General features: G+C 64.0%; 49 protein-coding genes and 3 tRNA genes (2 of these 52 cut by a window edge). 32 read left to right on the forward strand and 20 right to left on the reverse strand.

Translation table 11 applies throughout. From position 1 onward, the window contains the following. From ACE04A_RS03145 to radC, 6 genes are all read right to left on the reverse strand, one after another. Positions 1–287: the 5' portion of an MATE family efflux transporter gene (locus ACE04A_RS03145; RefSeq protein ID WP_438858843.1), read on the reverse strand. It extends 1,114 nt beyond the left edge of the window; the window shows 287 of its 1,401 coding nt (coding positions 1–287); it begins with the start codon at positions 285–287; the stop codon falls past the left edge of the window. Beyond that, positions 284–2,014: an ArnT family glycosyltransferase gene (locus tag ACE04A_RS03150; RefSeq protein WP_448718490.1), complete on the reverse strand. Its 1,731-nt coding sequence runs from the start codon at positions 2,012–2,014 to the stop codon at positions 284–286. Before ACE04A_RS03150 ends, ACE04A_RS03145 begins: the two co-directional genes overlap by 4 nt. A gap of 124 nt (positions 2,015–2,138) precedes the next feature. Continuing rightward, on the reverse strand, positions 2,139–2,405 hold the full coding sequence (locus ACE04A_RS03155; protein WP_006218255.1) for a type B 50S ribosomal protein L31: 267 nt from the start codon (positions 2,403–2,405) through the stop codon (positions 2,139–2,141). A 246-nt stretch (positions 2,406–2,651) separates the two neighbouring features. Next, entirely contained in the window at positions 2,652–3,500 is an 849-nt protein-coding gene (gene kynA, locus ACE04A_RS03160; RefSeq protein ID WP_259251726.1) for a tryptophan 2,3-dioxygenase, read from the reverse strand. A 185-nt stretch (positions 3,501–3,685) separates the two neighbouring features. Beyond that, positions 3,686–4,312 carry an arylformamidase gene (gene kynB / locus ACE04A_RS03165; protein ID WP_485819853.1) on the reverse strand — a complete coding sequence of 209 codons (627 nt, stop codon included), beginning with the start codon at positions 4,310–4,312 and terminating at the stop codon, positions 3,686–3,688. Between the two features lie 180 nt (positions 4,313–4,492). Next, on the reverse strand, positions 4,493–5,170 hold the full coding sequence (gene radC / locus ACE04A_RS03170) for a RadC family protein (protein ID WP_259251724.1): 678 nt from the start codon (positions 5,168–5,170) through the stop codon (positions 4,493–4,495). 49 nt (positions 5,171–5,219) lie between these two features. Here radC and ACE04A_RS03175 point away from each other — a divergent pair, with 49 nt between their 5' ends. The 3 genes from ACE04A_RS03175 to maiA are packed head-to-tail and all read left to right on the forward strand — an operon-like array spanning position 5,220 to position 7,366. Then, a complete protein-coding gene (locus tag ACE04A_RS03175) occupies positions 5,220–5,696 on the forward strand; it encodes an FKBP-type peptidyl-prolyl cis-trans isomerase (RefSeq protein WP_083447433.1) in 477 nt (158 codons plus the stop codon). Then, positions 5,696–6,673 (forward strand): 4-hydroxy-3-methylbut-2-enyl diphosphate reductase, encoded by a 978-nt coding sequence (gene ispH, locus ACE04A_RS03180; RefSeq protein ID WP_448718489.1) that lies wholly within the window; start codon positions 5,696–5,698, stop codon positions 6,671–6,673. Before ACE04A_RS03175 ends, ispH begins: the two co-directional genes overlap by 1 nt. A 48-nt stretch (positions 6,674–6,721) precedes the next feature. Beyond that, complete coding sequence (gene maiA, locus ACE04A_RS03185) at positions 6,722–7,366, forward strand: maleylacetoacetate isomerase (RefSeq protein ID WP_448718488.1); 645 nt, start codon at positions 6,722–6,724, stop codon at positions 7,364–7,366. Between the two features lie 23 nt (positions 7,367–7,389). Here the strand turns inward: maiA and ACE04A_RS03190 are convergent, their stop codons facing one another. From ACE04A_RS03190 to ACE04A_RS03205, 4 genes are all read right to left on the reverse strand, one after another. Then, positions 7,390–8,832: a DegQ family serine endoprotease gene (locus tag ACE04A_RS03190; RefSeq protein WP_100857155.1), complete on the reverse strand. Its 1,443-nt coding sequence runs from the start codon at positions 8,830–8,832 to the stop codon at positions 7,390–7,392. A gap of 99 nt (positions 8,833–8,931) precedes the next feature. Then, positions 8,932–10,266 (reverse strand): ATP-binding protein, encoded by a 1,335-nt coding sequence (locus ACE04A_RS03195; RefSeq protein WP_485819854.1) that lies wholly within the window; start codon positions 10,264–10,266, stop codon positions 8,932–8,934. Beyond that, on the reverse strand, positions 10,263–10,922 hold the full coding sequence (locus ACE04A_RS03200) for a response regulator (RefSeq protein ID WP_259251719.1): 660 nt from the start codon (positions 10,920–10,922) through the stop codon (positions 10,263–10,265). The genes ACE04A_RS03195 and ACE04A_RS03200 overlap by 4 nt, the downstream gene beginning before the upstream one ends. 139 nt (positions 10,923–11,061) lie before the next feature. Then, positions 11,062–11,137: transfer RNA gene (locus ACE04A_RS03205), tRNA-Thr, on the reverse strand. 234 nt (positions 11,138–11,371) lie between these two features. On the opposite strand from ACE04A_RS03205, the gene ACE04A_RS03210 reads away from it, so the two are divergent. From ACE04A_RS03210 to ACE04A_RS03220, 3 genes are all read left to right on the forward strand, one after another. After that, positions 11,372–11,447: transfer RNA gene (locus ACE04A_RS03210), tRNA-Asn, on the forward strand. Positions 11,448–11,584: 137 nt separating this feature from the next. After that, positions 11,585–12,631: a CobW family GTP-binding protein gene (locus tag ACE04A_RS03215; protein WP_448718687.1), complete on the forward strand. Its 1,047-nt coding sequence runs from the start codon at positions 11,585–11,587 to the stop codon at positions 12,629–12,631. Between the two features lie 114 nt (positions 12,632–12,745). Then, positions 12,746–13,651 (forward strand): LysR family transcriptional regulator, encoded by a 906-nt coding sequence (locus tag ACE04A_RS03220; RefSeq protein ID WP_485819855.1) that lies wholly within the window; start codon positions 12,746–12,748, stop codon positions 13,649–13,651. 612 nt (positions 13,652–14,263) lie between these two features. On the opposite strand, the gene ACE04A_RS03225 is transcribed toward ACE04A_RS03220, so the two are convergent. After that, positions 14,264–14,340: transfer RNA gene (locus tag ACE04A_RS03225), tRNA-Met, on the reverse strand. A gap of 61 nt (positions 14,341–14,401) precedes the next feature. On the opposite strand from ACE04A_RS03225, the gene scpB reads away from it, so the two are divergent. The 8 genes from scpB (at position 14,402) to typA (ending at position 26,179) form a co-directional block, all read left to right on the forward strand. After that, a complete protein-coding gene (gene scpB, locus ACE04A_RS03230) occupies positions 14,402–15,607 on the forward strand; it encodes an SMC-Scp complex subunit ScpB (protein ID WP_279996696.1) in 1,206 nt (401 codons plus the stop codon). Between the two features lie 35 nt (positions 15,608–15,642). Further along, positions 15,643–17,478 carry a 23S rRNA pseudouridine(2605) synthase RluB gene (gene rluB, locus ACE04A_RS03235; protein WP_448718487.1) on the forward strand — a complete coding sequence of 612 codons (1,836 nt, stop codon included), beginning with the start codon at positions 15,643–15,645 and terminating at the stop codon, positions 17,476–17,478. Between the two features lie 539 nt (positions 17,479–18,017). Next, the gene (gene rimP, locus ACE04A_RS03240) at positions 18,018–18,521 is read left to right on the forward strand and encodes a ribosome maturation factor RimP (protein WP_259252639.1); all 504 of its coding nucleotides are present in this window, start codon (positions 18,018–18,020) and stop codon (positions 18,519–18,521) included. Next, positions 18,518–19,996: a transcription termination factor NusA gene (gene nusA, locus ACE04A_RS03245; RefSeq protein WP_050447915.1), complete on the forward strand. Its 1,479-nt coding sequence runs from the start codon at positions 18,518–18,520 to the stop codon at positions 19,994–19,996. The genes rimP and nusA overlap by 4 nt, the downstream gene beginning before the upstream one ends. A 95-nt stretch (positions 19,997–20,091) precedes the next feature. Then, a complete protein-coding gene (gene infB / locus ACE04A_RS03250) occupies positions 20,092–23,142 on the forward strand; it encodes a translation initiation factor IF-2 (RefSeq protein ID WP_259251714.1) in 3,051 nt (1,016 codons plus the stop codon). A 23-nt stretch (positions 23,143–23,165) separates the two neighbouring features. Continuing rightward, positions 23,166–23,567, forward strand: coding sequence for a 30S ribosome-binding factor RbfA (rbfA, locus tag ACE04A_RS03255; RefSeq protein WP_006218273.1), 402 nt, complete (start codon positions 23,166–23,168; stop codon positions 23,565–23,567). A gap of 39 nt (positions 23,568–23,606) precedes the next feature. Then, positions 23,607–24,359, forward strand: coding sequence for a tRNA pseudouridine(55) synthase TruB (gene truB, locus ACE04A_RS03260; protein WP_050446074.1), 753 nt, complete (start codon positions 23,607–23,609; stop codon positions 24,357–24,359). Then, positions 24,356–26,179, forward strand: a complete 1,824-nt coding sequence (gene typA / locus ACE04A_RS03265; protein WP_259251712.1) for a translational GTPase TypA — start codon at positions 24,356–24,358, stop codon at positions 26,177–26,179. Before truB ends, typA begins: the two co-directional genes overlap by 4 nt. 111 nt (positions 26,180–26,290) lie before the next feature. Here the strand turns inward: typA and ACE04A_RS03270 are convergent, their stop codons facing one another. Next, positions 26,291–26,689 (reverse strand): tautomerase family protein, encoded by a 399-nt coding sequence (locus ACE04A_RS03270; RefSeq protein ID WP_448718485.1) that lies wholly within the window; start codon positions 26,687–26,689, stop codon positions 26,291–26,293. A gap of 109 nt (positions 26,690–26,798) precedes the next feature. Here ACE04A_RS03270 and ACE04A_RS03275 point away from each other — a divergent pair, with 109 nt between their 5' ends. Both ACE04A_RS03275 and ACE04A_RS03280 read left to right on the forward strand, forming a co-directional pair. Then, entirely contained in the window at positions 26,799–27,665 is an 867-nt protein-coding gene (locus ACE04A_RS03275) for a LysR family transcriptional regulator (protein WP_485819856.1), read from the forward strand. Between the two features lie 89 nt (positions 27,666–27,754). Beyond that, positions 27,755–29,176 (forward strand): M20 family metallopeptidase, encoded by a 1,422-nt coding sequence (locus ACE04A_RS03280; RefSeq protein ID WP_438860056.1) that lies wholly within the window; start codon positions 27,755–27,757, stop codon positions 29,174–29,176. A 37-nt stretch (positions 29,177–29,213) separates the two neighbouring features. Here ACE04A_RS03280 and ACE04A_RS03285 read toward each other — a convergent pair whose 3' ends face one another. Then, the gene (locus ACE04A_RS03285; protein ID WP_447988213.1) at positions 29,214–29,894 is read right to left on the reverse strand and encodes an LOG family protein; all 681 of its coding nucleotides are present in this window, start codon (positions 29,892–29,894) and stop codon (positions 29,214–29,216) included. Here ACE04A_RS03285 and polA point away from each other — a divergent pair. From polA to ACE04A_RS03300, 3 genes are all read left to right on the forward strand, one after another. After that, entirely contained in the window at positions 29,893–32,610 is a 2,718-nt protein-coding gene (gene polA / locus ACE04A_RS03290) for a DNA polymerase I (RefSeq protein WP_448718483.1), read from the forward strand. The two genes, ACE04A_RS03285 and polA, sit on opposite strands and share 2 nt — an antisense overlap. 117 nt (positions 32,611–32,727) lie before the next feature. Next, the gene (locus ACE04A_RS03295) at positions 32,728–33,567 is read left to right on the forward strand and encodes a ZIP family metal transporter (RefSeq protein ID WP_100857142.1); all 840 of its coding nucleotides are present in this window, start codon (positions 32,728–32,730) and stop codon (positions 33,565–33,567) included. Positions 33,568–33,643: 76 nt separating this feature from the next. Next, complete coding sequence (locus tag ACE04A_RS03300) at positions 33,644–34,432, forward strand: dienelactone hydrolase family protein (protein WP_485819857.1); 789 nt, start codon at positions 33,644–33,646, stop codon at positions 34,430–34,432. An 81-nt stretch (positions 34,433–34,513) separates the two neighbouring features. On the opposite strand, the gene ACE04A_RS03305 is transcribed toward ACE04A_RS03300, so the two are convergent. After that, the gene (locus ACE04A_RS03305) at positions 34,514–36,175 is read right to left on the reverse strand and encodes a Na/Pi cotransporter family protein (RefSeq protein WP_100857140.1); all 1,662 of its coding nucleotides are present in this window, start codon (positions 36,173–36,175) and stop codon (positions 34,514–34,516) included. Positions 36,176–36,350: 175 nt separating this feature from the next. On the opposite strand from ACE04A_RS03305, the gene ACE04A_RS03310 reads away from it, so the two are divergent. After that, positions 36,351–37,742 carry an L-serine ammonia-lyase gene (locus ACE04A_RS03310; protein WP_259251706.1) on the forward strand — a complete coding sequence of 464 codons (1,392 nt, stop codon included), beginning with the start codon at positions 36,351–36,353 and terminating at the stop codon, positions 37,740–37,742. An 84-nt stretch (positions 37,743–37,826) separates the two neighbouring features. Here ACE04A_RS03310 and htpX read toward each other — a convergent pair whose 3' ends face one another. After that, the gene (gene htpX, locus ACE04A_RS03315) at positions 37,827–38,708 is read right to left on the reverse strand and encodes a protease HtpX (RefSeq protein WP_100857138.1); all 882 of its coding nucleotides are present in this window, start codon (positions 38,706–38,708) and stop codon (positions 37,827–37,829) included. A 153-nt stretch (positions 38,709–38,861) separates the two neighbouring features. Between htpX and ACE04A_RS03320 the strand changes: the two genes are divergently transcribed. Further along, positions 38,862–39,716 (forward strand): DMT family transporter, encoded by an 855-nt coding sequence (locus tag ACE04A_RS03320; RefSeq protein ID WP_448718481.1) that lies wholly within the window; start codon positions 38,862–38,864, stop codon positions 39,714–39,716. Between the two features lie 30 nt (positions 39,717–39,746). After that, on the forward strand, positions 39,747–40,673 hold the full coding sequence (locus tag ACE04A_RS03325; RefSeq protein ID WP_448718480.1) for a sulfurtransferase: 927 nt from the start codon (positions 39,747–39,749) through the stop codon (positions 40,671–40,673). 123 nt (positions 40,674–40,796) lie between these two features. Here the strand turns inward: ACE04A_RS03325 and ACE04A_RS03330 are convergent, their stop codons facing one another. Further along, a complete protein-coding gene (locus tag ACE04A_RS03330) occupies positions 40,797–41,366 on the reverse strand; it encodes a phosphonate degradation HD-domain oxygenase (protein WP_100857135.1) in 570 nt (189 codons plus the stop codon). 53 nt (positions 41,367–41,419) lie between these two features. After that, positions 41,420–42,283: a LysR family transcriptional regulator gene (locus tag ACE04A_RS03335; RefSeq protein WP_259252637.1), complete on the reverse strand. Its 864-nt coding sequence runs from the start codon at positions 42,281–42,283 to the stop codon at positions 41,420–41,422. A gap of 145 nt (positions 42,284–42,428) precedes the next feature. Here ACE04A_RS03335 and ACE04A_RS03340 point away from each other — a divergent pair, with 145 nt between their 5' ends. The 5 genes from ACE04A_RS03340 (at position 42,429) to ACE04A_RS03360 (ending at position 48,442) form a co-directional block, all read left to right on the forward strand. Further along, the gene (locus ACE04A_RS03340) at positions 42,429–43,502 is read left to right on the forward strand and encodes a putative 2-aminoethylphosphonate ABC transporter ATP-binding protein (RefSeq protein WP_259251702.1); all 1,074 of its coding nucleotides are present in this window, start codon (positions 42,429–42,431) and stop codon (positions 43,500–43,502) included. A 7-nt stretch (positions 43,503–43,509) separates the two neighbouring features. Beyond that, positions 43,510–45,291 carry a putative 2-aminoethylphosphonate ABC transporter permease subunit gene (locus ACE04A_RS03345; RefSeq protein WP_485819858.1) on the forward strand — a complete coding sequence of 594 codons (1,782 nt, stop codon included), beginning with the start codon at positions 43,510–43,512 and terminating at the stop codon, positions 45,289–45,291. A gap of 15 nt (positions 45,292–45,306) precedes the next feature. Then, complete coding sequence (gene phnX / locus ACE04A_RS03350; RefSeq protein ID WP_448718478.1) at positions 45,307–46,137, forward strand: phosphonoacetaldehyde hydrolase; 831 nt, start codon at positions 45,307–45,309, stop codon at positions 46,135–46,137. 138 nt (positions 46,138–46,275) lie between these two features. After that, complete coding sequence (locus ACE04A_RS03355; protein ID WP_100857132.1) at positions 46,276–47,298, forward strand: putative 2-aminoethylphosphonate ABC transporter substrate-binding protein; 1,023 nt, start codon at positions 46,276–46,278, stop codon at positions 47,296–47,298. 13 nt (positions 47,299–47,311) lie between these two features. Continuing rightward, complete coding sequence (locus ACE04A_RS03360; RefSeq protein WP_259251697.1) at positions 47,312–48,442, forward strand: TIGR03364 family FAD-dependent oxidoreductase; 1,131 nt, start codon at positions 47,312–47,314, stop codon at positions 48,440–48,442. 89 nt (positions 48,443–48,531) lie between these two features. Here ACE04A_RS03360 and ACE04A_RS03365 read toward each other — a convergent pair whose 3' ends face one another. The 3 genes from ACE04A_RS03365 to ACE04A_RS03375 form a co-directional block, all read right to left on the reverse strand. Beyond that, positions 48,532–49,677 (reverse strand): aromatic ring-hydroxylating oxygenase subunit alpha, encoded by a 1,146-nt coding sequence (locus tag ACE04A_RS03365; RefSeq protein WP_100857130.1) that lies wholly within the window; start codon positions 49,675–49,677, stop codon positions 48,532–48,534. A gap of 294 nt (positions 49,678–49,971) precedes the next feature. Next, entirely contained in the window at positions 49,972–50,982 is a 1,011-nt protein-coding gene (locus ACE04A_RS03370; RefSeq protein ID WP_448718477.1) for an acyltransferase, read from the reverse strand. A 209-nt stretch (positions 50,983–51,191) separates the two neighbouring features. Next, positions 51,192–52,160 (reverse strand): Bug family tripartite tricarboxylate transporter substrate binding protein, encoded by a 969-nt coding sequence (locus ACE04A_RS03375; protein ID WP_259251695.1) that lies wholly within the window; start codon positions 52,158–52,160, stop codon positions 51,192–51,194. A gap of 168 nt (positions 52,161–52,328) precedes the next feature. Between ACE04A_RS03375 and ACE04A_RS03380 the strand changes: the two genes are divergently transcribed. From ACE04A_RS03380 to folE2, 5 genes are all read left to right on the forward strand, one after another. Next, positions 52,329–53,183: an IclR family transcriptional regulator gene (locus ACE04A_RS03380; RefSeq protein WP_485819859.1), complete on the forward strand. Its 855-nt coding sequence runs from the start codon at positions 52,329–52,331 to the stop codon at positions 53,181–53,183. 82 nt (positions 53,184–53,265) lie between these two features. Beyond that, positions 53,266–53,532 (forward strand): exodeoxyribonuclease VII small subunit, encoded by a 267-nt coding sequence (locus ACE04A_RS03385; RefSeq protein ID WP_259251693.1) that lies wholly within the window; start codon positions 53,266–53,268, stop codon positions 53,530–53,532. A 7-nt stretch (positions 53,533–53,539) separates the two neighbouring features. Then, positions 53,540–54,451, forward strand: coding sequence for a polyprenyl synthetase family protein (locus ACE04A_RS03390; RefSeq protein ID WP_259251692.1), 912 nt, complete (start codon positions 53,540–53,542; stop codon positions 54,449–54,451). Between the two features lie 53 nt (positions 54,452–54,504). Beyond that, positions 54,505–56,367, forward strand: coding sequence for a 1-deoxy-D-xylulose-5-phosphate synthase (dxs, locus tag ACE04A_RS03395; RefSeq protein ID WP_485819860.1), 1,863 nt, complete (start codon positions 54,505–54,507; stop codon positions 56,365–56,367). A gap of 186 nt (positions 56,368–56,553) precedes the next feature. After that, on the forward strand, positions 56,554–56,777 hold the start of the coding sequence (gene folE2, locus ACE04A_RS03400) for a GTP cyclohydrolase FolE2 (RefSeq protein WP_050446047.1). The gene runs 574 nt beyond the window's last position; the window shows 224 of its 798 coding nt (coding positions 1–224); it begins with the start codon at positions 56,554–56,556; the stop codon falls past the right edge of the window.

Below are 56,777 nucleotides of genomic sequence, written 5' to 3' on the forward strand. Positions count from 1 at the left end.
CCCCAACTGCGGCCGACTTCGTCGTTGTTGCCGGCGCCGTAATGCTGGGCCAGGATCGGGATCAGCGCGTGAACCACGCCCATCAGGCCCACGAAAACGGTGATGTAGATGGATGCGGACAGGGCCATCGCGGCCAGGTCGCTGGCGCTGGAGTGTCCCGTCATGGCGGTGTCCAGCACGCCGAACGAAATACCGGCCCACTGGCTGATCAGCACTGGCCATGCCTGCTTGGCGATGCCGCGCAGGGTGGCGCCGAAAGATATCGGCGCCGCGTTTGCGGGGGTCATCGGTTGGGGCCGACTCGCAGTAGTCGGAACACTTCCTGGCGGTCGGCGCGCCGGCCGCCTTGCCACAGCACGTCGGCGCCATCGCTATAGGCGGCGGTGTTGTCGCGCAGGCTCTGGTTGTTGGTCTGTTGAAGGATCAGCGTGCACTTCGCGTCGAACGTGAAGCTCAGGTTATTGAAGATCAGGAACGAAGCGCGTTGGCCGCTGCCCAGGCTCAAGCCGCGCACGCATTCGCCGGGCCGGGTGTGTTGCGCCAGCGCCTGGGCCAGTTGGCCCGAGACGGTGCGATAGCTGCGCGCGTAGTCCACGGCGGGTTGCCACAGCAGCACCAGCAGGATCCACGTCACGGTCAATCCGCCGGCGGACAGCACGGTGCCGCGCCACAGGGCTTGCGGTCGCACGCGCAGGCGCCACACCACCAGTGCGATCCACGCCACGGTGAAGATCACCGCCAGGGTAAAGGCGCCCCACGAGATGACGGGCTCGTAGCCGGTCGTCTGGCGGGCGATGTTGCGGGAGATCTGCGCCGGCCAGTTGAAGTGCAGCGCCACCCAGCCCAGCCAGGCGGTCGCGGCCGTCAGCGAAAAGCACATGACGGCAAACCAATCCAGCGTGTTGACGACGCCACGGCGCAGGGTCGGCAGCGAGAACGCGCCCAGCACCGCGCACGGCACCGCCAGCAACACATATTCGGAATCAGTGGCTTCTTCCAGGCCAAACAGCACCGCGGCCGCGCAAACCAGCAGCATCAGCGGCAGCCAGATGTGCGGCGCGTAGATCCAGTCGCGCCAACGCCACGCGGCCAGCAGGGCCAGCGGCCAGGTCGGCCACAGATACCAGGGAAGATCGCGCAGGGTACGGCCCACGTCGTGCCAGGATGGCACGGCGAAGGACGACAGGTTCCACGTCTTCCAGTTGCGGATCCAATACTGGCTGCTTTCGCTGGCCGGGATCCACCAGGCCAGGATCAGCGCGACAGTAACCAGCGCCGCCCACGGCAGCCAACGTTTGCACTTCCACAACTGGCTGCGCGGGTAGAAGGCCAGCAGCGCGCCGATCATGATGGGCGTGGCGCCCACCCAGCCGCGCGTCAGGAAGCTGGCGGCCAGCGCGATACCCAGGGTGGTGGTGCCGGTGAAGGGCCGGTCGACACTGCGCGCCAACGAGTAGAAGGCCAGCGCCTGGCAGGCCATGATGGCGGGCACGACCGTGGTTTCATGGGTGCGCTGCAGGATGCCGACCGTGGCCAGCAACAGCAGCAGGGCGGCGTCGGCCAGCATGCGTCCGTAGTCACGCGGCTCGGGCTCGCCGCCGAAGGGCAGGGCCAATGGTTGCGCTTCGCTGCGGCGACCCAGCAGGTACGTGCCGTACCAGACGTTTGCGGCGGTAATGCCGAACCACAGCAGATTGGGCAGACGGCCGGCGGTGATGTCGCCGATGAAGGGGCCGAACAGCCAGATGCAGATGGCGCCCACCCAGGTGACCAGCGGGCCTTCCTCGGCGTGGGCCAGCAGGCCCACCTGAGGCAGCAACCAGGTGATGCCGCCTTCGCGGATCGCCGTGATCATCGTCGCCAGGCCAACCGCATCGTCTGTTTTCCACGGGTCGCGCATGAACAGGCCCGCCACGATGTAGGCCAGGGCCAAGCCCAGCAGAATCAGTCTGGGGAGCTTTGCGGTCGCCACGGAAGTGAGCCGGGCGGGAGTGGAAAAAGAAAGTGGGGACACGGGCGTTAATGTAACCGAGTGATCTGGTTGCGCCAGCCCCCAACCGGTAAAAAGCCGGCAAGGGGGGAAAAAAAAGCAGCCCGAAGGCTGCCTTTTTGCTGTGACTCCCGCAGGAGCAACAGGATCAGGAAGCGGACTTGACGGTGCCGGCCGTACGGGCGAAGCGGGCGCGGAACTTTTCCACACGGCCGGTTTCGACGATACGCGTTTGGGCGCCCGTGTAGAACGGGTGCGATTCGGAGGTCACGTCGCACTTGAAGAGCGGGTACGTCTTGCCGTCGATTTCAACGGTTTCGCGCGTGTGCACGGTCGAACGAGTGATGAACTTGTTGCCCGTTTGCAGATCGGCGAAAACGACTTCGCGGTATTCGGGGTGAATGCCTTCTTTCATGGTGCTTATCCTAGGACTCGTCAAAGAGTCTTTTTCAAGTTGTAGGGTCGCCAGCCAGGACGCGCTATGCCGTTCAACGTTCAGTTATGTCACGCACTTATGCCATGCACAACAGAACGCCCACGCAAGGATTCCAGCCACGTATCCAAAAAGTAACCCCAAATTCTAGCACGGGTTTTTCCTGAGGCGCCAGCGTAAAGCGGTCGAAATGCCAGCGCGCCGCCAGGCTGAAAATTGGGGGCGGACTCAAAGTTCTGTGCGCAGTTTCCAGATTTCCGGGAACAGCACCACATCAAGCATCCGACGCAGGTAGTCCACGCCAGACGTGCCGCCCGTGCCGCGCTTGAAACCGATGACCCGTTCCACGGTCGTCACGTGGCGGAATCGCCACAAACGAAAGGCATCTTCCAGATCGGTCAGCTTTTCGCCTAGTTGATACAAGTCCCAGTAGCGGTCGGTGTCGCGGTAGACGGTCAGCCAGGCGGCTTCCACGCCTTCCGACGAAACATACGGCTGCGTCCAGTCGCGCTCAAGCCGGTCGGCGGGCACGTCCACGCCGTGCCGTGCCAGCAGCCGCAGCGATTCGTCGTACAGCGAGGGCGCGTCGTAGGCGCTGCGCACCTGGGCCAGCAGGTCTTCGCGATGCGCGTGCGGTTTCAACATGGCCGCGTTCTTGTTGCCCAGCAGGAACTCGATCTGACGGTACTGGTAGCTCTGGAACCCGCTGGAACGCGCCAGGTACGGGCGCAGCGCAGAATATTCGGGCGGCGTCATGGTGGCAAGCACATCCCAGGCGTGTACCAGTTGCTCCATGATCTTGCTGACGCGAGCCAGCATCTTGAAGGCGGGTTGCAGCCGGTCGGCCGCCACATTGGCGATGGCTGCGCGCAGTTCGTGCAGCATCAGCTTCATCCAGAGTTCGCTGGTCTGATGCTGGATGATGAAGAGCATCTCGTTGTGCTCGGGCGACAGCGGGTGCTGCGCGCCCAGTACTTCATCCAGATGCAGGTAATCGCCGTAGGTCATGTCGCGCGTGAAATCCAGTTGCGCTTTTTCCTGGTGGACGATGTCTTCGGGTCGGTGCGGGCAGCTCATGCTTGGCCTCCGTGGCAGGGGGGCGCGGCGCGGCGGGCCGAGGCGGGCAGCGCGCGCCAGCCGGGCGAGCGTGTGCGGGCGCAGGCAAGCGCCACGGTGTGATCAAGGGTGATATTCATGATCGTGCGTCTTTCTAGGCGGGCGGGGCCGGTTGAAGGCGCCCGCCCGAGGGCCAGCGGACCAGCCTACAGTTCGCGCAAGACGGCGCGAACCGGGCTGGCATCGGCCTGGACCAGCGCCAACGGCAGGGCGATCAATTCGTAATCGCCTTCGGGCACGTCATCAAGCACCAGATTTTCCAGTACCCGCATGTCGTGCCGCAAGATCGTGTGGTGGCTGTCCAGGGTCTTGCTGGACGCGGGATCGATGCTGGCGGTATCCAAGCCGATCAGCATGACGCCGCGTTCGGCCAGCCATTCGATCGTTTGGGGCGCGTAGGCCGAGAAATCGTCGGTCCACCAATCTTGCGCCGCATGCTTGGCGGTGCGCACGAGCACGCGCGGCGGCAGGTTCAGGGCCGCGTGGGCCAGGTGGTCCGTGGTGATGAGCGGGCCGCAATCAATGGCGTGGATGACGCGACAGGGGCCAAGAAAGGGTTCCAGCGACACCGCGCCGATGGCGGCCGCGCCGTTCTGGTAGTGCAACGGGGCATCCGCGTGCGCGCCGATATGCGGCGACAGCGTGATCTCACTGACATTGACCGGACAGCCGGGCGTAAGCGACCACTTCCATTGCTGGCGATACGGCGTGGCGCCGGGGAAAACGGGCGACGCCGTGGAGACGGGCGGGGAAATGTCCCACAAGCGTTTCATCAGAAGGCGTTTCGTGTCTGGCGGAAAGGGTCTGGCCGAAGGCGGGCTAGCGGCGCGGGCTGATCGGCCTTGGCCAAGCGGGGCTGGCCGCGCCGGAATAGGTTAAAGCCTAAAGCAATTTCGGGCGGTAGTCTAACGAATTCCGCCCCGCCGCGCGGCGCGCAGCGGGGCGGTTTCGAGTTAGACACCGCCCAGCTCGGCCATGGAGATGACGGACGCGCCCGCGACGATCAGGTGGTCCACCAGTTTCACGTCCACCAGCGCCAAGGCCTGTTTCAATTGCTGCGTGAAGCCGCGGTCAGCCGCGCTGGGCTCGGCCAGGCCCGAAGGGTGGTTGTGCGCGACGATCAGCGCGGCTGCATGGTGGCGCAGCGCCTCGCGCACGACCTCGCGCGGGTAGACAGAAGCCTGCGACAGCGTGCCGCGCGCCAGTTCGCCGGTGGCGATCACCCGCAACTGGTTGTCCAGGTAGAGGGCTATGCAGTGCTCCACGTGCCGATGGCCCAGCGCGGTCATGCAATATTGTTTCACTTGGGCAGGGTGGCGCAGGGAATGGGGACGGGTCATGTCTTCTTCGATGGCCCGCCGGGCCAGTTCCAGCAAGGCGGCAAGCGTGCAGGCTTTAGCGGCGCCCAGCCCGGGGACGTTCATGAGCTCCTCGGGTGTGGCCCCCAGCAGGCCGCGCAGGCCGGAAAAGCGTTCAAGCAAGCGGTTGGACAAATCCACCACGTTAAGGCCGGGAATACCGGTGCGCAGGCCCAGCGCCAGCAGCTCCGCATCCTGGAGCGCGCCGGCGCCGTGGCGCAACAATCGTTCGCGGGGACGCTCATGTTTTGCCAGCCGGACAGACAATTTCATAAGAGGCTCTAAAATCAGGGTTTATCCAATATCCATACGGTGGCAGATCTTGAGCATCGCCTCTAACGAAGTGAACGTTTTTGTCCGTCAGGATTCCTACCTGACGCTGCATTACCGAATCACGCTTGCATCCGGTCCTGGCAAGGATTCGGTGTTCACCAACACTTTCGACGGCCGTCCTGGCACGCTGCAAATGGGCAGCGGCCAGTGGGCGCCCGGGCTGGAAGCCGCGCTGATCGGTCACGCCGAAGGCGAAAAGTTCAGCGTCACCCTGGAGCCGGCGGACGCCTATGGCGACCGCAATCCTGAGCTGATCCAACGGGTCACGCGCGCGATGCTCGCCGAACACGCGGGCGCCGATGCGACGTTCGAACCGGGCGACCTGGTGGAATTCACCGCGCCCAACGGCGGGCGCTATTCGGGTGTGCTGAAAGAAATCAACGATGAGTCGGCGCTGTTCGACTTCAACCATCCGCTTGCGGGCGTCCGCTTGCAACTGGACGTGGCGCTGCTGGGAGTTCTCTGATGAGCAAGGCCGTTACCGCCTCCGACGCCGAAGTCGTGCTGGCCCAGCCGCGCGGCTTCTGTGCCGGCGTGGACCGCGCAATCGACATCGTCGAGCGCGCGATCGAACTGCATGGCGCCCCGATCTACGTGCGCCATGAGATCGTCCACAACCGCTATGTGGTGGAAGACTTGCGCGCCAAGGGCGCGATCTTCATCGATGAACTGGACGACGCGCCCGCGGGCGCCATCGTCGTGTTCTCGGCCCACGGCGTGTCCAAGGCGGTGCGGGCGGAAGCCGAGTCGCGCGGGCTGCAGGTGTTTGACGCCACCTGCCCGTTGGTGACCAAGGTTCATATTGAAGTGGCTCGCATGCGCGCCGCCGGCCGCGAGATCATCATGATCGGCCACAAGGGCCATCCCGAAGTCGAGGGCACGCTGGGGCAGGCACAAGGCGGCATGTACCTGGTTGAAACCGTGGACGACGTGGCGGGCCTGGAGGTAAACGACGCTGAAAACCTGGCCTACGTCACGCAGACGACCTTGTCCGTGGATGACGCGGCGGCGGTGTCGCAGGCACTGAAGGCGCGTTTTCCCAGCATTGTCGAACCCAAGAAAAGCGACATCTGCTACGCGACCCAGAACCGCCAGGACGCGGTCAAGGTGATGGCGCCCGAGTGCGACCTGGTGTTGGTCGTGGGCAGCCCGAACAGCTCGAACTCCAATCGCCTGCGCGAAGTGGCCGAGCGCAAGGGCGTGGCGTCCTACCTGATTGACGGCGCGCATTCCATCGACCCGGCCTGGCTGGTGGACCGCAAGCGCATCGGCGTGACGGCGGGCGCGTCCGCGCCAGAAATCCTGGTGCAGCAGGTCATCGACCGCGTCAAGGAATTGGGCGCGGTGTCGGTGCGCACCATGCCCGGCCTGGAAGAGGATGTGGCCTTTCCGTTGCCCAAGGGCTTGTCGCGCAAGGCCGCGCAGACGGAATCGCTGGAATAGGCAGGCGCCGCTTGTGCGCGGCGCCGGGAAAAACATCAAGGAGACTTCATGCAGTTGTACAGCTATTTCCGCAGCTCGGCTGCGTACCGCGTGCGCATCGCCCTGAACCTGAAAGGGCTGACGTACGAATACCTGCCCGTGCATCTGCTGAAGGATGGCGGCCAACAGTTGTCGGACGGATACCGCAAGCTGAATCCGACGGCGCTGGTGCCGACCCTGATCGATGGCGAGGCCGTCATCGGCCAATCGCTTGCCATCATTGAATACCTGGAAGAAACGCATCCCAAGGCGCCGCTATTGCCGTCCGATGCGATTGGCCGCGCGCGGGTGCGCGACCTGGCGCTGGGCATTGCATGCGACACGCATCCCTTGAACAACCTGCGCGTGCTGAAGTATCTGAAGCACACGCTGGGCGTGGACGAAGCCGCGAAGACGGCTTGGTACAAGCACTGGGTGGAACAAGGTCTGGAAGCCCTGGAAGCGCAGTTGGCGCGTTCCAGTGCCACGGGCCGCTTTTGCCACGGCGACACGCCGACCATCGCCGACCTTTGCCTGGTGCCGCAGGTGGCCAATGCGCAGCGTTTCGACTGCGACCTGTCGGCCATGCCGAACGTGATGCGCATCGATGCCGCCTGCCGCGAATTGCCGGCCTTCGCAGACGCCGCGCCGGGCAAGCAGCCCGACGCGGAGTAAACCCGGGAAGCCGGCAGGAAGGCTTAGCCGATCTGCACCGGCACGAAGATCTTGTCTTCGCCGCGCTGTACCAGCAGGGCAACGGTCTTGCCTGCCTTGGACAGCGCTTCCTTCACTTGCCCGATGTTGTGCACCGGCACGCCATTGAGCGACAGCAGCACATCACCCGGTTCAATGCCCGCCTTGGCGGCCGGCCCGGCGGAGCGCTCGATCAGCAATCCTTCGGTGCCTGACGCCTGCTGTTCCTGCGGGCTCAGGGGGCGCAGCGCCAAGCCCAGTTGGCCGCGTTGCACTTCCTGATCGCCGGATGCCGTCTGCGTCTTGTCCTTGGGTATGCCGCCCAGCGTGGCGACGAGTTCCTTCGGGGCGCCGGCGCGCCAGATGTCCAGCTTGATCTTTTCGCCGGGCGACGCCAACGTGATCATCGATGCCAGGTCGCCAGAGGACACGATGGTCTTGCCGTTGATCTGCCTGACCACGTCGCCGGGCTGCAAGCCGGCCTTGGCGGCGGCGCTGCCTTTCTCCACGCTGGACACCAGCGCGCCGGACGGCGAATCCAGCTTGAACGAATTGGCCAGGTCCTGATTTACTTCCTGCACCGTCACGCCCAGGCGCGCATGCTGCACCTTGCCGTGCTCCAGGATCTGGTCCTTGATCTTGTAGGCCACGTCGATGGGAATCGAGAACGACAGGCCCTGGAAGCCGCCGGTGCGGCTGTAGATCTGCGAATTGATGCCCACGACTTCGCCGCGGTCGTTGAACAGCGGGCCACCCGAGTTGCCCGGGTTGACCGCCACGTCCGTCTGGATGAAGGGCACCGAGGTGTCGTCGGGCAGCGAACGGCCCTTGGCGCTGACGATGCCCGCGGTGGCGGTGTTCTCCAGACCATAAGGCGAGCCGATGGCCAGCACCCATTCACCTACCTGCAATTGATTGACGTCGCCCACCTTGACCACCGGCAGGTTCTTGGCGTCGATCTTGAGCACGGCCACGTCAGTCTGGGGGTCGGCGCCCAGCACTTTCGCCTTGTATTCGCGGCGGTCGGTCAGCTTGACGGTGACTTCCTTGGCATCCTGCACGACGTGCGCGTTGGTCAGGATGATGCCGTCATTGCTGATGATGAAGCCCGAGCCTTCGCCGCGCATCGGCACTTCACGCGACGGCATGCCGCCGCGCGCGCCAGGAATCTGGCCGAAGAACTGGGCGAAGGGGTCATCATCATTGGCCGACACCTTGCGGGTGCCGCTGACGCTGATGTTGACGACGGCCGGTCCAAAATCGCGGGTAATCTGCGCGAAGTTGGGCGGGCTGGAGGTATTGATGGATTGCGGGGCAGCGATCGCGGTCGGCGCGTTGGCCGCCATCGACACGCCGCCCATCACGGCGGTTGCGCCAGCGCCGCCAATGGCGCCAGCGGCCAGCAGCGCCAGCATCAGGCGCGAGGGTTTCAGTTGCGAGGTCTTCATGTCGGCTCCTGCGTTCATGTTTGAGGACATGGCGCTATCTTCGGGCCTGACACTTAGGGGAATCTTAAATCGCGTGGTCCCGTCGCTATTTCGTCGTTCTCAACGCGAAAGCGGAAATTCCACGCGGGCGCGCAGCCCTTGGCCGCCGGGCGCATCGTCAAGGAAAATCTCGGCGCCATGCTGGTCGGCAATGGCGCGTGCGATCGACAACCCCAGTCCGCTGCCGTGCTGCGTATTGCCCTCGGCACGATAGAAACGGTCAAACACGCGTTCGCGTTCGGCGGGCGGGATGCCGGGGCCTTCGTCATCAATGATGAACGCCGCTTTGTCCGGCGACGTTTCCAGGCGCAGCCGGATGCGTCCGCCGGTAGGTGAGTGCTTGATGGCGTTGTCCAACAGGTTGCGGGCCAACAAGACCAGCGCGTCGTGGTGGCCTTGTACGCGAGCGTCAAGCGCACCTTCCAGGTCGACGGCGAGGGACTTGGCATTGGCCTGCGCCAAGGTTTCGGACAGGGCTTGGCGCAGTACGTCGGCCAGGTCCACGGGGCCGGCCGGCGTCTGTTCGGTAGCGCTCTCGTGGCGGGCCATGGATAGCAATTGCTCGACCAGCCGGGTGGCGCGGTCGATGCCCGCTGCCAGCCGCTGTTCCGCCACTTGCCGAGTTTCCGGGTCACCCGCGCGTTGCAGCGCCTGCAACTGCAGCCGTAGCGCGGCCAGCGGCGAGCGCAGTTCGTGCGCCGCGTCACCCACAAACTGTTTCTGCTGCGCGAAGGCGCCGCGCATCCGCTCCAGCAGCAGGTTCAACTCCAGGATCAGGGGGCGGATCTCGTCGGGCAGCCCTTGTACATTGACGGGCGACAGGTCTTCGGGCTGGCGTGCCGCCACCTGCGCACGGGCACGCTTGACCGGCCGCAGGGACCAACTGACCACGCACCACACAATCAGCATCAGCAACGGCGCCGCCGCCGCGATGGGGGCGATGGTGCGCAGCGCGAGTTCACGTGCCATGTGCTTGCGCACGGCCATGTCTTGCGCCACCTGAATCACTTGGAAGGGGGTGGCCAGCGCGTACACGCGGTATGTGGTGCCTTCCATTCGCGCATCGGAAAAGCCCAGCACGATCTGGTCGGGCAGGGGGCGGCGGGAACGGGAATTGAAGACGCGCAGGCCGTCCGGAGTCCATATCTGGATGATCAGGTCATCGGCCATGGGGGGTGCGGCGCCCCGGCTCTGCGTGGGGCCGGTGCTGAGCAGGCCGTCGCCCGTGCCCAGCGACAGCGCGGTGCGTTGCAGCAGCGAATCGAAAATGTCGTCGGCCTGGGCCAGCGTGCTGCGATAGGCGATCGCGCCCTGCGCCAGCGCGCCGACCATGATGGCGGCCAGTAGAAAGAAAAGCAGGCGGGCGCGTAGTGAACCGCTAAGCCTGATGCTCATGCTTTGGGAATGACATAGCCGACGCCTCTGACGTTCTGAATCAAGTCCGGACCGAGTTTTTTGCGCAGGCCATGAATATAAACCTCAACCGCGTTGCTGCTGACACTGTCCTTCCAGCTGTAGAGTTTTTCTTCCAGTTGCGCGCGCGAAAAGATCATGCCGGGGCGCGAGATCAGGGGTTCCAGCACGGCCCACTCGCGGGCCGTCAGCGCCACGGGCGTGCCATCCACCATCGCGGCGTGCGCCTGAGGGTCGATGGTGATGCCGTCATGTTCGAACACGGGCTCGGCGCGGCCGGCACTGCGGCGGATCAGGGCACGCATGCGCGCCAGCAACTCGTCCACATCGTAGGGTTTGACGATGTAGTCATCCGCGCCGGCATCCAGCCCTGCAATACGGTCGCTGACGGCATCACGGGCCGTGGCGATCAGCACCGGCGTGCGGTCCTTGCGAGTGCGCAGGTCGCGCAGCAAGGCCAGGCCGTCGCGCTTGGGCAGGCCCAGGTCCAGCAGGATGAGGTCATACGTATCGGTGCGCAGCGCCAGTTCGGCGGCGTTGCCGTCCCTGACCCAATCAACGGCATAGTGTTCCGCGCGCAGGCAATCCAGCACGCTTTCACCGATCATGAGGTCGTCTTCAACGAGGAGGATGCGCATGGTGGTCTTCGCTTGGCTGAATGAAATCCAGCAAGTTGGATGCGCGGTGGGTGGGTGGAGTTCCCAAGCTGGCCAGGGAGCAAGAAATGTTCTGGCGCGGAAATGAAAAAAGCAGCCCGAGAGGGCGGCTTTTAGAATTTGGTGCCGGCAATAGGAGTCGAACCTACGACCTTCGCATTACGAATGCGCTGCTCTACCAACTGAGCTATGCCGGCAAGACCATTTGCTTCAATTTTTGCGTGCTGAAATCAGGATTTCACCGGCGCCAAAGGTTAAGCAAAACATCTTTGTTCTTCCCAGTTTTTCGCCCTGTTTATGGGGCCTGATCTGGAAAGACCGAAATCATATCAGAGTTTTTTGGCGATGGGAAACGATCGGCTTAAAAATCAGCAAAAAATTCGCAGTTTGCATGCGCTAAAAATTTAGGTCATAATTGCGTTCTTGGCAGATCCCCGATAGCTCAGTCGGTAGAGCGACGGACTGTTAATCCGCAGGTCGCTGGTTCGAGCCCAGCTCGGGGAGCCAAAAGAAATTCAAGGTCAGGAAGCTGCAGCCCATAGAAATGCCAAAGCTCACTGACCCAAGCCGAACAGAAGGGCCACTCGCGAAAGCGGGTGGCCCTTTTTGTTTTTCTCTTCTTTTTGGTTCTTTCGGGGCGAGTGATGGAAGACGATGGGCTGAAAGAGGGCGAGCAGAACGAGAGCGGACAGAAAGACGACAGGCGCATCGGCGTGACAGTGCTCTCCGGTTTTCTGGGTAGCGGCAAGACCTCGCTGCTTAACCGCTTGCTGCACGAGCCCGCCTATTCGGATGCCGTCGTTGTCGTCAACGAGTATGGCGACATTGGTGTGGACCATCATCTGGTCAGATTGGCGCCCGCCAATGTCGTGCTTATCGAAGGCGGCTGCCTGTGCTGCGTGGTCAGTGGCGCGGTGGTCGACACCCTGCGCGAGCTCTTCATGCTGGCGGTCAGCCGCCGGATCAAGCCGTTTCGCCACGTGATCATTGAAACCAGCGGGCTGGCGGATCCTGCGTCGACGCTCTTCATGCTCAAGCACGACCGGTTCCTCTCCGAGCGCTATGTGTATCGCGGCGCGATCGTGCTGGTGGATGTTCGCCACGGCGAAATGCAATTGGCGACCCAGCCCGAGGCCGCGCGGCAATTGGCCCTGGCCGATATTGTGGTGTTGAGCAAATCAGACTTGGCGGACGCCGCGCAATTGCGACGAGTCGAGCAGGCGGTCGTTGCGATCAATCCCGGTGCGCAACGCTGCGTGCAGCGTCAGGACTCGCCCTTGGCTGGCGTCCTGCGCGAGGGGCCGGACACGCGCATGCGGCGCGATGGTGTCGCGTTGTCGAACTGGTTGCAGGCTTTTTCGCGACCCGCGTCCGGTCGGCATGCGGACGTGAGTAGTTTTTCAGTGGTTCTGTCGGTCCCGGTGGGGCGGGCAGCGTTCCTTGCAGGCGTTTCCCTGATACAGGAGCGCTTTGGCCAGGCCATTCTGCGAATGAAGGGCTTGGTCTGTTTCGAAGGCGAAACGCTGCCTTGTGAGGTGCACGGCGTGCATGGCGAGTTGTATCCCTTGCGGATGCTGGCGCAATGGCCAAGCGACGACCGAGCCTCGAGCCTGGTCTATATCGTGCGTGGTCTGGATATTGATGAGGTTCGCAGGGCGGTGGGTGCCGCGCTGGGGCAGTTGCAGGGTTGAGCTTAGCCTGATCTGGTGACACGCCTCGGTGCTCAAAATGTCGCCATTTGGGCGCGGATGTTGCACGGAAATACGGTATAACCGGTACGGTCTGATGCAAGAACCGAGACAATCATGGATCGTTTGAAGGCGATGCAGGTGTTCGTGGAGGTTGCTGACCGGGGAAGCTTGTCGGCAGCGGCAATTCATTTGGATATGTCGCGCGCAATGGTGTCGCGCTATCTGGCGGAAATGGAGCAGTGGGGCGGGGTGCGCTTGCTGCATCGCACGACGCGCCGCTTGAGCCTTACGCCCGCGGGTGCGGAAACGCTGCCGCGCTGCCGGCAAATGCTGGATATGGTGGGTGATCTGCGCAGCGCGGTCTCCACCCCCGAAGACACCCCGCGCGGGCTGTTGCGGGTCACCACCAGCATGTCTTTTGGTTCGCGCCACCTTGCGAAGGTGGTGGCTGACTACGTCAAGCTGCACCCGGACACGTCGGTTGACCTGATGTTGGTCGAGCGAGCGGTCAACTTGGTCGAAGAGCGCGTGGATTTGGCCGTGCGCATCACGAACGACCTGGATCCCAATCTGATTGCCCGCAAGCTGGCGGTGTGCCGGTCGGTGGTGTGTGCATCGCCCGAATATCTATCTCGCGAAGGGCTGCCGGCGCGGATCGAAGACCTGTCTTTGCGAAACTGTCTGACCCACTCTTATTTTGGCAAAAGCCTGTGGCGTTTCGAGCGCGACGGCCAGCCCGTGGATGTGCCGGTGAGTGGCAATATCAGCGCCAATGAAGCGTCAGTGTTGTTAAGCGCCGCCTTGGAAGGGGCGGGTATTGCAATGCTGCCCACTTATTGCGCAACTGAATATATTGCAGCGGGTCGGTTAAAGGCGATTTTGCCGCAATGCAAACCGCAGGAACTCGGTATTTATGGCGTTTACGCGTCCCGTCGGCAGATGCCGCTGATACTGCGTTCCATGCTGGACTTCCTGGTCGAGAGACTGGGTTCGGCACCTTGGGACCGGCCGGGCGCCTGAATGTAGTGCGCCGTTATGCGGGTTCCCGTTCTTGAGGGCTCGGGTTATGGCGGTATAATTTCCGAAATGTGTGGACGGTTTGGTTCAAGCCAATGTCCGCTAGCATGTAGTCTTCGAAAATATCCAAGAATCGTAAGTCTGGCCGAGATCTGGCCGCAGCATGGCAAGGCGGGTCTTAGTGTGGGGGAAGGCGGGGCGGTTAGCCGCAATGTCCGGCCCCAAGCCTGATGATCCGGGTCCTTGATACTGATTGCCGCAGGACAATGGCGCCGGCTTCCGGCGGGTCCCGCAGGCTTGTTGGCCGTTGATGCCAGCTTTTCCAGAATTTGCTTAAGGCGTTTGCCGCAATACGAAGCGGCAGGCACATTGCCTATCTTGACCGACGCGCCTGCTTCGGTGCGTGCTTGTCACGCATGGCGATCAACCCAGGAACCTTGTGAACACTACGCTCATCAATGTCGTCTATCGCGGGTCCCCATACGTGGTGGTCCGGCAGGCCGGCGTTGATGTGGGTCTGATGGCGTCCGCTTTCGCCCGCGCAAAAATTGCAGCGCAAATGAATTGCAGCGCAAATGAAAAAGGCCCGGCGCATTCGCCAGGCCTTGATCAATTTGGTTGCGGGGGCAGGATTTGAACCTACGACCTTCGGGTTATGAGCCCGACGAGCTGCCAGACTGCTCCACCCCGCGTCTGAGAAAAGAATATTAACCTTATTTTCCACCTTGTGCAAGTTAGCCCTTTTGAATTTGAATGTCGATGAACGATAGCGAGGCAATACTCGTGCTGGAAACCGCGTTGTTATGCGCGGTGCAGCCGATGCAACTGTCCGATATGCGCAAGCTATTCGGGGACGATGAGCAGTTTGACAACAGCAAGCTACGCGGGTTGTTGGAGACGCTGCAAGCCAACTGGGCCGATGGCGGCCTGGAACTTGTGCAACTGGCGAGCGGGTGGCGCTTTCAAAGCCGGCCGCATATGCAGCGCTATCTTGAGCGGCTTAGTCCCGAAAAGCCGCCCAAGTATTCACGCGCCGTCATGGAGACGCTGGCCATTGTGGCTTGGCGTCAACCCGTAACCCGGGGCGATATTGAAGACATACGCGGCGTGACCGTGTCGTCGCAAATCGTGAAAGCCCTGGAAGATAGAGGGTGGATCGAGGTGATCGGGCACCGCGATGCGCCGGGCCGTCCGGCTCTGTTCGGGACCACGCGCCATTTCCTGGACGATCTCGGCCTGCGAGCGCTGGATGAGTTGCCGCCCCTGGAATCCGCCCATGCCGCCGCTGCGCTGGCGGGCTTGGATCTGGGTGAGGTGCAGCAATTGACGGGCGAGGGCGCCACGCCCGTGGATGCATCGGCGGGCGCGGAGGTTGCCTCCGAAGGGGTAAGCGATTCGGCTGAGCTCGGCGTCGATGGCGACGAGGGAGCTCAGGGTGAGTTTGCCGTCGAAAATGCGGACCAAGTGCCGGAAAATGACGATATCCCAGTTGCGGAATTGTCAGTTTCGGCACAGGATGCACCCATAGACCCGGTCGATAGCGTAGAATCCGTCGTTTCGCGCACAGAAGAAGGCGCGAATCCCGACGACGAACCCACCGTCCGGGAGCAAGCCGAAGGCTTGTCCAATACGCCGAACCTGTCCGGTTTTCCCGACGACAGAGCCGGCAACGACATTTCCGATATAGCCGCCGACCCCACTGAGGCCGGTGCTGCAAAGGAAAGTGTCGAGAACGCAAAACACGCGGAACCGACCGACCCGATTGACGAGACCGATCACGCAGCGCCTGGCGCGGCTGGGCATGAGCCCGATTTCGGCCTTGATGATCCTGTTCGGCCCGAAACCGATGCCGCTTCCTCGGCCTCGGATGACGTGGATCCGGCGCAGCCTGGAGCTGGCCACGATTCGGCGTCCCCTGATGATGACGAGCCCGCCCCTGGCAGGCCTACCCAAGTTTGAAATTCGGAGCTGTCCCAGTGACAACGAATACAGCAATGCAGGACGACAATCCCCGTTCGGATGACACCGTTTCCAACGGTCAGCCGGATTCCTCCCCCGTGCGCGAATCGGCGCCTGAAGGCGAGGCCGGCGCGCGTGGGCGTGGTCGCAAGCTAAGGACGCCTTTCCGCCGCCGTCGTGGCGATGCCGCGGCAGAGCAGGCCCCGGCGGCAGATGGCCAACCGGCCGCCGCCGCATCGGTCGAGTCCGCTGACTCCCGCGGTGGCGAGCAAGAGGCGGAGCAGGCGCTGTCGTATCTTGACAACGCTGACCGCATGGAACAGCGCCTGGGCAAGTACCTGAATAGCGATTCGGTCATGCCCAAGCTGCACAAGGTACTGGCGGACGCGGGCATCGGTTCGCGCCGCGAGATGGAAGAGCTGATTGTGGCCGGCCGAGTGTCGGTCAACGGCGAGCCGGCTCATATTGGCCAGCGCGTTGCGCCGAATGATCAGGTTCGCGTGAATGGCAAGCCCATCATGCGGACCAATACCAAGAAGCCCCCGCGCGTGATTCTGTACCACAAGCCCGCGGGCGAAATCGTCAGCCACGACGATCCGGCTGGACGCGCCAGCGTGTTCGCCCGCCTGCCCAAGCTGCGCACGGGCAAGTGGTTGTCGGTGGGGCGCCTGGACTTGAATACGGAAGGTCTGCTGATCTTCACGACGTCGGGCGACATGGCCAACCGCATCATGCACCCCCGTTACGGCACCGAGCGTGAATACGCCGTCCGTGTGCTGGGCGAGATGGACGAGGCGCAACGCCAGTCGCTGGTTGACGGCATTGAGCTGGAAGATGGTGTGGCGGCTTTCGGCGCGCTGGATTATCTAGGTGGCGACGGCAGCAATCGCTGGTACCGCGTCACCTTGCAGGAAGGGCGCAATCGCGAAGTGCGCCGCATGTTCGAAGCGGTTGGCGTAACCGTCAGCCGACTCATCCGTACCCGCTTCGGCGATGTGGTGCTGCCCCGCAGCTTGCGTCGTGGTCGCTGGGAAGAGCTGGATGGCTCGTTGGTCACCGCATTGATGGTCCAGCTTGGGCTGTTGCGTGATGACGACGAATCGGGTGGCAACCGCCGCCGTTCGAAGCAACCCCAATCCCATGACAGCGCGCTGCCCCCGGGCTTCGGCACCATGGATCGCAATGGCATGAATGGCGCCCGTATCGGCCGTCGCGGCAAGCTGCAAGGCGGCCGCTTGGGCAGCGCGGGGCAAGCGGCGGCGTGTCCGTCCGACCCCTTCGGTACCGGCCTGATGATTGCCGGCGGCTATGCCAATGGTCATCCGCTTGCCGCGGAAGGCCCTGGTGGCAATCGCAAGGGCGGCAAGCCCGGCGGTGGTCGCTCGGCATCGGCGGGCGGCGGGCGTCCCGATGGCAAGCCAGGCGGTAAGCCGGGCGCCAAGCCTGCTGGCAAGATGGGCGGCAAGCCGCGGGGGCCGCGCGGTCCGCGTGCGGCGGCAGCGGGTGGGCAGCCGGGCAACGTGGCGTCGGTAGATGCCGGCGTTGTCGGCAACGTGGCCGAAGGCCAGGTGGGCGGTGGCCGCAAGCCTTCCGGTGGCAAGCCGGGCGGCAAGCCGCAAGGCGCGCGCGGCGGCAACGGTGGTCGGAATGGCAAGCCCGCGGCTGCGGGTGGCCGTGGTGGAAACAAGTCTGAAGGGCCGCGCAGTGCGGGCGGTCCGGCGGCCAATAAGGGCCCGGGTGCGGGCGGCAAGCCGCGTGCACCGCGCGCTGCTTCGTCGGCGCCGCGTGGCGACGATTGGCAACCTCGCGGCGCGTCGGCGCATGAATCCCGCTTGGGCGTCATGGGCGGGCGTGGTCGTCAAGGCCGCTGATTTGCCTGCCAGTGGCGCGTTGATCGCGCCGCTGGCCGCGATATGTCCCGTATAAGCGTAAGCCCTAGATGAATCAGGCGTTTTTCCTGTTTATCTGGTAAAATCAATGGTTTTCATGGCTTCGCGTCATTGCTTTTTGCGTCCCGACTCTGGCTGATAGTTGGCAAGAGCGAGTGAAAACGCAGGGCTAAACCGCGAGGGCAGGGCTAAACCGCAGCGCAAAATCGGCTAAAGCAACGGGGCAGAAATGCCCGAGCTTGAGTTAGCCGGGCAGCCAATGATCAAGTTGGCGCGCGAGGCAAGGCAAGGCAAGACAATGCATAGCGCAGTTCAATAGCAGTTGGCATCGGATATGCGCCAAGTGTCGCCAGACCTGAAGGCTTGGGTTTGGGCTGGCAGGGTTGGGACAACCCATGGTGCATCAAATTAGGTCGCAATATAGGGCGCTGCCCAGCATTGCTCCTTACGTGTAGTAGGGAAGCGGCTGGGCTCTGCGCAATATCGGTGGGCTGGGCGTGCAGCCCATTTTTTTTGAGTATATGGCTGATTTATTCGCATTGACCGAAGAGGCTCTGGCCGGCATGGATGTCGAACTCGTGGACGTCGAGCGTGCCGCCCTGGGCCTTTTGCGCGTAACGATCGATCGGGTCGGCGGTGTGCGCATCGAAGACTGTGAACAGGTTTCCCGCCAATTGTCGCGGGTGTTTGAGGTCGAGAACGTTGACTACAAACGGCTGGAAGTCGGTTCGCCGGGCATTGATCGCCCGTTGCGCAACGAGGCTGAATTCCGCCGTTTTGCAGGTGAGCGCATCGAGATCAAGCTACGTGAGGCATTAGACGGACGTAAGGTTTTCTCCGGCACATTAACCGTGCCCGAAGACGACGCCGCTGCCTCGGACGCCGATGCTGGCATGCACAAGACCGTGTTCGGTCTCGAATTTGAGGCAAAAAAGAACGAAGTCCAGGTGTTGAATTTCACGGTCGAAGATATCGAACGTGCAAAACTGGATCCCGTTCTGGATTTCAAGGGCAAAAAGCGATGAGTCGCGAAATTCTTCTGTTGGTCGATGCCTTGGCGCGTGAAAAGAACGTCACGCGTGACGTCGTGTTCGGTGCGCTGGAAAGCGCGCTGGCCTCGGCCATGAAAAAGCGCTTCAAGGATGATGCGGACATTCGTGTCGCCATCGATAGGGAAACCGGCGATCACGAGGGCTTCCGCCGCTGGCTGGTAGTGCCCGACGAAGCGGGCCTGCAAGAGCCCGACAAGCAGGAAATGCTGTCGGATGCGCAAGAAATCGTTCCTGATATCCAGGAAGGCGAATACATCGAAGAGCCGCTTGAGCCCATCGAATTCGGCCGTATCGGCGCGCAGGCGGCCAAGCAGGCCATCCTGCAAAAGATCCGTGACGCCGAACGCGAACAGGTGCTGAACGACTTCCTGGACCGTGGCGAAACCATTGTGTCCGGCACGATCAAGCGCATGGACAAGGGCGACGCCATCGTGGAAACGGGCAAGATCGAAGCGCGCCTGCCGCGTTCCGAAATGATCCCGAAGGAAAACCTCCGGGTTGCCGACCGCGTCCGCGCCTTCGTGTTGCGTGTTGACCACGCCGCGCGTGGCCAGCAAGTGATTCTGTCGCGCACCTCGCCCGAGTTCATTCGCCAGTTGTTCGAGAACGAAGTCCCGGAAATCGAGCAGGGCCTGTTGGAAATCAAGGCCGCCGCTCGCGATGCGGGTGTGCGTGCGAAGATCGCCGTCGTGGCATACGATAAGCGTATCGATCCGATCGGCACGTGTGTGGGCATGCGTGGTTCGCGTGTCACCGCGGTGCGCAACGAGCTGGGCGGCGAACAGGTCGACATCGTCTTGTGGTCGGAAGACCCCGCGCAGTTTGTCATTGGCGCCTTGGCGCCGGCCAACGTCGAATCGATCGTCGTTGACGAAGACAAGCATGCGATGGACGTCGTCGTCGACGAGGAAAACCTGCCCAAGGCCATTGGCGCCAAGGGTCAGAACGTGCGCCTGGCGTCCGAGCTGACTGGCTGGCAGATCAACATCATGACGCCGGAAGAAAGCCTGAACCGCCAGGAAGTCGAGCGCTCGGGTCTGCGCACCACGTTCATGAGCAAGTTGGACGTTGATGAGGAAGTCGCCGACATCCTGATCGACGAAGGTTTCACCGGTATCGAGGAAATCGCTTACGTACCCATGCAGGAACTGCTGGAAATCGAAGCGTTTGACGAAGACACCATCAATGAATTGCGTGCCCGTGCCCGCAATGCGCTGCTGACTGAAGCAATTGCCCAGGAAGAGCGCCTTGAGACCGCACAGGATTTGCTTGAACTTGAAGGCATGACGCAAGAGCTGGCTGCCAAGCTGGCCGAGCGCCAAGTGCATACGCGAGATGATCTGGCCGAATTGGCAACGGACGAACTGGCGGAAATCGCCGGCTTGACCGAGCAGGAAGCCAGCGACCTCATCATGCGTGCCCGTGCCCATTGGTTCGACGAAGAATAACCATAAGGACACGGGTCTGCGGTGGGTAGTGCTGGATTCATCCACCGCAAGTTCACGTTGTTTGTAATTGCTGCATATAGGGAAGAGAGAGCCTAATGTCGAGTAACACCGTCGCCCAGTTCGCTACCGAGCTGAAAATGCCTGCCAATGTGCTGCTGGATCAGCTGCGCTCGGCTGGTGTTGACCTCAAATCGGTTGACGATTCCGTCACCGACAGCGACAAGGCGAAATTGCTCGAATCGCTGCGCCGCGCCCATGGCGCGACCGAAGGCAAGAAGATCACCCTGACGCGCCGCCAGACGTCCGAGATCCGGCAGGCTGACGCCACCGGCCGCTCGCGCACGATTCAGGTCGAAGTGCGCAAGAAGCGCGTGTTCGTCAAGCGTGATCCCTCCGAAATTGCCCTGGAGCAGGCCGCGTCCGCGCGTGCCGAAGATGAAGTTGCTGTTGAAGAAGAGCAGCAGGTGTCCGCGCCGGCTGCACCCGAGGCTCCTGCCGTGGCCGAGCCCCGCGAAGCCACGCCCGTCCAAGCGGAGGCTCCGGCCCCCGTCGAGGCGGAAGAGCCTGTTGCTGTAGAAGCGCCCGCGCCGGTTGAAGCGCCCGCGCCTGTTGAATCCGTCGCGGCCGAAGTGCCCGCCACCGTCGAGGCGCAAGCCGCCGAAGTCCAGGCCCAGCCTGAACCCGAACCGACGCCGGCGCCTGCTCCTGCCGAGCCCGTGGCCGAAGAGGCCAAGCCCGAAGTTAAGACTGAATCCACCGAGCCCACGGCTGAAGAAGCCAAGCCGGAACCCGTTGTGCTAGCCAATAAGTCCGATACACCTTCCCCCCAGGCCAATGCGCCGATCGCCCAGGCGCAGCCTGCCGCGAAGTCCGAACCTGTGCAGTCCGCCGCGCCCGCGCCGGCCACGCCCCCCGTCCGGGTGGGCAATCGTGCCGACAACCGCCGCGCCGGCCCGCCGCTTGCCGCTTCCGCTACGACGGGTGGCCGCGATGAGGCCCGCCGTGCCGCCGAGGCCGAAGCCGCCGCGCTGCGCGAAATGCTGAACCGTCCGCGCAAGGTGTTGCGTGCCCCCGAGCCGGAGGCGCCCGCCGCCGCCGCTGCTCCGATTTCGGGCACGCTGCACAAGCCGGCCGGCAAGCCGGGTGCTACGCCCGGCGCCAAGAAAGACGCCAAGCCCGCCGCTCCTGGCACGAAGAAGACCATCAAGACCGCCGAAGTCGCTTCGACCTGGTCTGATGACGCCTCGCGCAAGAAGCCGGCCGACAAGCCCGCAGCCCCGGCCAGCCGTGACGGCTGGCGTGCAGGTGGCAAGGGTGGTGGCAAGGGCGGCGGCCGTGGTGGTCGCAACCAGCAGAACGACCGCCGCAACGAGCCCGCACCGCAAGAATTCATTGCTCGCGAAGTGCACGTGCCGGAAACCATCAGCGTGGCCGATCTGGCTCACAAGATGTCCGTGAAGGCCGCCGAAGTCATCAAGCATCTGATGAAGCTGGGCCAGATGGTCACCATCAACCAGGTACTGGACCAGGAAACGGCCATGATCGTGGTTGAAGAACTGGGCCACGTGGCGATCGCCGCCAAGCTGGATGATCCGGAAGCGTTCCTGGACGATTCCACGGCAGTGTCCGAAGCCGAGCAATTGCCGCGCGCTCCGGTAGTTACCGTCATGGGCCACGTTGACCACGGCAAGACCTCGCTGCTGGATTACATCCGCCGCGCCAAGGTTGCCGCGGGCGAAGCCGGCGGCATTACGCAGCACATCGGCGCCTACCACGTTCAAACCGAACGCGGCATGGTGACCTTCCTTGACACCCCGGGCCACGAAGCGTTTACCGCCATGCGTGCCCGCGGCGCCAAGGCGACCGACATCGTGATTCTGGTGGTGGCCGCCGACGACGGCGTGATGCCGCAAACGCGTGAAGCCATCCACCATGCCAAGGCCGCGGGCGTGCCCATGGTCGTGGCGGTGACCAAGATCGACAAGCCGTCGGCCAACCCGGAACGCGTCAAGCAGGAATTGGTTGCCGAACAGGTCGTGCCGGAAGAATACGGCGGCGACGTGCCCTTCGTGGGCGTGTCGGCCAAGACCGGTGAAGGCATCGACGACCTGCTCGAAAACTTGCTGCTGCAAGCCGAAGTGCTGGAACTGAAGGCGCCGGAAGACGCGCCCGCCAAGGGCCTGGTCATCGAAGCCCGTCTGGACAAGGGCCGTGGCCCGGTCGCGACGATCCTGGTGCAGAGCGGTACGCTCAAGCGCGGCGACGTGGTGCTGGCCGGCGCAAGCTTTGGCCGCGTGCGCGCCATGCTGGACGAAAACGGCAAGCCGATCCAATCGGCCGGCCCGTCCATCCCGGTTGAAATTCAAGGCCTGACCGAAGTGCCGGCTGCCGGTGACGAGCTGATGGCGCTGTCCGACGAGCGCAAGGCGCGCGAAATCGCGCTGTTCCGCCAAGGCAAGTTCCGCGACGTCAAGCTGGCGCGCCAACAGGCCGCCAAGCTGGAATCGATGTTCGACAACCTGGGCGAGGGCACGCAAACGCTCACGCTTATCGTCAAGACCGACGTGCAAGGTTCGCAAGAAGCGCTGGTGCAGTCGCTGGTCAAGCTGTCGACCGACGAAGTTCGTGTGCAAGTGGTGCACGCGGCTGTCGGCGGCATCTCGGAAACCGACATCAACCTGGCCATCGCCTCGAATGCGGTCGTGATCGGCTTCAACGTGCGTGCGGAAGCAAGCGCCAAGAAGCTGGCCGAAAACAACGGCATCGACGTGCGCTACTACAACATCATCTATGACGCCGTGGATGAAGTTAAGGCGGCCATGTCGGGCATGTTGGCGCCCGAGAAGAAGGAAGAAATCATCGGCCTGGTCGAGATCCGTGAGGTCTACAGCATCTCGCGCCTTGGCAACATCGCTGGTTGTATGGTGCTTGACGGCATCGTCCGCCGCGATTCCCAGGTACGCCTGCTGCGCAACAACGTGGTTACCTGGACGGGGCATCTTGAATCGCTGCGCCGCTTCAAGGACGACGTCAAGGAAGTCAAATCTGGCTTCGATTGCGGTCTTACGCTGCGCGGCAACAACGACATCCAGGTGGGTGACCAGCTGGAAGTCTTTGAAATCAAGGAAATCGCGCGTACGCTGTAAAGCGTCGCGAGGCATTATTGCTAATGAGCCGTCACAAGTCCAAAGCCATCCCCGGTCGCAATCTGCGACTGGCCGACCAGATCCAAAAGGATCTGGCGGAGATCATTCAGCGCGAAATCGATATGTCTCGCGCTGGGCTGATCACGCTCTCCGGTGTGGAATTGTCGACCGACTACGCGCATGCCAAGGTGTGGTTCACGGTTTTGGGCGCCGAGCCCGAAGCCGCCACCGCCTTGCTGAACGAAAAAGCCGGTTGGCTGCATTCCCAGCTTTACAAGCTGCTGCACATACACACTGTCCCCACTTTGCGCTTCTTCCACGACGAGCAAATCGCCCGTGGCATCGAAATGTCGATCCTCATCGACCGCGCAAATCGGCCCGGCCCCCACTCGGGCGTGCCTGACGAACCTGAAGACCAGTCCTGATCGGGCTGTCGTCACTGCTTTTTCAACCGGATTCCGACGATGGCTAAACGACGCGGGCTTTTGCTCGACGGTGTGCTGTTGCTCGACAAACCCGTAGGTTTGTCGAGCAACCACGCCTTGCAACGCGCCAAGCGTTCCATGGACGCGGCGAAAGCCGGTCATACGGGCACGCTGGATCCCTTCGCCACCGGCTTGCTGGTGTGCTGCATGGGACGCGCAACCAAGATTTCCGGCGCGATGCTTAACGCCGACAAGGCATATCGCGCTACGCTGCAATTTGGCAGCGAAACCGATTCTGGCGACCTGACCGGCAATGTCGTGTCCACCGCCGAACCGGGCTTTACCGTTGACGAGCAAGCGCTGCGCGACGCGCTGTCACGTTTCTCGGGCACGATCGAGCAGATTCCGCCGATGTACTCCGCGCTCAAGCGCGACGGCAAGCCGTTGTACGAGTACGCCCGCGCCGGCATCGAGCTGGAACGGGCCCCGCGCCAAATCACGATTCACCGCATCGAGCTGTTGTCCCTGTCGGGAACGCAGGCAGAGATCGATGTGGCTTGTAGTAAAGGCACATACATCCGAACACTGGCCCAGGACATCGGGCGCGTGCTGGGCTGTTACGCCCACCTGACGGCGCTGCGGCGCACGCACGTCGGGCCTTTTTCTCTGGAACGCGCCGTTGAGCTGGAAGCCTTGCAGGCCATGCCAGACCCGAAGCAGGCATTGCTTGCACTGAACGAATTGCCGGAGGGCTTGCTGCCCTCCACCCTGACCTTAAAGGACTCGCTATGACTCGCGCCTTGCGCAACGTCGCCATCATCGCCCACGTGGACCACGGTAAAACAACCCTGGTCGACCAGCTGCTGCGCCAATCCGGCACCTTCCGCGAAAACCAGGCGCTGACCGAACGGGTCATGGACTCGAACGATCTGGAAAAAGAACGCGGCATCACGATTCTGGCCAAGAACTGTGCCGTTGAATACGAAGGCACGCACATCAACATCGTCGACACCCCGGGTCACGCCGACTTCGGTGGTGAAGTCGAGCGCGTGCTGTCGATGGTTGACGGCGTGCTGCTGCTGGTTGACGCCGTTGAAGGCCCGATGCCGCAGACCATTTTCGTGACGCGCAAGGCACTGGCCCTGGGCCTGAAGCCGATCGTGGTCGTCAACAAGGTTGACCGCCCCGGCGCCCGCACCGACTTCGTCATCAACGCCACGTTCGACTTGTTCGACAAGCTGGGCGCGACCGAAGAACAGCTGGACTTCCCGGTGGTTTACGCCTCGGGCCTGTCGGGCTACGCCGGCCTGACCCCGGACGTGCGCGAAGGCAACATGCGCCCGTTGTTCGAAGCCATTCTGCAACACGTGCCGCAGCGTGAAGATGACCCCAACGGCCCGCTGCAGATGCAGATCATCTCGCTGGACTACAACAGCTACGTCGGCAAGATCGGCGTGGGCCGCATCAACCGTGGCCGCATGCGCCCCGGCATGGAAGTGGCTTACAAGTTCGGTCCCGACGGCCAGGGCGGCAAGGGCCGCATCAACCAGGTCCAGAAGTTCCATGGCCTGGAGCGTGTCGTGGTGGAAGAAGCCGAAGCCGGCGACATCGTGCTGATCAACGGCATCGAAGAGCTGGGCATTGGCTGCACCGTGACCGACGTGCTTACGCAGGAAGCCCTGCCGATGCTGCGCATCGACGAGCCGACGCTGACCATGAACTTCATGGTGAACACGTCGCCGCTGGCCGGCCGTGAAGGCAAGTTCGTGACCAGCCGCCAAGTGCGTGACCGCCTGGATCGCGAGCTGAAGTCCAACGTGGCGCTGCGTGTGCGCGACACGGGCGACGACACCGTGTTCGAAGTGTCGGGCCGTGGCGAACTGCACCTGACGATTCTGCTGGAAACGATGCGCCGCGAAGGCTACGAGCTGGCCGTGTCGCGTCCGCGCGTGGTGTTCAAGGAAGTCGACGGCGTGAAGTGCGAGCCGTTTGAATCGCTGACCATCGACGTTGAAGACGCTCACCAAGGTGGCGTGATGGAAGAGCTGGGCCGCCGCAAGGGCGACCTGCAGGACATGCAGCCGGACGGCCGTGGCCGTACGCGCCTGGAATACCTGATCCCGGCCCGTGGCCTGATCGGCTTCCAGAACGAGTTCCTGACGCTGACGCGCGGCACGGGCTTGATGAGCCACATCTTCCACGAATACGCCCCGGTCAAGGAAGGCGCGATTGGTGAGCGCCGTAACGGCGTGCTGATCAGCCAGGACCAAGGCGACGCCGTGGCCTACGCACTGTGGAAGCTGCAGGATCGCGGCCGCATGTTCGTGAGCCCGGGCGATGCGCTGTACGAAGGCATGATCATCGGCATTCACAGCCGCGACAACGACCTGGTTGTGAACCCGATCAAGGGCAAGCAACTGACGAACGTGCGCGCCTCGGGTACCGACGAAGCCGTGCGCCTGGTTCCGCCGATCCAGATGTCGCTGGAATACGCCGTTGAATTCATCGACGACGACGAACTCGTGGAAATCACGCCGAAGTCGATCCGTCTGCGCAAGCGTCACCTGCTGGAAAACGAACGCAAGCGCGCCGCGCGCGAAGCCTCGGCCTAAGCGGGCACGACGGCCACACCCGCTGTGGCCTTCGCATAAGACAAGCCGCGCACCTTCGGGTGCGCGGCTTTTTTTTGCACGATGCGCGGGCCGTCTTATAGCCCGCTTTTCTTAGAGTCCGCTTTGCTGATGCCGGTATTCCTGGGTAGAGCCACCATACCCATATGCGGCCGCGCGCGCGTCGATCACATGCACGTAAGAGCATTCATGCAGTTCGCCCAGAATCCCTTGGAATGCCGCATAAATCTCTTTGATGAAGCGCGCTTTCTCGGCCTTGGTGTTCGTTTCGTCCGTGACGCTGATGTCCAGGTGAAAAGCGTTCTTGCCCTGCTCGGAGAGCGGCGTGCCGCCAATGAACCAGAGGTCGTGCGGGATGTGCTGCAAGGTAATCGCGATGACCGGCAGCTTCTTGCCCAGCACGGACTGCGTCAGCCCCGCCACGGATTCAACAACGCGGCGATTGATGGCGGGATCGGATTGGCCAGAAAGATGTACGACGATATGGGGCATGACAGGACTCCGGTTTGTGAGGGGTACAAGGCCAGTGTAGAAAGCCGTTTGACATCGGAAAAGCGGGAAATTACGATTTCATCCATCGAGTAATCCATTGGATAGAGCCATGTCGGGTTTTGATCTGGACCAGTTGCGCACCTTGGTCGCCGTGCTGGACGCGGGCAGCCTGACGGCGGCGGCGCCGAAGGTTTTCCTGTCGCAATCGTCGGTCAGCGAACAGATGCGCAAACTGGAAGAGCGCGCCGGCCAAGCCCTGCTGGTGCGTGGAAAAACGGGGGTGGCGGCCACACCCGCGGGCGAACGCCTGCTGCAACATGCGCGCGCCATCCTGGCCTTGAGCGACGAGGCCTACCGGGATCTGCGTGGCGTGGCGCTGCGCGGCGAGCTGCGGCTGTTCATTACGGATTACTTTCGGCCGGGCGACGTGGCGCGCATGCTGCGGCGTTTGAACGAGCAGTACCCGCAGGTGCGGCTGCACGTGACGATCATGAAAAGCGGCGCCATCGAGGCCGCCTACGAGCGCGGTGAAATCGACGTGGGCATATCGATGTCGATCCAGGAACGCGGTGCGCCGCGAGCCCGCGCGCAGGGCGCGCTGTTGCGCCGCGAGCCGCTGCTGTGGATGACGGCCGAGGGCGCAGGCGCGCCGGCGGACGACGCTCCCTTGCCATTGCTGGTGCTGCCGGAGACCTGCGCATTGCGCCAGTATGTGGAACGGCAGCTTGCGCGGCGTGCCGTGCCTTATACGGTGGCGCACGTGGCGTCTGGGGTGGCGGGATTGCAGTTGGCGGTGTCGGCCGGGCTGGGCGTGGCCTGCCTGAATGAATCCGCCCTGGCGCCCGGGATCGCACGTTTGCATGCGCCTGGTTTGCCCGCGCTGCCCTCTGTGGAATTTCGTTTGCTGCCGGCCCGAACCGGGGAAAGCGAGTTCATCGGATTGGCGCGCGAGGCCATCGTCAAGGCGCTGAGCTGATCGGAGCTGCCTCGGCGAAGGGGGGCTTGAACGGACTCGCCTCCAATCGAAAAATGATCGAAACTGCCGAAACCAGCAGAGGAGAGATCATGGGTGCCATCGACAAACTTGCGCCGTTCATCGACGCGCGCAGCGAGCGTTATGCGGAACTGAGCGACCGCATCTGGAGCTTGGCTGAACTACGCTACGACGAACACAAGTCAGCCGAATTGCACATTGCGATGCTGGAAGAAGCCGGCTTTCGCATCACCCGCGACGCGGCCGGCATTCCCACGGCGTTCGTGGCCGAGGCCGGCCAGGGTGGTCCCGTCATCGGCATCCTGGGCGAGTACGACGCGCTGTCCGGCCTGAGCCAGGAAAGCGGCGCCTTTGCGTGCCAGCCATCGCCGGAAACGCCCAACGGCAATGGCCACGGTTGCGGCCACCACTTGTTGGGCACGGCAGCGCACTTTGCCGCCGTGGCGGTCAAGGAATTCCTGGAAGCCAACCAGTTGCCGGGCACCATCCGTTTCTACGGCTGTCCGGCGGAAGAGGGCGGGTCGGGCAAGACCTTCATGGCGCGCGAGGGCCTTTTTGATGAGCTTGATGCTGCCTTGACCTGGCACCCGGCTTCGCACACAGGCATCTTCCACCAGTCCACGCTGGCGAACATCCAGGCCTACTTCCGTTTCCGCGGCATCGCGGCCCACGCCGCGAATTCACCGCATCTGGGCCGCAGCGCCCTTGATGCCGTGGAACTGATGAATGTGGGCGTGAACTACCTGCGCGAGCACATGGTGCCGGACGCGCGCGTGCATTACGCCGTGACCAACAGCGGCGGCATTTCGCCCAATGTGGTGCAGGCCCGCGCCGAGGTGCTGTACCTGGTGCGCGCGCCCATCAATTCGCAGGCTGCCGAACTGTATGAACGGGTCAAGAACGTAGCGCGGGGCGCGGCGCTGATGACCGGCTGCGAGCTGGACATCGTGTTCGACAAGGCGTGTTCGAACTACATGCCGAACCGTGTGCTGAACGAAATCATGTACGCCAACATGCAGGCGCTGCAAGGCCCGGCCTATACCCCAGGAGAAGAACAGGTGGCGCGCCGGATGTGGGATTCGATCACGGAAGACGACATCGACAACGCCGGCAAGAACCTGGGCGCGGTACTGCGCAATCCCACGCCGCTGTTCGCGGGCGTGGCGCCGTTTGACCCGGCCAAGACCGAGATCACTTATGGCTCGACGGACGTGGGCGATGTCAGTTGGGTGACGCCCACGGCGCAATGCTGGGGCGCCTGCTACGCCTATGGCACGCCGTTTCATTCCTGGCAGATGGTGGCGCAGGGCAAGATGTCGATGGCGCACAAGGGAATGGTGCACGCCGCCAAGATCATTGCGGCGACGGCGGCTGATCTGCTGGTAAAGCCGGAAGCCTTGGCGCGCGCCAAGCAGGAACTGCTGGACGCGCGACGCGGGCAGCCCTATGTGTGCCCCATTCCGGACGAGGTGGTGCCGTCGTTCAAGCGCTAGGGAGCAAGGCGGCCCTCGCCTGAGGGCCGCGCCGTGTTCAAGCCGGCAGGGATGGCGCGTATTGCGCCTCGGAAGTGACCTTGTCATGGAATTCCACGACGCGGCGCACCACTTTGACGGGGTCGTCCTCGATGATGAAAAGGTCCAGGTCGTGCGCGCCGATCATGCCATTGCCCAGCACCTGATCGCCCAGCCAGTCGACCAGGCCCGACCAATATTCGCTACCCACCAGCACGATGGGCGCCGGCGGCACCTTGCCCGTCTGGATGAGCGTCAACGCTTCGAAGAGCTCGTCCAGGGTGCCAAAGCCGCCAGGCATCGCCACGTAGGCGAAGCTGTGCATGAAGAACGTGGCCTTGCGCGAGAAAAAATACTCGAACGACAGGCTGATGGTTTGATACTCGTTGTTGTGCGCCTCGTGCGGCAGGCTGATGTTCAGCCCGATGCTGGTGCCGCCAGCCTCGAAGGCGCCTTTGTTGGCGGCCTCCATGATGCCGGGGCCACCGCCCGCGATGACCGCAAAACCGGCGCTGGCCAGGGCGGCCGAGATGGCGATGGTGGTTTCATAATGGGGGGAATTACGGCTGACTCGTGCACTGCCGAAGACGCTGACTGCGGGCCCGATGTGCGCGAGCTCGTCTGCCGCCGTCCGTATCTCTGACATAATCAGCGGAATCTGTTTGCCGGCGGGTGTTTCCATATCTGCCTTTTTAACCATGAAAAAAACCTTATTACTGGTCGACGGTTCAAGCTACTTGTACCGCGCTTTCCACGCTATGCCTGATTTGCGCAATGCGCAAGGCGAACCCACGGGGGCGCTGTACGGCGTGGTCAATATGCTGCGCAAGCTTGTATCTGATCATAAGGCAGAGTATGCCGCATGTATTTTCGATGCCCGCGGCAAGACCTTCCGAGACGACCTGTATCCCGAGTACAAGTCGCACCGTCCGCCCATGCCTGAAGACCTGGCGGCGCAGATCGAACCCATCCACCGCGCCGTGCGCGCGCTGGGTTGGCCGGTGCTGGCCATTGAGGGGGTGGAAGCGGACGACGTGATCGGCACCCTGGCCAAGCACGCCGCCGAACACGATGTACACACCATCGTTTCCACGGGCGACAAGGACTTGGCGCAACTGGTCAATAGCCACGTCACGCTGGTCAACACCATGACGGGCGAAGTGCTGGACGAGCCCGGCGTGGTCAACAAGTTCGGCGTGCCGCCCGACCGCATCGTGGACTACCTGATGCTGGTCGGCGACACCGTGGACAACGTCCCCGGCGTGACCAAGGTCGGCCCCAAGACGGCGGTCAAATGGCTGGCGGAATACGGCTCCATCGACAAGCTGGTAGAAGGGGCGGATGGCATCAAGGGCGTGGCCGGCAACAACCTGCGCGAAGCCATTCCCAATTTCCCGCTGACCCGCCAACTGCTGACGGTGAAATACGATTGCGACCTGACCGGCCATGTAAAAAACGTCAGCGACCTGACGCCGCGCGAACGCGACATTGCCACGCTGACTGAACTGTATGAACGCTACGGCTTCCGTACCTGGCTGCGCGACCTGACGGGCGACGCCGAACGCGTGCCCACGGGCGACGCGCGCATTGCGGCGGAGGTGCCGCAGGCGCCCGCCGAGCTGGACTACCGCATCATTGCCGACTGGGCCGAATTCGACGCCTGGTTTGAAAAGCTGCAAGGGGCGCCTCTGGTGGCGCTGGACACCGAGACCACATCGCTGGACCAGATGCAGGCCCGGCTGGTTGGCCTGTCGCTGGCGGTGGAACCTGGCGTGGCTTGCTACATTCCGGTGGCGCACCGGGGGCCGGACGGCGCAACGCAGTTGCCCAAGGCCGAGGTGCTGGCGCGCTTGAAGCCGTGGCTGGAAGACGCCTCGCGCGCCAAGCTGCTGCATCACGCCAAGTACGACGCGCATGTGTTCGCCAACGAAGGCATCAAGCTTGCGGGCATTACCGACGACACGATGCTGCAGGCCTATGTGCTGGAATCGCATCGCGGCGTGGGGCTCAACGACCTGGCCCAGCGCTATCTGGGCCGCAGCGGCGTGTCGTACGAGGACCTGTGCGGCAAGGGCGCCAAGCAGATCGGTTTCGACGAGGTAGCGGTGGACAAGGCGGGGCATTACGCCGCCGAAGACGCCGACTTCACCTTCCAATTGCATCGCGTGCTGCGTCCGATGGTGGCGGCCGACGAAGGCCTGGACCGCATCTATCAATTGGAAATCAAGGTGTCGGCGGTGCTGACCACCATCGAACGCAATGGCGTGAAGGTGGATGCCGACGAACTCGGCCGCCAAAGCCACAAGCTGGGCCAGGAAATGTTGCGGCTGGAGCAAAAGGCCTATGAATTGGCCGGTCAGCCCTTCAACCTGAATTCGCCCAAGCAGTTGGGTGAAATTCTTTTTGAGCGCATGCAGTTGCCGGTGGTGCGCAAGACCGCCAGCGGCGCGCCGTCCACCGACGAAGACGTGCTGACCAAGCTGGCGCTGGACTATCCGCTGCCGCAGGTGCTGCTGGAATACCGTGGGCTGTCCAAGCTGAAGTCCACCTACACGGACAAGCTGCCGCGCATGATCAACCCCGCCACGGGCCGCGTCCACACGCGCTACTCGCAGGCGGCGGTGATTACCGGCCGGCTGGCGTCGTCCGATCCCAACCTGCAGAACATTCCCGTGCGCACCGAGGCGGGCCGCCGTGTGCGCGAGGCGTTCATCGCGGAAGAAGGCATGCTGCTGTCGGCCGACTATTCGCAGATTGAACTGCGCATCATGGCGCACGTGTCGGACGACGCCAACTTGCAACGCGCGTTTGCCGCCGGCGAGGACATTCACCGCGCGACGGCCGCCGAAGTGTTCGGTGTGGCGCTGCCGGATGTGTCCACCGACCAGCGCCGCGCGGCCAAGGCCATCAACTTTGGCCTGATCTACGGCATGGGGGTGTTCGGCCTGGCGTCCAACCTGGGCATCACGCGGGATGCGGCGCAGGCCTACATCGACCGCTATTTCGCGCGCTATCCCGGCGTGGCGATGTACATGGAAAACACGCGCCGCGTCGCGCGCGAGCAGGGTTACGTTGAAACCGTGTTCGGTCGGCGCCTGCAGTTGCCGGAAATCCGTGGGGCGTCGGGTCCACGTAGGCAGGGGGCAGAACGCGCGGCCATCAACGCGCCCATGCAGGGCACCGCGGCCGACCTGATCAAGCTGGCCATGGTGGCCGTGCAGGACTGGCTGGAAGCGGAAAAGCTGCAAACCCGCATGATCATGCAGGTACACGATGAACTGGTGCTGGAAGCGCCGGACGCCGAGATCGAGGTGGTCAAGGAAGCCTTGCCCCGCCTGATGTGTTCGGTGGCCGAGCTGCGCGTGCCGCTGGTGGCGGAAGTGGGCATGGGGAAGAACTGGGAGCAGGCGCACTAGCCTGCTGTTCTGTCCCCGCGAACCTGGTGGGCCGTCTTCGGGCGGCCCATTTCCGATTTCAGGATTGCAACAATATAATGTTGCGCTTCCTCCCCGCCTCTATTGCGTCCCCCCCACATGTTGCTGCTCTGGGTACTTCTTGCCACCGTTACCGGCGGGCTGATCGCCGTCCTTGTTGCCAGTTGGCTGGCCTACAAGGTCTTCGCCCAGTACCTGCACCACATGGTCAGCCTATCGGTGGGCGTGCTGCTGTCGGTGGCGCTGCTGCATTTGTTGCCCGAGGCTTTCGAAGGGGGCGTGGCCGATGCGCATACGCTCTTTGGCTTGATGCTGGCGTCACTGATCGGCTTTTTCGTGCTGGAGAAGATTGCGCTGCTGCGCCATAGCCATCACCACGAAGGTGACGGGCACCATCATCACAAAGGCCACGATCACCACGAAGCCGGGCGCGGGGGCGTGCTGATCCTGATCGGAAGCTCTTTGCACAACCTGTGCGACGGCATCCTGGTGGCGGCGGCTTTCCTGACCGACCCGCTGTTGGGGGTACTGACCGCGGCGTCGATCATCGTGCATGAAGTGCCGCACAAGCTGAGCGATTTCGTCGTGCTGCTGAACGCCGGGCTGGCGCGTCGCCGCGCCTTTTCCCTGATCCTGTTCACCAGCTTGTGTTCAGCCGTGGGCGGCATAATAGGGTACTTTGTGCTGCAGCAGGCGCAGGACTGGGTGCCGTATGTCTTGGTGGTTGCCGCCAGCAGCTTCCTGTATATCTCGGTGGCTGACCTGATGCCGCAGATGCATGAACGGGTGTCCCTTTCGGATGCCGTCCCGCAATTATTGCTGGTGGGTGTGGGCGTGGCGCTGATCTACAGCGTGACGACCGTGATGCACCATGGGCACGAGCACGGGGCCGACGCCGGCCACGGCGCTCCCCATGCCGAGCACGGCCACTCGCACTAGGCAGGGCTCGCCTACTTGCACCAGGGCGCGCGCGGACGGGACGCCTCTATGTCCACCCCCTACACAGGAGTCCGCCATGAGTTTTTCCGCTGCCGCCGGCAACGTCGCCCCCACCGTCATTCACACTGACACCGAAGGCCTGGTCCACGGGGATTTCCAGCTGCCCGTGGCCGATGGCTCCATCGCCGCGTATTACGCCGCGCCTCAAGGGCGCCGCGACTTGCCTGTCGTGCTGGTGGTGCAAGAGATTTTTGGCGTGCACGAGCACATCAAGGATCTTTGCCGCCGCATCGCCAAGGCCGGTTATCTGGCGGTTGCCGCCAATCTGTACGAGCGTCAGGGCGACGCCTCTACCTATACCGATATTCCCAAGCTCATTGCCGACATCGTCAGCAAGGTGCCCGACGAGCAGGTGTTTGCTGACCTGGACGCCAGCGTGGCCTGGGCCGCGGACAACGGCGGCGACGCCAAGCGCGTGGCCATTACCGGCTTTTGCTGGGGCGGCCGCCTGACGTGGATGTACGCCGCGCACAACCCCGACGTCAAGGCGGCGGTGGCCTGGTACGGCAAGCTGAGCGTGGGCCATGGCCCGCTGATCAAGCGCGTGGCGTTCGACGTGGTCAACGACCTGCACGCGCCGGTGCTGGGCCTGTACGGCGCCCTGGACGCCAGCATTCCGCTGGCTGACATCGAGACCATGAAGACGAAGCTGGCAGCTGGCAACGCTGCGGCCAAGCAATCGGAGTTCGTGGTGTACCCGGCCGCCGACCATGCCTTCCTGGCGGATTACCGCGCCAGCTACAAGCCCGAGGCCGCCAAGGATGGCTGGACTCGCATGCTGGCGTGGTTCCAGCGCTACCTGTAAACCGATAGGCGCGGTGGGGCTTGTGTTTCCCGCGCTGTCATCCGCTTAATTGCCCGCTTGGTTGCCAGCTTAATTACCGGCTTAGTTGCCCGCTTCCCTTAAGCGGCTGGGCAACAATTCCCCGTGGCGGGCCAAGAGCGGATATGCGGCGGCGCCCACCAGGTGCGAGTTGATGCCCTTCATATCGCGCAGGATATCCAGGTACAGCGCGCCGACTTCGGCGGCGTCCACCTCGCCCGACTTGATCTTCTGCAAGTGGGTGTCGGCCGCTTGAATCTCGATCGTGCGAAAGCGCGCCTTTTCACCAGCCAGGGCGCGCGCCTGACGCAGGTCGTCGTTGACGAAGAGCGCGGCGGCCTGACGCTGGTTGGCAATCAATTGGCCCAGCGTGTCGTCCAGGCTGGCGCGTTGCTCGGGTGAAAACATCCAACCTTGCTTGCGCAGCTTGGCCACATGGCTCAGCAGCCCGTGATGGGCAATGTCGCCCGCATGGCCGATGTTGCTGGCGAAGGCCAGAATGTCATCCATGCGCTGGACGTCGTCGCGCGTCATGTTTTCCTGGTCCAGCGTGGCCAGGTAGGTGGTGATGGCGTTTTCCAGCTTGTCCAGCGCGGCGTCCAACTGGCGCGCCTGCACCATGCGGTGGCGGTTGTCGCGCTTGAAACCTGCGCGCGCGTACAGCAGCAAGGTTTGCAGCATGTCGGCCATGCGCAGGGCTTCGCGCGCCGCGTTGCCCAGCGCCACGGCCGGCACGTCATGGGCCCATTCATCCAGGTACTGGGGGCGAGACGGGTCGTTGGGATCGGCCCGTTTGGGCAACCAACGGGTCAAGAGCGCCGCGTAGGGTGTCAGCAGCGGCAGGAACAGCAGGGCGATGACCGCGTTGAACAGCGTGTGGAAATTGGCGACGGCGCGTGCCGGGTCGCTTGCCATGTCGCTCATCAGCGGTTGCAGCACCGGCAGCAGGATCAGCCCGGCCAGCACGCCCAGCACCCGGGTCAGCAGGTTGCCCAAGGGCAGGCGGCGCGCGGCGGGGTCGTCGCCTGTCACGCCTTCGATCATGGGGTTGATGGCGGTGCCCAGGTTGGCGCCCAGCACCAGCGCGAAAGCCACGTGGGGCGCCACCATGTGATGGCTTGCCAGGGACATTACCAGCACCACCACTGCCACGCTGGAGTGCGCGGCCCAGGTGAACGCGGCCGACAGCAGCACGGCCGCCACCGGCTGGGTGGCCAGCGCGTCCAGGATCATGCCCAGCATGGGGGCCGTCTGGAACGGCTCGAAAAGCTCGACCAACTGATGCAGAGACAGCAACAACAGCCCCAGGCCGATGAATACCCGGCCCAGGTCGCGCGTGCGGCCGGGCGGGTAGCGGCGAAACATCCAGACGCCGGCAAGAATAAGAATGGGGGCAAGCGAGGTCAGGTCGAACGACAGCAGCTGCACGATCAGCGTGGTGCCGACGTTGGCGCCCAGCATCGCGGCCAGCGCCGGCACCAGGCCCACCACGCCGCCCGCGGCGAAGCCGGTAATCATCAGCCCCGTGGCCGTGCTGCTTTGCAAGGCGGCGGTGATGCCCAAGCCCGCCGCGAAAGCACGCAAGCGGGTGCCCAGGGCGCGGCCCAACGCCGCGCCCAGGGCGGCGCCGAAGGCGCGCTGGACACCGGTTTGGACCATGTGCACGCCCCAAAGGAGCAGGGCGACGTAGCCGGCGAAGTCAAGCAGGGTGATAAGACCAGACATCCAGGGGTGTTCCCGTTCTTTTTATGACAAGTAATAATTTTGTAATGATCGCATGCCTGCCGGGGCGGCGAAACCCGCGGCAGCGATACAGCATACGCTGGCCAGGTTTCCTGCGCGCGGTGTTGCCAGCGCGTATCATTGCCTGACTATTCGTTGATGTATTGGAGTGTGTGGCGTGGCCGTTTCCGTATTTGATCTGTTCAAGATTGGCATAGGCCCGTCTAGTTCCCATACGGTGGGGCCGATGCGGGCCGCCTTGCTGTTCGCGCAAGGCCTGGAACGCGACGGCCTGATTCCTCGGGTGGCGCATGTGCGCGCCGAACTCTACGGTTCGTTGGGCGCCACCGGCAAGGGGCACGGCACCGACAAGGGCGTGTTGCTGGGGCTGATGGGCGAGGCGCCCGACACGGTGGACCCGGCCGCCATTGAAGGCATGATCGCCTCGGTGCGCGCCAGCCGCCAACTGCCGCTGCTTGGCCGCTACCCCGTTGCGTTCATCGAAAAAGAGCACATGGTGTTCTACCGGCGCGAAGCCATGGCCGAGCACCCCAACGGCATGAAATTCCACGCTATCGATGCCAACGGCGAGTCGTTGCGCGAATCGCGTTACCTGTCGGTCGGTGGCGGCTTCGTAGTGACTGCGGGCGCGTCCAATAGCCAGGTCATCGCCGCCCACAACCAACTGCCATATCCGTTCCGCTCGGGCCGCGAACTCTTGACCATGTGCCGCGAGAACGGTCTGACGGTGGCGCAGTTGATGATGCAGAACGAACTTACCTGGCGTGAGGCGGCGGACACGCACAGCGGGCTGGACCGCATTTGGCAAGTGATGCAGGACTGCGTGGCGCGCGGTTGCGGTATCAATTACCCCGAAGCCGACGGCGTACTGCCCGGCCCGCTGCGGGTACGCCGCCGGGCGCCCGAGCTTTACCGCAACCTGACCCAACGCGCCGAACGTACCTTGTCGGACCCGCTGTCGGTCATGGACTGGGTCAACCTTTACGCCATGGCGGTCAACGAAGAAAACGCCGCCGGCGGCCGGGTCGTCACGGCGCCCACCAACGGCGCGGCGGGCATCATTCCCGCAGTGCTGCATTATTACGACCGTTTCGTGCCCGGCGCCAACCACGATGGCGTGCGGGACTTCCTGCTTACCGCCGCGGCGATCGGCTTGCTGTACAAGTACAACGCGTCCTTGTCGGGCGCCGAAGTGGGCTGTCAGGGCGAAGTGGGCGTGGCCTGCTCGATGGCTGCGGGCGGGTTGGCCGCGGCGCTGGGCGGTTCGGTGGAGCAGGTTGAAAACGCCGCCGAAATCGGCATGGAACACAACCTGGGCCTGACCTGCGACCCCGTGGGCGGGCTGGTGCAAATTCCCTGTATCGAGCGCAATGCCATGGCGTCCATCAAAGCCGTGAACGCGGCCCGGATGGCCCTGCGCGGCGACGGCCAGCACTATGTGTCGCTGGATTCGGTCATCAAGACCATGCGCGAAACCGGGGCCGACATGAAGACGAAGTACAAGGAAACCGCGCGCGGCGGCCTGGCGGTGAACATCGTCGAGTGCTGATGGGCGGGGGGATACCCCAGCCGACCCTGCAAAAGAAAAGTCCCTCGGCTGAGGGACTTTTTTCTGCCTGGCAACCCGAAGGGGTCAGACCACGCGGGCGTTTTGCAACGCGGCGATGCGCGACGGGATCGGCGGGTGCGAGGCGAACATGGCCGCCAGGCCGCCACGGCCGGTGATGCCCGAGGCTTCAAAGGACTTGGGCAGATCGCCCGGCTCCAAGCCACCCAGGCGGGCCAGCGCGCGGATCATCGGTTCGCGCGCGCCCATCAGCTGGGCCGAGCCGGCGTCGGCGCGGTATTCGCGCTGGCGCGAGAACCAGGCCACGATGATCGAGGCCAGCACGCCGAAGATGATTTCACAGACCAGCACGGTGATGTAGTAGCCCGGACCGATGCCGCGTTCGTTCTTGAAAACCACGCGGTCGATGAAGTAGCCGACCACGCGAGCCAGGAACACGACGAAGGTGTTCACAACGCCCTGGATCAAGGTCAGCGTGACCATGTCGCCATTGGCGATGTGGGCCACTTCGTGCGCCAGCACCGCCGCAACTTCCTCTTCGCTCATGCTTTCCAGCAGGCCGGTCGACACGGCGACCAGCGAGTCGTTCTTGAACGCGCCGGTGGCGAACGCATTGGGCGCGCCTTCATAGATGGCGACTTCCGGGCGGCCGATGCCGGCGCGGTCAGCCAACTGGTGCACGGTGTCGACGAGCCATGCTTCGCGCTGGTTGCGCGGCGCGTTAGGATCCAGCACTTGGGCGCCGGTGCTCCACTTGGCCATCGGCTTGCTGATCAAGAGCGAGATGATCGCGCCCGTGAAACCCACCACCACCGAGAAGATCAGCAGCGCGTTGAGGTTAAGGCCGTTGGCGGTGATGTAGCGGTCTACGCCCAGGATGCGCAGCGTGGCCGACAGCACGAGCATGACGGCCAGGTTGGTGATGACGAACAAGACAATGCGTTTCATGTTTTTTGTGTTCCTCTGCGAGCGGGAAATACCGGGGTTCGACATGACGGCGGCCCGCCAGTTCCCCGACTCGCCGGCACCGCTCCCGATGGCGAAGAGTATAGTATCGCTTTCCCCTAGTTCTCCCCACTTTTCCCTTAGCGCAGAACCCCAATGCAGGCTCTCTGGATGTTGTTGGCGTCCGCCATGTTCGCCATCATGGGGTCGTTCGTGAAGTTCGGCACCGAACACGGCGCCTCGTTGCCCCAGATCGTGCTTTTTCGTGGGTTGCCTTCCGTTCTTCTCTTGCTGCTGTGGGCACGCGCCGGCCGGCAATCCATCGTTCCGACCAGTTGGAAGCTGCACCTGTGGCGCAACCTGTCCGGCGTGACGTCGATGTGGCTGGGGTTCTTCGCCATCTCGCACCTGCCGCTGGCCACCGCGACCAGCCTGAACTACACCGCGCCTCTTTTCATTGCCTGTTGGATGCTGGGCTGGGGCGGCGCGCAGCGCGACGCCGTGCGCATCATTGCCGTGGCCTTGGGTTTCCTGGGCGTGATCGCCGTGCTGCGGCCCAGCATCAATGAAGACCAATGGCTGGCGGCGCTGATGGGGATGGGGGCGGGCGCCATGTCGGCGGTCGCCATGTTGCAGATCCGCCAACTAGGCCGGATCGGCGAACCCGAGTGGCGTACCGTGCTGTTCTTTTCCGTGGCGGTCTGCGTGTCCAGCGTTGTCGGGCTGTGGTTCGAAGGCTGGGGCACGGCGGACTGGCAGGGCTATGCGTCGCTGGTGGGCGTGGGCGTGGCGGGCATGTTCGGCCAGCTTGCCATGACCCGGGCCTTTGGCGTGGGCTCGGCGCTGCTGACGGCGGCGCTGCAATACAGCACCATTATTTTCGCGGCCTTGCTGGGAATGGGTTTTTGGGGCGACCACCTGGATGGTCTGGCCTGGGCCGGCATGGGCTTGATCATCTCCGCGGGCCTGCTGTCGGTGTGGCGCACCATGCGCGACCCCAAACCGGCCTGACGGGACACCCGCTAGACAGGAGCACACCGAATGACGATGACACTGATTTCCGCCGCCGATCTGGCGGGTCGGCTTGGGGCTTCCGGGCCTGACGCTTCCAACGTGCGCGTAGGCGACGTGCGCGTAGGCGACGTGCGCGTAGGCGACGTGCGCGTAGGCGACGTGCGCGTCTTCGACGTGCGTCACGACCTGACCAACCACGCCGCGGGCCGCCAGGCGTATGACGCCGGCCACATCCCTGGCGCTCGTCACCTGGACCACGAAACCGAACTGGCCGCGCCGCGCACCGGCAAGAACGGCCGTCATCCGCTGCCCTCGCGCGCCGAGCTGGGCGCACTGATGGCCGCCCATGGCGTGACGCCGCAAACGCTGGTCGTGGCCTATGACGCCAGCGGCGGTATGTACGCGGCCCACCTTTGGTGGATGCTGCGCTGGCTGGGCCATGAGCGCGTGGTGGTGTTGGACGGCGGCTGGCAGGCCTGGGTGGCCGCCGGGCTGCCGACCACGACCGATCCCGCGCCGGCCGTGCAAGCCGGCCAGCCCGTCGAGCCCGGCGCGCCGCTGGTCGCATCGGTTGATGCGCAGGCCGTGCTGGACAATATCGATCGGCCCGCCTTTACCGTGATCGACGCGCGCGCCGCCAACCGCTATCGCGGCGAAGTCGAACCGATGGATCCGGTGGCCGGCCACATCCCGGGCGCCCTGAACCGCCCGAACGGTGAAAACCTGCAAGCCGACGGAAGCTTCAAGTCCGCCGAGCAACTGCGCGCCGAATTCGACGGCTTGCTTGGTGGACGCGACCCTGGCGCCATCGTGCACCAGTGCGGCTCGGGCATCACCGCCTGCCACAACCTGCTGGCCATGGAAATCGCGGGCTTGCCCGGCTCGCAGCTGTACCCGGGCTCGTGGAGCGAGTGGTGCAGCGACCCGTCGCGCCCGGTAGCCAAGGGCGCCTGAGGCGCAGCGGCGCACAAAAAAGCCAGGGTTCGCACCCTGGTTTTTTTTCGTCTCCGATGCGGTCCTCTGCGGCTCCTGCCGGGCTATTCTTCCTGCGGCCCGTGCCGGACTATTCCGCCCGCGCTACCAGATCGCCGCCAGCTTGACCCGCCCGGACACGCTTTCCGCGATCTCCAGGAAGTGGTCCAGCGGGGGCGTGGCCAGCCCCGGGACCTTGGCCATATCGTCCCAGCGGCGCAGGCGGATCGCGTCAGGCGCGCCCGGCATGCTGGCGAAATCCACCGCCTGGCCGGCATCGAAACTGCCGCCTTGCAGCGCCAGGCTGCGCTTGGAATCCTCCGACAACGACGCTTCGTATTGCGGCTCGACATAGCATAGGTAGCGCTTGGCTTCCACGTGCAGGCGGATCGGGTCCAGCACGGCCGAACTGAACAGTCCGCGCAGGAACGGCAGCACGAAATACTGGTGCTTGTCGTCGACGCCGCGCAGCGTGGGGGTGCCCGGACGGTCGGCGATCAGGTGGCCCAGATCATGCAACAGGCAGGCGGTGATGAGCGAAGCGTTGGCGCCATGGCGTTCCGCCAGCGATGCCGTTTGCAGCGCATGCCGCAAATGGCTGACGGACTCGCCATGGTAGGAACGGTGTCCGCGTTCCAGGAAAATCTGTTCGATGTCTTGCAAGGTCAAGGCCATGGTTGTCTCCTGAGTGGCCGCAAGGGGGAGGGGGGCGGGCAGTGACCTGACGGTCAGCCGGCTGCCGGCGCCATCTCCAGAAAGCGCGCGATCAACTGCACCGGTTGGCGCTCGCGCAGGCAGTACAGGTATTCGTGCATCACGATCTCGGCCCCCTGGATGTCCAAGGCCGCCAGGTCGGGGTGCGACGGGATTTCACGCGAGGGGATCAGGCTGATCCCCAAGCCGCACAGAATCGCCTGCCGGATGGATTCCCGGCTGCCGATCTCCAGCGTGCGGCGCACGGTGACGCCCGCCGCCGCCAGCGCGTCTTCGGTCAACTGGCGCGTCATGGAGCCGGGCTCGCGCAGCAGCAAGGCGTGGTCGGCCAGATCGGCCAGCCGAACCTGCCCGCGCCGCGCCAGCGGATGGTCGCGATGGGTGACCACGCGGATCGGGTCGGCCGCGATCATCCTGCGGTACAGGTGCTTGTCATCCATCAGAAAGGAAGACGTGGCAATCTCGATCCGGTAGTCGTGCAGCGCTTGCAGCATCGACTGCGAATTTCCGATGGTGACGGCCAGGTCGATGCCCGGGTAGCGCTGGTTGTACCGGCGCACCGTATCCATGATGTAGAAGGGGCCGGTCGCGCCAATGCGCAGATTGCCTTCGCGCAGGTCGCTGGCGTCGCGCAGGCGGAAATCGATCTCGGTTTCCTGCTGCACCAGCTTTTCCACCATGGGCATCAGGTTGTGTCCCGCATCCGACAAGCGCATGCCCCGGCCCTGCCGGTGGAACAGTTCGATGCCGTAGCGCGATTCCAGTTGACGCAACTGCCCCGTCACGGTCGGTTGGCTGACACCCAGTTGGGCTGCGGCCTTGGTGACGGTGCCACAGCGGGCCACGGCGTAGAAGGATTTGAGTTCGGCGACAAGCACGATGAGGGGGCGGGAAAGGGACGCAATGCGCAAGACCGCCAGTACACCAAAATAATTTGATGTTTTTATTACTGCATTTGCGCGAAGTGTCATAAACGCTCAATACGCGCCTTCCATACTGGCTTCGTTCCAATCTGGAGGCAGCATGCCCCAACCCGATAGCGCCTTCCTCACAGTTCGAAATCTGGTCAAGCGTTTTGGCAGCCACACCGCGCTGGCCGACGTCTCGCTGGATATCCGCGCCGGAGAACTGGTGTGCCTGCTGGGCCCGTCCGGCTGCGGCAAGACCACGTTGCTGCGCGCCATCGCCGGCCTGGAACGCCAGGACAGCGGTGCAATTGTGCTGTCGGGCCGCGATATTTCTTACGCCGAGCCCCAAGAACGCGACTACGGCATCCTGTTCCAGTCCTACGCGCTGTTTCCCAACCTGACCGTGGCCCAGAACGTGGCGTACGGCCTGAGCGGCAAGCGGGCGCATCGCAATCACGTCGCCAATCGCGTCGAGGAAATGCTGAGCCTGGTCGGCCTGACTGGGGCCGCGGACAAATACCCCGGGCAGATTTCCGGCGGCCAGCAGCAGCGTGTGGCGCTGGCGCGCGCATTGGCGCCATCCCCGTCACTGTTGTTGCTGGATGAGCCGATGTCGGCGCTGGACGCCCGGGTGCGCGAGCATCTGCGGATTGAATTGCGCGCGTTGCAAAAGCGCTTGTCGATCACGACGCTGATGGTGACGCATGACCAGGAAGAGGCCATGGTGATGGCCGACCGCATCGCCGTTATGAACGGCGGCGTCATTGAACAATTCGGAACGCCGCGCGAACTCTACCGCCAGCCGGCATCGGCCTTTATCGCCGATTTCGTGGGCGAGGCGAACTGGCTGCCGTTCGAACGCGTCGACACCCATCGCGCCCGCGTCGGCCGCCAGGAACTGGCCGTGGACGAGGCGCTGGACGGCAAGTCCGGCAAGCTGTTCGTGCGCCCCGAAGCGGTGCGCGTCAGCATGGCGCGCTCGGAAGAACCCAATTCAATGTTGGCCGACGTGCTGGACGGCGTATTCCTGGGCCGGGGCTATCGCCTGGCCTTGCGCCTGGAAGGCGTGCCCGGTTCCACCGTGCATTCGATTGTGTCCCCTGAAATCGGAGACGCCCTGTTGGGCCCTCACGCCGCCAGCCGTTGCTGGGTGGAGCTGCCGCGCCATGCGATTCGCGCCTACGCTTGATTCCGCCATGACTGGATCGCCTTCCGTGGCCGAACTGGCCCCCGCCCCGGCCCCCGCCTCGACCGCCGCCCCCGCGCCGACCGCGCCCGCTCTGGGCCGCCGCCCCATGCCCGCGTGGATAGGCGCGCTGGGCCTGACGGCGGGGCAGGGCGCGCTGGTGCTGTTTCTGGTGCTGTTCCTGGCATTGCCGCTGCTGGCCATCCTGGCCAAGGCCGTGACCGATAGCGACGGCGCCTGGGCCGGGCTGTCGGTGGTGTCCGGCATCATCGGCGCGGATGGCTTTCTTGCCATGGTCGGGCGCAGCCTGACCGTGGGCGTGGTGACGATGCTGCTGGTGGTGCCCTGCGCCTATGGCTTCGCCTATGGCCTGACCCGCACCCGCTTGCCGGGCAAGGGCCTGCTGCGCACCATCGCCTTGCTGCCTTTGCTGGCGCCGTCGCTGTTGCCAGGCATTGCGCTGGTCTATCTGCTGGGCAACCAGGGGCTGCTCAAGGGCCTGACGGGCGGCGCCACCATCTATGGCTTCTGGGGCATTGTGGTGGGCGAGGCCTTCTACACGTTTCCGCATGCGCTGATGATTCTGCTGACCGGCCTGACGCTGGCCGACGGACGGCTGTACGACGCGGCGCGGGCCATGGGCGCGGGCCCGTGGCGCACCTTCCTGACCGTGACCTTGCCCGGCACGCGCTACGCCGTGTTCTCGGCCTGCTGCGTGGTGTTCACGCTGACCGTTACCGATTTCGGCGTCCCCAAAGTGGTTGGCGGTGATTACAACGTGCTGGCCATGGAAGCCTACAAGGCGGTGGTCGGGCAGCAGAACTTTCCCAAGGGCGCGGCCATCGGCATCTTGCTGTTGCTGCCCGCCTTGCTGACCTTTGTGTTGGACCGCCGGCTGCGTGCCCGTCAGGGTGCGCAGATGAGCGGCCGCGCCCAGCCTTACGCGGCGGGCGCCAACCGACGCCGCGATGCCGCGTTCCTGGCGCTGGCCGGGGTGCTGGCGGGCTTTCTGCTGCTGATCATCGGCGTGGCCGTCTGGGCCTCGTTCGTGAAGATGTGGCCGTACAACCTGTCGATGTCGTTGCGTTCCTACGACTTCGACAACATGGACGGCGGCGGCTGGCTGGCCTGGCGCAACAGCCTGCAACTGGCGCTTTGGACCGCAGTGATCGGCACGGCCGTGGTGTTTGTGGGCGCCTGGATGATGGAAAAGGTGCCGGCGCGCGGCTCAGTGGGGCGCAGCCGGCGCGCCACGGTCAGCATGCTGGCCTTGATGCCGATGGCCGTGCCGGGCCTGGTGCTGGGGTTGGGCTACATCTTCTTCTTCAACAGCCTGATGAACCCGCTGAACCTGCTGTACGGCACGATGCCGCTGCTGGTCCTGTGCACGGTGGTCCACTTCTACACCAGCGCGCATCTGACGGCGGCCACCGCCTTGAACGCCCTGGATCCCGAGTTCGAAGCCGCTTCGGCGTCGTTGAAGGTGCCGCGCATGACGACGTTCCTGCGCGTGACCTTGCCCATGTGCCTGCCCGCCGCGCTGGACGTTGCCCGCTACCTCTTTGTTTCCGCCATGACGACCGTGTCGGCCGTGGTGTTCCTGTACAGCCCGTCCACGGTGCTGGCCGCCGTCGCCGTGCTCAACATGGACGACGCCGGCTTCATCGGCCCGGCCGCCGCCATGTGCACGGTGATCATGGCCAGTTCCGCCACCGCGGCCCTGCTGCTGCATCTGGCGAGCCGCGCGCTGGTTGCGCGCAGCCAGGCATGGCGCCGCCCCGTGGCTCTTTGAACGCTTATTTCTAGGATGACCCTCATGACTGTTTCAACCTTGCCCGTCCAACTGGAAGCCGTCATCTTTGACTGGGCCGGCACGCTGGTGGACTTCGGTTCGTTTGCGCCCACCAAGGTGTTCGTGGACGCCTTCTCGCAGTTCGGCATGGATGTGTCGCTGAAAGAAGCCCGTGGCCCCATGGGCATGGGCAAGTGGGACCACATCCGCGCCCTGTGCGACCAGCCCGCCATCGCCAGCCAGTATCAGGCCCAGTTCGGCCGCTTGCCTTCCGATGACGACGTCACCGCCATCTACGACCGCTTCCTGCCGATGCAACTGGAGAAGGTGGCGCAGTATTCAGCGGCCATTCCGGGCGCGGCCGAATTGCTGCGCGCGCTGCGCCAACACGGCTTGAAGATCGGATCGTGCTCGGGCTACCCCGACAGCGTCATGCGCCGGGTGGTCGAGCGCGCGGCGTCCGAGGGTTTGGAGCCGGACTGCATCGTGGCCAGCGACGATGTGCCGCGCGCGCGCCCGGCGCCTGCCATGGCCTTGAAAAACGTGGTCGAACTGGGGCTGTCCGATGTGGCCGGCTGCATCAAGGTCGACGACACCGCGCCCGGTATCGAGGAAGGGCGGCGCGCCGGCATGTGGACGGTGGGGCTCTTGTTGTCGGGCAACGCCGCCGGCCTGACGCTGGACGAATACCTGAGCCTGGATGAGAGCGGCCGCGAGCGCGCGCGCGTCGAGGCACGCGCGGAGCTGTCGTCCGCCCACCCGCATTACCTGATCGACACGGTGGCCGACCTGCCCGCCGTGATTACCGACATCGAAGCCCGTCTGGCGCGAGGCGATCGACCCTGAGCTAAAGCCATCAGCCTGATTACTTTCTGCCCGGCGTAGCCGGACTTAACCCTGCTTTTTTTATCGCGACCGCGGCCGGCATCGTCCGACCGTGGCGGCGACCTTCACCCTTTTTTCCGCTCATTCACGGAGTTCCTCATGAATCGCTACAAGCTGCTTGCCCTGGCCACCGCCCTGACGGGCATGATGGGCGCCGCCTCTGCCGAGACCACGCTGACGGTCTACACCGCGCTCGAAGCCGACCAGATCAAGGTCTATCAAGCCGCGTTTGAAAAAGCCAACCCCGACATCAAGATCCAATGGGTCCGTGATTCCACGGGCATCATCGCCGCCAAGCTGCTGGCGGAAAAGAGCAACCCCAAGGCGGACGTGATCTGGGGCTTGGCGGGCACGGCGCTGGGCCTGATGGACAAGGAAGGCATGCTGCAACCCTACGCCCCGAAGGGTCTGGACCAGATCGCCGCGAACATGCGCGACGCCAAGGCTGAGCCGTCATGGGTCGGCATGGACGGTTATGCCGCCGCCATCTGCTTCAACACCATCGAAGCCGAAAAGCAAAAGCTGCCCAAGCCGACCTCGTGGCAAGACCTGACCAAGCCGGTCTACGCCGGCAAGATCGTCATGCCGAACCCGGCGTCGTCGGGCACGGGCTTTTTGGACGTCAGCGCCTGGCTGCAGATTTTTGGCGAAGAGAAGGGCTGGGCCTATATGGACGCCCTGCACAAGAACATTGGTTCGTACACGCACTCGGGCTCCAAGCCGTGCAACATGGCCGCCGCGGGTGAGTTCCCGATCGGCGTGTCGTTCGACTACCGCGCGGCCAAGCTGAAGGCCGATGGCGCGCCGGTCGAAGCCGTGTTCCCGTCGGAAGGCCTGGGCTGGGAAGTGGAAGCGACCGCCATCATGAAGGGTACGAAGAACCTGGAAGCCGCCCGCAAGCTGGCTGATTTCTCGGCCAGCCGCGAAGCCAACGAACTGTACAAGGCCAACTTCGCGGTGCTGGCGATTCCGTCCATCGCCACGGCCAACCCGAACCTGCCGGCTGACCTGACCAAGCGCATGATCAAGAACGACTTCGTGTGGGCCGCCACGAACCGTGAACGCATCATCGCCGAGTGGACCCGCCGCTACGACGGCAAGTCCGAGCCGAAGAAGAAGTAAGGCGTTGCCCGCGATGAAAACTTACGACGTGATCGTGGTGGGCGCGGGCATGCTTGGCATCGCCCACGCCTGGGCGGCCGCCAAGCGCGGCCTGTCGGTGGCGGTCATCGAGCGCAGCCGCCAGGCGCACGGCGCCACCATCCGCAACTTCGGCCAGGTCATCGTGACGGGCCAGCCGCCCGGCATGATGCTGTCGCACGCGCAACAGGCGCGCGAGCTGTGGCTGGACCTGGCCGCCAAGGCAGGCTTTCATGTGCGGGCCAACGGCGCGCTGGTGCTGGCGCGCAACCTGGACGAGGCCAGCGTGCTGCAGGAATTCGCGGACACGCGGCTGGCGCAGGAAGGCTATCGCGCCAACCTGCTGTCGGCGCGTGAGGTGGCCGGCCTGTATGGCGGACAGCTTGCGCATCACTGCCTGGCGCTGCGTGGCCATGACGACCTGCAGATTTATTCGCGCGAAGCCTTGCCGGCCATGACCCGCTACCTGGCCGAGTCGCTGGGCGTGACGTTCATTACCGGCACGCTGGCGCGCGCGGTGGAAAACGGCCTGGTCGGCACCACGGCCGGCGACTTCCAGGGCAAGCATGTTTTCGTGTGCCCCGGCCATGACTACCTGACGCTGCTGCCCGAACGTTTTGCGCCGCTGAACCTGGAAGTCTCGCGCTTGCAGATGTTGCGCGCGGCGTTCGACACCAACGCCATCGCCTTGGACCGCCCGGTGCTGACCGGCTTGTCGTGCGTGCATTACGGCGCGTTCTCGGACCTGCCCACGGCGCAGGCGCTGCGCCAGGTGATCCAGGAACGCACGCCGATGCTGGTTGAAAACGGCATCCATCTGCTGATCAGCCCCACGCCGAATGGTGAGCTGATCATCGGCGACTCGCATCGCTATGGGCAGGACGCGTTCCCGTTCAACGACGAGGCGGTCGACAACGCCATGCTGGACCTGGCGTCACAGGCCCTGGGTGCGCGCTTGCGTGTGCTGGAGCGCTGGCAGGGCGTGTATGGCGCACACGGGCCAGCGCCGTTCTCGGTCATGCCGGTGGACGCCGCTACGACGGTGGCGGTCATGCATTCCGGTGTTGGCATGACGGTGGGGCTGGCGATCGGCGAACGCACGGTGGCGGGCGTGATCGGACATTGACGGCGCGGGCAGGCATTTGCCGCGTGCAATGAAAAGGGCCTCGCGAAAAAATCGCGAGGCCCTTTGTTTTTTGCGACGGCAAACCCGGTTCAGAGGTCCTGCATGATGCGTCGATACCATTCGTGGAAGTGCTGCATGCCGTCTTCCATCGGTGATTGGTAAGGACCGGCTTCATTCACGCCGCGCAACATCAGGGCCCTGCGGCCGGCGTCCATGCGTTCGGCGATTTCATCGTCTTCGATGGCCGTTTCCATGTAGGCGGCGCGCTGGGCTTCGACGAATTCGCGTTCGAACGCCGAGATTTCCTCGGGGTAGTAGAACTCGACAACGTTCACCGTTTCCTGCGGGCTCTTCGGGTACAGCGTGGACAGCACCAGCACGTGCGGGTAAAGCTCGATCATGTGGGTCGGAAAGTACGTGACCCAGACCGCGCCGAAGTCGGGCGCGTCGCCTTCGCGGAACGACAGCAGGCGGTCGTGCCATTGCTTGTACACGTCTGAACCCGGTTGGGCCAACGCATTGTGCACGCCCACTTTCTGCAGGCTGTACCAGTCGTTGAATTCCCAGGTCAGGTCGTCGCAGGTAACGAAACGGCCCAGGCCCGGGTGGAACGGCCCGACGTGGTAGTCCTCAAGGTAGACCTCGATGAAGGTCTTCCAGTTGTAGTTGCACTGATGCACTTCAACGTGGTCGAGCACGTAGTCGCCGAAGTTGAACTCGGGGCGCGAGAACAACGGAGCCATGTCCGAGGCCGGGTCACGCGGGCCTTCAAACAGCAAGCCGTGGCAATCGCGCAGGCGAAACTTCTGCAAATTCATGCAGGGCGTAGTCTCGAACTGAGGCGCGCCCAACAACTCGCCTTGGTTGTTGTACGTCCAACGGTGCAGCGGGCAGACAATATTGCCGCCGGTTGCCTTCAGATTGCCTTGCGTATTGCAGTTGCCGGCCACATTGCCGGCTTCGCCGCCCAGCATCAATGCCTGACGGTGGCGGCAGACATTTGAGATGAGTTCAACGCCTTGCTGGTTACGAACCAGCACGCGCCCCCCGTTTTCCTGGACCAACGACCGCCAATCCCCAATCTCGGGCACTACTTTCTGGTGTCCGACGTACTGCGAGGATTGCTTGAAAATGAGTTCTTGCTCGCGGGCAAAGAGGGCTTCGTCAAAGTAAGCGCTGACGGGTAGCTGGGTGCGAGCTGGCACGACATGTGCCATCCGACCGATGTCGGTCATGATTCCCTCCGCTCGGATAAAAAAGCCAGGACGGTTTGAGCTCTGCCAAGCGTTTTTGTTCAAGCCCAGCGTTTTCAGGAAACCGTCCTGAAAACCGCTTGGAGCTCAACGATGAGCTTGGCTACATACGTGCTGGCGCGAAGAAAAATCGGTGTCTGGCCGATCAAATAAGCCGTGAATTGTACCCCAAGGGCCTCCCTCACGCCCGGGAAGATGGACGAGGCTTCATCCAGTGTTCACGGGGCCTGCCGGCCCTGTGCGGCCGTTCGATTAACCCTTCGCGGCGTAGGTCTTTCAGACGAGCTTGCGCGTGGCGGGATGGCGCCTTAACAACCAGCTACTGGCCGCCGACAAGACAAAGACCGCAAGGGTCAGCAAGGGGACTGCCCAGGCGTCGCGCGGGCTGCCGGAAATGGCGCCGGCGCGGCGGGCCACGTCCAGGAACACGGGGTGAATCAGATAGATGCCGAAGGTCAAGGGCGCCAGGGCGGCCAGGCGCGGCAGGCGGGGCGAGTCCACGATCCACTGGAACGCGGCCAGCGACATGAACGGCACGGTCAGGCTGAAGTAGTCATAGAAGTACGTGTCCAGGTTATGGCCGTTGGACATCAGGTTCACGCCCAGGGCGGTGGCGGCCACACTGGCCAGCAGCACCAGGCCTGGGCGGGGAATGCGCATGTCGCCATCGAAAATCAAGCGGCCGGCCACGAAGTAGCCCAGGTACGGCAGAAACCAGGTCAGGAAGAATCCGTGCGGCGCGCCCAGCGCGCGCCGGTATAGCGCGTCCAGAATCGCCACGCCCAGAATGCCCACCACCCAAAGCGCGCGCCCGCGCGGCGTGCTGCGCGCATACAGAAGCCGGGCCAGCGGGGCGAACAGGTACAGGCCCACGATCATGTACAGGTACCAAAGGTGGTAATACGGTTCGCCTTGCGCCACCTTGCGCGGCCAGAACGAAAAATCGATACGGCCATCGTCCCACCAGTCCAGGCCCGTGCGCCAGGTCAGGTAGAACAAGGTCCAGAACAACAGCGGCGCGCAAATACGCGCCATGCGGCGGCTATAGAACTTGCGGGCGTCATGCGGCTTGTTCGGGTCCAGCAGCAGGGCGCCGCTGACCATCACGAACACGGGCACGCACCAGCGTGCCGCCGAGTCGTAGAGATTGGCGGCCAGCCAGGCGCCCTTGCCGTAGGCGGCCGGGTCACTGACGATCAGCGCCGCGCTGTGCAACAGGACGACGGCCACGGCCGCCAACCAGCGGGCGGCATCCAGGCGGGCATAACGGTCTTCGGTCAAAGGCATCGGGCTCCCGCTGGGTGTTTTCTCTTTTTCACCTTAGCAGCGTGCAGCACCTGGCTTCTGTATCCAGCGGTTAGGCAAGGCATAAAAAACCGACAGGGCCCGTAGGGGCGCTGTCGGCGGAAAGGTCGGCGGGGCGGGTGGCTGGCCGCCGGTTCGCGGGCCGGCGGGACCGCGAACGATTTGTCACGAAACTGCTTACTGCGGACGGCTTACTGCAAAACGATATTGGCTTGCTTGATCAGTTGCGACACGATGGGCTGTTCGGTCTTGATCTGCTTGTCGAGCTCGGCGGCCGTACCCGAACGCGGGTCGATGCCCATGTCCAGCATGCGCTTCTTAACGCCTTCATCCTTCAGCGTTTCAGTCAGCGCGGCCTGCAGCTTTTCCAGCACCGGCGCCGGCGTGCCCTTGGGCGCAACAAAGCTGAACCATGCCGTCATGTCGAAGTTGGGGTAGCCCTCTTCGGACAAGGTCTTCAGCTTGGGCAGCGTGGCCAGGCGCGACGGGCTGGTAATGGCGAACACCTTGACCTTGCCGGCGTCTGCTTGCGGAATGCCGGTGGCAACCATGTCGAAGAACAGGTCCACATCGCCGCTGATCAAGGCCGGCAGGGCTTGCGTGGCGCCCTTGAAGGGCACGTGCAGGATGTCGATGCCGGCGCGCGACTTGAACAGTTCACCCGCCAGGTGCGATGAGGTGCCGGGGCCGAAGGTGGCAAACGTCAGCTTGCCCGGGTTCTGCTTGGCATAGGCCACCACGTCCTGCGTGCTGTTGAAGGGCTGCTTGGGGCTGGACAGCAGCACCAGGGGGCCGACCCCCACCATGCCGATACGCGCGAAGCTGTCCGGGTCGTAGGGCAGTTCCTTGTACAGATAGCGGTTCGTGACGAGCGTGGAGTTGGTGGCCATCAGGATCGTGTAGCCGTCCGGTTGTTCGCGCGACACATAAGCCGCGCCGATGGACGTGCCCGCGCCGGCCTTGTTTTCCACGATCATGGATTGGCCCAGGGTCTTGGCCATGCGTTCAGCCAGGATGCGGGTCAGCACATCGGTGGCGCCGCCGGCCGGGAAGGGCGAGATGATCTTGATGGGCCGGGCCGGATAGGTCTCGGCTTGCGCGCCCAGCGCGGCCGCGCCTAGAACCAAGGTAGCCAGTAGTTTGATGCTCGTGCGAATCATGTTTTCCCCTTGAAATCGCGTGCGTGAGTGGATCGCCGGGCCTGGCTTGGCGGCTGCGCGGTGAAGCGCGTTGCGGTGCTTGCCAGGTCTCCTTGGATGCTTTAAATTCCGCCTTATGGAATTTAGTTTTGTCATTCGAAATAAACTATAAAAACGAAGCGTAGTGAAATGCAATCTTTTTCTGACTCCAAGCGTGTCATCCACGCCGCCGCCAAGCCGGACGAAAAGCTGGAACTGAGCCAGCCGGCACGCCGCAAGCGCGCGGCGGGTGTGGGCGAGGGCGCCAGTTCGCCGGACTTCATTACCGCCTTGGCGCGCGGCTTGGACGTATTGCGTTGCTTTCGCCATGGCGTGGCCGCGCTGGGCAATCTGGACCTGGCCCGCTTGACCGGGCTGCCCAAGCCCACCATCAGCCGTATCACGTACACGCTGACCGAACTGGGCTACCTGCGCTATCACCCCGACACCGGCAAGTATTCACCGGGCTATGGCGTGTTGGCGCTGGGTTTTGGCCTGCTGGCCGGGCTGGAAGTGCGCGAACTGGCCAAGGCGTCGATGACCGACCTGGCCCGCGACACGGGCGGCGCGGTCGCCCTGGGCGCCTTTGATGGCGATGCCATGACGTATGTCGAGGCTATCCACGGGTCGTCGGCCTTGTATCTGCGCCTGCCCGTGGGTTATCGCGCCAGCCTGGACAGCGCCATGGGCCGGGCGTACCTGGCCAGCCTGCCGCAAAGCGCCTGTGATGAGGAAATGGCGCGCCTGGGCCAGGCGGCGCCGCCCGCCGACGCGATCTTGCGCGCCCGCGCCGAGCTCCAGGAATCGGGCTGCTGCTTCGCGCTGGGCGAATGGCAGTCGGGCATCAACGCCGTGGCGGTGCCGTTCACCTCGATCACCGGCGAAGGCGTCTTCGTCATGAGCTGCGGCGGTCCGGCAAGCCTGCTGCCGGAGCCTGACTTGCGCGCGCGAGGCGGGCCGGCGTTGCGCGCCGCGATCGTGGGGCTGGCGGGGGCCGCGGCCTGATCCCTGCGGTGCATCCGGGTCTGGTTTGGCTATCTCGTACAATTCACAAATTGATCCACCCCTAGCGCCCTCGGAGACCCGTTTGGCCAACCCCGCACAAGCCGATCCGCAGACTGACGACCGTCCCCTGCCTCAAGATTTCGAAACGGCCCTGGCCGAGTTGGAGTCCTTGGTGGCGGCCATGGAAGACGGCTCGTTGCCGCTTGAGCAATCACTGACCGCCTACCGGCGCGGCGTGGCGCTGACGCGGGTCTGCCAGGAACGCCTGGCGCAGGCCGAACAGCAGGTCAAGGTTCTGGAAGGCGACCTGTTGCGCCCGCTGGATCCGGCGGCGCTGGATGACGAATAAGAATCCGATGAAGCAAACTCAACTCCCCTTTGCGGAGTGGTTGCAGGGTCGCGTGCGGCACGTCGAAGACGTCCTGGACGACCTGATGCCCCCCGCGGACGTGCTGCCTGTCCGCCTGCATGAAGCCATGCGCTACGCGGTGCTGGGCGGTGGCAAGCGCGTACGCGCCGCCATGGTCTACGCCGCGGGGCAGGCCTGCCCGGTCAGCGGCAGCGTGCTGGCCATCGAGGCCTCGCTGGACCGCGCCGCGGCAGCGGTTGAATTGATCCACGCTTATTCGCTGGTGCATGACGACCTGCCTTGCATGGACGACGACACCTTGCGCCGTGGCCGGCCCACCACCCATGTGCAGTTCGACGAAGCCACCGCCATGCTGGCGGGCGACGCCTTGCAGCCGCTGGCCTTCGACTTGCTGGCCTCGATGCCCATCGCGCCCGCGCTCATCGTGCAGGCGACCCAGTCGCTGGCCCGCGCCGCCGGCAGCCAGGGCATGGCGGGCGGCCAGGCCATTGACCTGCTCAGCGTCGGCCATTCGCTGTCGCGCGACGAACTCCAGACCATGCACAGCATGAAGACGGGCGCCATGCTGGCGTGCAGCGTGGCTCTGGGCGGCATCGTGGCGGGTGCCAGTTCGGCCTCGCGCCAGGCGCTGGACGCCTACGCGCAAGCCATGGGCCTGGCGTTCCAGGTGGTGGACGATATCCTGGACGTTACCGCCGACACGGCCAGCCTGGGCAAGACGCCGGGCAAGGACGCGGCGGAAAACAAGCCCACTTACGTATCGCTGCTGGGCCTGTCCGAAGCGCGCGCGTTCGCCGAAGAATTGCGCGTGGCCGCGCGGGCGGCGCTGGAGCCTTTGGGCGACGCGGGCTTGCGTCTGGCGCAATTGGCTGATTTCATCGTCCTTCGAGACCGCTGATCCGTGATAAGCCCGGCCTGGGTTCAGGCCGGGGCAACGAACCCCATAAAAGCATGACGACTGATTTATTGGACCGCATTCAATCCCCGGCCGACCTCAAGCGCCTGGATCGTCGCGAGCTGAAAAAGCTTGCCGACGAACTGCGCGGCTTTGTGCTGGAGTCGGTATCCAAAACGGGCGGACACCTGTCGTCCAACCTGGGCACGGTCGAGCTGACGCTGGCCCTGCATCAGGTGTTCGACACGCCGCATGACCGCATCGTCTGGGACGTGGGCCACCAGTCCTATCCGCACAAGATCCTGACCGGCCGCCGCGCCGGCATGGCGCAATTGCGGCAGCAGGGCGGTATTTCGGGCTTTCCCAAGCGCAGCGAATCCGAGTACGACGCCTTCGGCACCGCGCATTCGTCCACGTCGATCTCGGCGGCGCTGGGCATGGCGGTGGCCTCGCGCAATGCGGGCGTGCAGCGCCAGCACATCGCCGTCATCGGCGACGGCGCCATGTCCGCGGGCATGGCGTTCGAGGCCATGAATAACGCAGGCGTCACGCCCAACATCAACCTGCTGGTCATCCTGAACGACAACGACATGTCGATCTCGCCGCCAGTGGGAGCGCTGAACCGCTACCTGGCGCGCCTGATGTCGGGCCGCTTCTACGCCACCGCCAAGAACGTGGGCCGGGCCGTCTTGCAGCACGTGCCGCCGGTGCTGGAACTGGCGCGCCGGTTTGAAGAACATGCCAAGGGCATGGTCACGCCGGCCACGCTGTTCGAAGAGTTCGGCTTCAACTACGTCGGCCCCATCGATGGGCACGACCTGGACGCGCTGGTGCCCACTCTGCAGAACCTGAAGGCGCTGCAAGGCCTGCAATTCCTGCACGTGGTCACGAAGAAGGGGCAGGGCTACAAGCTGGCCGAGGCCGACCCGGTGCTGTATCACGGCCCGGGCAAGTTCGATCCCGCGGTCGGCATCCAGCAATCCAAGGCGCCGGGCAAGCGCACCTTCACGCAGGTGTTCGGCCAGTGGCTGTGCGACATGGCCGAGCAAGACCCGCACCTGGTCGCCGTTACACCCGCCATGCGCGAAGGCAGCGGCCTGGTTGAATTCGAAAAGCGCTTTCCGCTCCGTTATTTCGACGTGGGCATCGCTGAGCAGCACGCCGTGACGTTCGCGGCCGGCGTGGCTTGCGAAGGGCAAAAGCCCGTCGTGGCCATCTACTCCACCTTCATGCAGCGCGGCTACGACCAGTTCATCCATGACGTCGCGCTGCAAAACCTGGACGTGACGTTCGCGCTGGACCGCGCCGGCATCGTCGGCGCCGACGGCGCCCCCCACGCCGGCAATTACGACATCGCCTTTTTGCGCTGCGTGCCGAACATGGTGGTGGCCACGCCTTCCGACGAAAGCGAAACCCGCCTGTTGCTGTCGACCTGTTATCAGCATCCCGGCCCGGCCTCGGTGCGCTATCCGCGGGGCGCAGGCTGGGGCGCCCCGGAAGGCACGAGCTTGGACACGGTGGAACTGGGCCGAGGCGTGGTGCGGCGCGAAGGCAAGAAGATCGCCATCCTGGGCTTTGGCACGCTGGTGCAAGCAGCGCTTGCCGCGGCGGGCAAGCTGGACGCCACCGTGGCCGACATGCGCTTCGTCAAGCCGATCGACCTTGATCTGATTCTGGACCTGGCGCGCCGCCATGAGGCGCTGGTCACGATTGAAGACGCCTCGATCATGGGCGGCGCCGGCAGCGCAGTGCTTGAAGCGCTGAGCGCCGGGGGCGTGCAGATTCCGGTGCTGCAACTGGGTCTGCCGGACGTCTTCATCGACCATGGCGACCAGTCGGCCCTGCTGGCGGGTATCGGCCTGGATGCCGCCGGCATCGAGCAGTCGATCCGCAACCGCTACGCCGATCTGCTGGCTTGAAGCTGGCGCGGCATCCGGTCGGGGGCGGCGCCCTCGTCCGGGTTTGCAACACACTGTTCCGCTCCAACCGACCTACGGAGAGAAGGGTTTTCCCTGGCGGTCGCGGGGCTTTGGGCGATAATGGCCCCCTCTCAAAGTTTCCTAGGCCGTGCGCGAGCGACTGGTTGCCTAGACAGGTAAGCTGAAATGAATTCTCCGATCGACCCCGCCATCGTGATGCCCGACGTCCAAAGTTCGGCGGACACCCGGCACATCCCGATCCAGCGCGTGGGCATTCGTGGCGTGCGCCACCCCATGCTGATTGAAAGCGGTGATGGTTCGCCCCAGGGCACCGTCGCCAACTGGACGCTGACCGTGGCGCTGCCGCCCGAAGAAAAAGGGACGCATATGTCCCGCTTCGTGGCGCTGCT

It is taken from the genome of Achromobacter colocynthidis, from assembly GCF_057334535.1.

What these genes read in the sequence shown, in the direction of transcription:
- ACE04A_RS03190 (WP_100857155.1), bottom strand. Translation starts at nt 8,832, where the DNA reads ATGAAGACCTCGCAACTGAAACCCTCGCGCCTGATGCTGGCGCTGCTG.
- ACE04A_RS03320 (WP_448718481.1), top strand. Translation starts at nt 38,862, where the DNA reads ATGCAGGCTCTCTGGATGTTGTTGGCGTCCGCCATGTTCGCCATCATG.
- ACE04A_RS03275 (WP_485819856.1), top strand. Translation starts at nt 26,799, where the DNA reads ATGTCGGGTTTTGATCTGGACCAGTTGCGCACCTTGGTCGCCGTGCTG.
- truB (WP_050446074.1), top strand. Translation starts at nt 23,607, where the DNA reads ATGGCTAAACGACGCGGGCTTTTGCTCGACGGTGTGCTGTTGCTCGAC.
- ACE04A_RS03355 (WP_100857132.1), top strand. Translation starts at nt 46,276, where the DNA reads ATGAATCGCTACAAGCTGCTTGCCCTGGCCACCGCCCTGACGGGCATG.
- htpX (WP_100857138.1), bottom strand. Translation starts at nt 38,708, where the DNA reads ATGAAACGCATTGTCTTGTTCGTCATCACCAACCTGGCCGTCATGCTC.
- ACE04A_RS03325 (WP_448718480.1), top strand. Translation starts at nt 39,747, where the DNA reads ATGACGATGACACTGATTTCCGCCGCCGATCTGGCGGGTCGGCTTGGG.
- ACE04A_RS03345 (WP_485819858.1), top strand. Translation starts at nt 43,510, where the DNA reads ATGACTGGATCGCCTTCCGTGGCCGAACTGGCCCCCGCCCCGGCCCCC.
- ACE04A_RS03375 (WP_259251695.1), bottom strand. Translation starts at nt 52,160, where the DNA reads ATGATTCGCACGAGCATCAAACTACTGGCTACCTTGGTTCTAGGCGCG.
- ACE04A_RS03195 (WP_485819854.1), bottom strand. Translation starts at nt 10,266, where the DNA reads ATGAGCATCAGGCTTAGCGGTTCACTACGCGCCCGCCTGCTTTTCTTT.
- ACE04A_RS03220 (WP_485819855.1), top strand. Translation starts at nt 12,746, where the DNA reads ATGGATCGTTTGAAGGCGATGCAGGTGTTCGTGGAGGTTGCTGACCGG.
- ACE04A_RS03340 (WP_259251702.1), top strand. Translation starts at nt 42,429, where the DNA reads ATGCCCCAACCCGATAGCGCCTTCCTCACAGTTCGAAATCTGGTCAAG.
- ACE04A_RS03200 (WP_259251719.1), bottom strand. Translation starts at nt 10,922, where the DNA reads ATGCGCATCCTCCTCGTTGAAGACGACCTCATGATCGGTGAAAGCGTG.
- infB (WP_259251714.1), top strand. Translation starts at nt 20,092, where the DNA reads ATGTCGAGTAACACCGTCGCCCAGTTCGCTACCGAGCTGAAAATGCCT.
- radC (WP_259251724.1), bottom strand. Translation starts at nt 5,170, where the DNA reads ATGAAATTGTCTGTCCGGCTGGCAAAACATGAGCGTCCCCGCGAACGA.
- ACE04A_RS03295 (WP_100857142.1), top strand. Translation starts at nt 32,728, where the DNA reads ATGTTGCTGCTCTGGGTACTTCTTGCCACCGTTACCGGCGGGCTGATC.
- kynB (WP_485819853.1), bottom strand. Translation starts at nt 4,312, where the DNA reads ATGAAACGCTTGTGGGACATTTCCCCGCCCGTCTCCACGGCGTCGCCC.
- ACE04A_RS03365 (WP_100857130.1), bottom strand. Translation starts at nt 49,677, where the DNA reads ATGACCGACATCGGTCGGATGGCACATGTCGTGCCAGCTCGCACCCAG.
- ACE04A_RS03330 (WP_100857135.1), bottom strand. Translation starts at nt 41,366, where the DNA reads ATGGCCTTGACCTTGCAAGACATCGAACAGATTTTCCTGGAACGCGGA.
- ispH (WP_448718489.1), top strand. Translation starts at nt 5,696, where the DNA reads ATGAGCAAGGCCGTTACCGCCTCCGACGCCGAAGTCGTGCTGGCCCAG.
- ACE04A_RS03390 (WP_259251692.1), top strand. Translation starts at nt 53,540, where the DNA reads ATGAAGCAAACTCAACTCCCCTTTGCGGAGTGGTTGCAGGGTCGCGTG.
- ACE04A_RS03305 (WP_100857140.1), bottom strand. Translation starts at nt 36,175, where the DNA reads ATGTCTGGTCTTATCACCCTGCTTGACTTCGCCGGCTACGTCGCCCTG.
- ACE04A_RS03300 (WP_485819857.1), top strand. Translation starts at nt 33,644, where the DNA reads ATGAGTTTTTCCGCTGCCGCCGGCAACGTCGCCCCCACCGTCATTCAC.
- ACE04A_RS03380 (WP_485819859.1), top strand. Translation starts at nt 52,329, where the DNA reads ATGCAATCTTTTTCTGACTCCAAGCGTGTCATCCACGCCGCCGCCAAG.
- dxs (WP_485819860.1), top strand. Translation starts at nt 54,505, where the DNA reads ATGACGACTGATTTATTGGACCGCATTCAATCCCCGGCCGACCTCAAG.
- polA (WP_448718483.1), top strand. Translation starts at nt 29,893, where the DNA reads ATGAAAAAAACCTTATTACTGGTCGACGGTTCAAGCTACTTGTACCGC.
- ACE04A_RS03370 (WP_448718477.1), bottom strand. Translation starts at nt 50,982, where the DNA reads ATGCCTTTGACCGAAGACCGTTATGCCCGCCTGGATGCCGCCCGCTGG.
- rimP (WP_259252639.1), top strand. Translation starts at nt 18,018, where the DNA reads ATGGCTGATTTATTCGCATTGACCGAAGAGGCTCTGGCCGGCATGGAT.
- phnX (WP_448718478.1), top strand. Translation starts at nt 45,307, where the DNA reads ATGACCCTCATGACTGTTTCAACCTTGCCCGTCCAACTGGAAGCCGTC.
- scpB (WP_279996696.1), top strand. Translation starts at nt 14,402, where the DNA reads ATGTCGATGAACGATAGCGAGGCAATACTCGTGCTGGAAACCGCGTTG.
- rbfA (WP_006218273.1), top strand. Translation starts at nt 23,166, where the DNA reads ATGAGCCGTCACAAGTCCAAAGCCATCCCCGGTCGCAATCTGCGACTG.
- ACE04A_RS03285 (WP_447988213.1), bottom strand. Translation starts at nt 29,894, where the DNA reads ATGGTTAAAAAGGCAGATATGGAAACACCCGCCGGCAAACAGATTCCG.
- nusA (WP_050447915.1), top strand. Translation starts at nt 18,518, where the DNA reads ATGAGTCGCGAAATTCTTCTGTTGGTCGATGCCTTGGCGCGTGAAAAG.
- maiA (WP_448718488.1), top strand. Translation starts at nt 6,722, where the DNA reads ATGCAGTTGTACAGCTATTTCCGCAGCTCGGCTGCGTACCGCGTGCGC.
- ACE04A_RS03360 (WP_259251697.1), top strand. Translation starts at nt 47,312, where the DNA reads ATGAAAACTTACGACGTGATCGTGGTGGGCGCGGGCATGCTTGGCATC.
- rluB (WP_448718487.1), top strand. Translation starts at nt 15,643, where the DNA reads ATGCAGGACGACAATCCCCGTTCGGATGACACCGTTTCCAACGGTCAG.
- ACE04A_RS03280 (WP_438860056.1), top strand. Translation starts at nt 27,755, where the DNA reads ATGGGTGCCATCGACAAACTTGCGCCGTTCATCGACGCGCGCAGCGAG.
- ACE04A_RS03270 (WP_448718485.1), bottom strand. Translation starts at nt 26,689, where the DNA reads ATGCCCCATATCGTCGTACATCTTTCTGGCCAATCCGATCCCGCCATC.
- ACE04A_RS03215 (WP_448718687.1), top strand. Translation starts at nt 11,585, where the DNA reads ATGGAAGACGATGGGCTGAAAGAGGGCGAGCAGAACGAGAGCGGACAG.
- kynA (WP_259251726.1), bottom strand. Translation starts at nt 3,500, where the DNA reads ATGAGCTGCCCGCACCGACCCGAAGACATCGTCCACCAGGAAAAAGCG.
- ACE04A_RS03155 (WP_006218255.1), bottom strand. Translation starts at nt 2,405, where the DNA reads ATGAAAGAAGGCATTCACCCCGAATACCGCGAAGTCGTTTTCGCCGAT.
- typA (WP_259251712.1), top strand. Translation starts at nt 24,356, where the DNA reads ATGACTCGCGCCTTGCGCAACGTCGCCATCATCGCCCACGTGGACCAC.